The organism is Micromonospora sp. MA102, assembly GCF_025460765.1.
GTDB classification, from domain to species: domain Bacteria; phylum Actinomycetota; class Actinomycetes; order Mycobacteriales; family Micromonosporaceae; genus Micromonospora; species Micromonospora halotolerans.
Genome location: NZ_JAMWEG010000016.1, coordinates 57,672 through 113,860, shown reverse-complemented (window position 1 = coordinate 113,860; position 56,189 = coordinate 57,672). Strand labels below are relative to the sequence as shown.

The 56,189-nt window shown below is 73.3% G+C and carries 56 protein-coding genes (1 of these 56 only partly in view); 30 read left to right on the top strand and 26 right to left on the bottom strand.

Annotated elements, in window-relative coordinates; all coding sequences use genetic code 11:
* Positions 1-57: 57 nt before the first annotated feature.
* Positions 58-972, bottom strand: coding sequence for a neutral zinc metallopeptidase (locus NFX44_RS26180; protein WP_262286287.1), 915 nt, complete (start codon positions 970-972; stop codon positions 58-60).
* A 249-nt stretch (positions 973-1,221) separates the two neighbouring features.
* Here NFX44_RS26180 and NFX44_RS26175 point away from each other — a divergent pair, with 249 nt between their 5' ends.
* Entirely contained in the window at positions 1,222-2,829 is a 1,608-nt protein-coding gene (locus NFX44_RS26175; RefSeq protein WP_262286255.1) for an ABC-F family ATP-binding cassette domain-containing protein, read from the top strand.
* A gap of 6 nt (positions 2,830-2,835) precedes the next feature.
* On the opposite strand, the gene NFX44_RS26170 is transcribed toward NFX44_RS26175, so the two are convergent.
* Positions 2,836-3,432: a cadmium resistance transporter gene (locus tag NFX44_RS26170; protein ID WP_262286254.1), complete on the bottom strand. Its 597-nt coding sequence runs from the start codon at positions 3,430-3,432 to the stop codon at positions 2,836-2,838.
* Positions 3,433-3,645: 213 nt separating this feature from the next.
* On the opposite strand from NFX44_RS26170, the gene NFX44_RS26165 reads away from it, so the two are divergent.
* From NFX44_RS26165 to NFX44_RS26140, 6 genes are all read left to right on the top strand, one after another.
* Positions 3,646-3,873, top strand: coding sequence for a helix-turn-helix domain-containing protein (locus NFX44_RS26165; RefSeq protein ID WP_007462679.1), 228 nt, complete (start codon positions 3,646-3,648; stop codon positions 3,871-3,873).
* A gap of 46 nt (positions 3,874-3,919) precedes the next feature.
* Complete coding sequence (locus NFX44_RS26160; protein WP_262286253.1) at positions 3,920-4,687, top strand: enoyl-CoA hydratase/isomerase family protein; 768 nt, start codon at positions 3,920-3,922, stop codon at positions 4,685-4,687.
* A gap of 114 nt (positions 4,688-4,801) precedes the next feature.
* The gene (locus NFX44_RS26155) at positions 4,802-6,784 is read left to right on the top strand and encodes an ABC transporter ATP-binding protein (protein ID WP_262286286.1); all 1,983 of its coding nucleotides are present in this window, start codon (positions 4,802-4,804) and stop codon (positions 6,782-6,784) included.
* Positions 6,785-6,851: 67 nt separating this feature from the next.
* Positions 6,852-7,646, top strand: a complete 795-nt coding sequence (locus NFX44_RS26150; RefSeq protein ID WP_262286252.1) for an ABC transporter ATP-binding protein — start codon at positions 6,852-6,854, stop codon at positions 7,644-7,646.
* Positions 7,643-8,404 (top strand): ABC transporter permease, encoded by a 762-nt coding sequence (locus NFX44_RS26145; protein ID WP_262286251.1) that lies wholly within the window; start codon positions 7,643-7,645, stop codon positions 8,402-8,404. The genes NFX44_RS26150 and NFX44_RS26145 overlap by 4 nt, the downstream gene beginning before the upstream one ends.
* A 34-nt stretch (positions 8,405-8,438) precedes the next feature.
* On the top strand, positions 8,439-9,218 hold the full coding sequence (locus tag NFX44_RS26140; protein WP_262286250.1) for a MerR family transcriptional regulator: 780 nt from the start codon (positions 8,439-8,441) through the stop codon (positions 9,216-9,218).
* Between the two features lie 7 nt (positions 9,219-9,225).
* On the opposite strand, the gene mug is transcribed toward NFX44_RS26140, so the two are convergent.
* From mug to NFX44_RS26110, 6 genes are all read right to left on the bottom strand, one after another.
* Positions 9,226-9,924 (bottom strand): G/U mismatch-specific DNA glycosylase, encoded by a 699-nt coding sequence (mug, locus tag NFX44_RS26135; protein ID WP_315974633.1) that lies wholly within the window; start codon positions 9,922-9,924, stop codon positions 9,226-9,228.
* Entirely contained in the window at positions 9,921-10,682 is a 762-nt protein-coding gene (locus tag NFX44_RS26130) for an SDR family oxidoreductase (RefSeq protein ID WP_262286249.1), read from the bottom strand. Before NFX44_RS26130 ends, mug begins: the two co-directional genes overlap by 4 nt.
* 43 nt (positions 10,683-10,725) lie before the next feature.
* The gene (locus tag NFX44_RS26125) at positions 10,726-11,175 is read right to left on the bottom strand and encodes a hypothetical protein (RefSeq protein WP_262286248.1); all 450 of its coding nucleotides are present in this window, start codon (positions 11,173-11,175) and stop codon (positions 10,726-10,728) included.
* Positions 11,172-11,993, bottom strand: coding sequence for a DUF692 domain-containing protein (locus tag NFX44_RS26120; RefSeq protein ID WP_262286247.1), 822 nt, complete (start codon positions 11,991-11,993; stop codon positions 11,172-11,174). Before NFX44_RS26120 ends, NFX44_RS26125 begins: the two co-directional genes overlap by 4 nt.
* The gene (locus NFX44_RS26115) at positions 11,990-12,910 is read right to left on the bottom strand and encodes a TIGR04222 domain-containing membrane protein (protein WP_262286246.1); all 921 of its coding nucleotides are present in this window, start codon (positions 12,908-12,910) and stop codon (positions 11,990-11,992) included. The genes NFX44_RS26120 and NFX44_RS26115 overlap by 4 nt, the downstream gene beginning before the upstream one ends.
* A 101-nt stretch (positions 12,911-13,011) precedes the next feature.
* Positions 13,012-13,584 (bottom strand): TetR/AcrR family transcriptional regulator, encoded by a 573-nt coding sequence (locus NFX44_RS26110; RefSeq protein ID WP_262286245.1) that lies wholly within the window; start codon positions 13,582-13,584, stop codon positions 13,012-13,014.
* A gap of 105 nt (positions 13,585-13,689) precedes the next feature.
* On the opposite strand from NFX44_RS26110, the gene NFX44_RS26105 reads away from it, so the two are divergent.
* The 3 genes from NFX44_RS26105 to NFX44_RS26095 all read left to right on the top strand — a co-directional run bounded on the left by NFX44_RS26105 (position 13,690) and on the right by NFX44_RS26095 (position 16,339).
* Positions 13,690-14,544: a carbon-nitrogen hydrolase family protein gene (locus NFX44_RS26105; RefSeq protein WP_262286244.1), complete on the top strand. Its 855-nt coding sequence runs from the start codon at positions 13,690-13,692 to the stop codon at positions 14,542-14,544.
* Positions 14,545-14,603: 59 nt separating this feature from the next.
* Entirely contained in the window at positions 14,604-15,248 is a 645-nt protein-coding gene (locus NFX44_RS26100; protein WP_262286243.1) for an HAD family hydrolase, read from the top strand.
* A 161-nt stretch (positions 15,249-15,409) separates the two neighbouring features.
* Positions 15,410-16,339: an RIO1 family regulatory kinase/ATPase gene (locus tag NFX44_RS26095; protein WP_262286242.1), complete on the top strand. Its 930-nt coding sequence runs from the start codon at positions 15,410-15,412 to the stop codon at positions 16,337-16,339.
* Between the two features lie 69 nt (positions 16,340-16,408).
* On the opposite strand, the gene NFX44_RS26090 is transcribed toward NFX44_RS26095, so the two are convergent.
* Entirely contained in the window at positions 16,409-16,657 is a 249-nt protein-coding gene (locus NFX44_RS26090) for a DUF2630 family protein (RefSeq protein ID WP_262286241.1), read from the bottom strand.
* A 445-nt stretch (positions 16,658-17,102) separates the two neighbouring features.
* Between NFX44_RS26090 and NFX44_RS26085 the strand changes: the two genes are divergently transcribed.
* From NFX44_RS26085 to NFX44_RS26050, 8 genes are all read left to right on the top strand, one after another.
* Positions 17,103-18,416 carry a cytochrome P450 gene (locus tag NFX44_RS26085; RefSeq protein WP_262286284.1) on the top strand — a complete coding sequence of 438 codons (1,314 nt, stop codon included), beginning with the start codon at positions 17,103-17,105 and terminating at the stop codon, positions 18,414-18,416.
* A complete protein-coding gene (locus NFX44_RS26080; protein WP_262286240.1) occupies positions 18,413-19,288 on the top strand; it encodes a terpene synthase family protein in 876 nt (291 codons plus the stop codon). The genes NFX44_RS26085 and NFX44_RS26080 overlap by 4 nt, the downstream gene beginning before the upstream one ends.
* Complete coding sequence (locus tag NFX44_RS26075) at positions 19,285-20,838, top strand: prenyltransferase/squalene oxidase repeat-containing protein (RefSeq protein WP_262286239.1); 1,554 nt, start codon at positions 19,285-19,287, stop codon at positions 20,836-20,838. Before NFX44_RS26080 ends, NFX44_RS26075 begins: the two co-directional genes overlap by 4 nt.
* Before the next feature lie 94 nt (positions 20,839-20,932).
* Positions 20,933-23,425, top strand: coding sequence for a nitrate- and nitrite sensing domain-containing protein (locus tag NFX44_RS26070; RefSeq protein ID WP_262286238.1), 2,493 nt, complete (start codon positions 20,933-20,935; stop codon positions 23,423-23,425).
* A gap of 64 nt (positions 23,426-23,489) precedes the next feature.
* Entirely contained in the window at positions 23,490-23,915 is a 426-nt protein-coding gene (locus tag NFX44_RS26065; protein WP_091320827.1) for a roadblock/LC7 domain-containing protein, read from the top strand.
* The gene (locus NFX44_RS26060; RefSeq protein ID WP_262286237.1) at positions 23,912-24,301 is read left to right on the top strand and encodes a DUF742 domain-containing protein; all 390 of its coding nucleotides are present in this window, start codon (positions 23,912-23,914) and stop codon (positions 24,299-24,301) included. The genes NFX44_RS26065 and NFX44_RS26060 overlap by 4 nt, the downstream gene beginning before the upstream one ends.
* Positions 24,282-24,890, top strand: a complete 609-nt coding sequence (locus tag NFX44_RS26055) for an ATP/GTP-binding protein (RefSeq protein ID WP_262286236.1) — start codon at positions 24,282-24,284, stop codon at positions 24,888-24,890. The genes NFX44_RS26060 and NFX44_RS26055 overlap by 20 nt, the downstream gene beginning before the upstream one ends.
* A gap of 35 nt (positions 24,891-24,925) precedes the next feature.
* Positions 24,926-25,330, top strand: coding sequence for an SRPBCC family protein (locus NFX44_RS26050; RefSeq protein ID WP_262286235.1), 405 nt, complete (start codon positions 24,926-24,928; stop codon positions 25,328-25,330).
* Here NFX44_RS26050 and NFX44_RS26045 read toward each other — a convergent pair.
* Positions 25,316-26,059 carry a cyclopropane-fatty-acyl-phospholipid synthase family protein gene (locus NFX44_RS26045; protein WP_262286234.1) on the bottom strand — a complete coding sequence of 248 codons (744 nt, stop codon included), beginning with the start codon at positions 26,057-26,059 and terminating at the stop codon, positions 25,316-25,318. The genes NFX44_RS26050 and NFX44_RS26045 overlap by 15 nt on opposite strands.
* A 141-nt stretch (positions 26,060-26,200) precedes the next feature.
* On the opposite strand from NFX44_RS26045, the gene NFX44_RS26040 reads away from it, so the two are divergent.
* A complete protein-coding gene (locus NFX44_RS26040; protein WP_262286233.1) occupies positions 26,201-27,085 on the top strand; it encodes a fructosamine kinase family protein in 885 nt (294 codons plus the stop codon).
* A gap of 11 nt (positions 27,086-27,096) precedes the next feature.
* Here the strand turns inward: NFX44_RS26040 and NFX44_RS26035 are convergent, their stop codons facing one another.
* From NFX44_RS26035 to NFX44_RS26025, 3 genes are all read right to left on the bottom strand, one after another.
* Entirely contained in the window at positions 27,097-28,188 is a 1,092-nt protein-coding gene (locus NFX44_RS26035; protein WP_262286232.1) for a winged helix DNA-binding domain-containing protein, read from the bottom strand.
* 169 nt (positions 28,189-28,357) lie between these two features.
* Positions 28,358-28,546 (bottom strand): DUF397 domain-containing protein, encoded by a 189-nt coding sequence (locus tag NFX44_RS26030; protein WP_262286231.1) that lies wholly within the window; start codon positions 28,544-28,546, stop codon positions 28,358-28,360.
* Positions 28,537-29,304, bottom strand: a complete 768-nt coding sequence (locus NFX44_RS26025; RefSeq protein ID WP_262286230.1) for a DUF5753 domain-containing protein — start codon at positions 29,302-29,304, stop codon at positions 28,537-28,539. The genes NFX44_RS26030 and NFX44_RS26025 overlap by 10 nt, the downstream gene beginning before the upstream one ends.
* A gap of 229 nt (positions 29,305-29,533) precedes the next feature.
* Between NFX44_RS26025 and NFX44_RS26020 the strand changes: the two genes are divergently transcribed.
* Positions 29,534-29,836, top strand: coding sequence for a hypothetical protein (locus NFX44_RS26020; protein ID WP_262286229.1), 303 nt, complete (start codon positions 29,534-29,536; stop codon positions 29,834-29,836).
* Between the two features lie 43 nt (positions 29,837-29,879).
* On the opposite strand, the gene NFX44_RS26015 is transcribed toward NFX44_RS26020, so the two are convergent.
* From NFX44_RS26015 to NFX44_RS25980, 8 genes are all read right to left on the bottom strand, one after another.
* Positions 29,880-31,370: a glycoside hydrolase family 130 protein gene (locus tag NFX44_RS26015; RefSeq protein WP_315974632.1), complete on the bottom strand. Its 1,491-nt coding sequence runs from the start codon at positions 31,368-31,370 to the stop codon at positions 29,880-29,882.
* Positions 31,361-32,353, bottom strand: a complete 993-nt coding sequence (locus tag NFX44_RS26010) for a glycosyltransferase (protein ID WP_262286228.1) — start codon at positions 32,351-32,353, stop codon at positions 31,361-31,363. Before NFX44_RS26010 ends, NFX44_RS26015 begins: the two co-directional genes overlap by 10 nt.
* A gap of 68 nt (positions 32,354-32,421) precedes the next feature.
* Entirely contained in the window at positions 32,422-33,558 is a 1,137-nt protein-coding gene (locus tag NFX44_RS26005; protein WP_262286227.1) for a glycosyltransferase, read from the bottom strand.
* 47 nt (positions 33,559-33,605) lie between these two features.
* Positions 33,606-34,628, bottom strand: a complete 1,023-nt coding sequence (locus tag NFX44_RS26000) for a glycosyltransferase family 4 protein (protein ID WP_262286226.1) — start codon at positions 34,626-34,628, stop codon at positions 33,606-33,608.
* The gene (locus NFX44_RS25995) at positions 34,625-34,798 is read right to left on the bottom strand and encodes a hypothetical protein (RefSeq protein WP_262286225.1); all 174 of its coding nucleotides are present in this window, start codon (positions 34,796-34,798) and stop codon (positions 34,625-34,627) included. Before NFX44_RS25995 ends, NFX44_RS26000 begins: the two co-directional genes overlap by 4 nt.
* 511 nt (positions 34,799-35,309) lie before the next feature.
* Positions 35,310-36,110 (bottom strand): SigB/SigF/SigG family RNA polymerase sigma factor, encoded by an 801-nt coding sequence (locus NFX44_RS25990; RefSeq protein ID WP_262286224.1) that lies wholly within the window; start codon positions 36,108-36,110, stop codon positions 35,310-35,312.
* Positions 36,111-36,251: 141 nt separating this feature from the next.
* Positions 36,252-36,989 (bottom strand): GAF and ANTAR domain-containing protein, encoded by a 738-nt coding sequence (locus NFX44_RS25985; RefSeq protein ID WP_262286223.1) that lies wholly within the window; start codon positions 36,987-36,989, stop codon positions 36,252-36,254.
* Positions 36,990-37,075: 86 nt separating this feature from the next.
* Complete coding sequence (locus tag NFX44_RS25980; RefSeq protein ID WP_262286222.1) at positions 37,076-37,471, bottom strand: hypothetical protein; 396 nt, start codon at positions 37,469-37,471, stop codon at positions 37,076-37,078.
* A 411-nt stretch (positions 37,472-37,882) separates the two neighbouring features.
* Between NFX44_RS25980 and NFX44_RS25975 the strand changes: the two genes are divergently transcribed.
* On the top strand, positions 37,883-38,029 hold the full coding sequence (locus NFX44_RS25975; protein WP_262286221.1) for a hypothetical protein: 147 nt from the start codon (positions 37,883-37,885) through the stop codon (positions 38,027-38,029).
* 109 nt (positions 38,030-38,138) lie between these two features.
* Here the strand turns inward: NFX44_RS25975 and NFX44_RS25970 are convergent, their stop codons facing one another.
* Positions 38,139-40,994 (bottom strand): aconitate hydratase, encoded by a 2,856-nt coding sequence (locus tag NFX44_RS25970; protein ID WP_262286220.1) that lies wholly within the window; start codon positions 40,992-40,994, stop codon positions 38,139-38,141.
* 156 nt (positions 40,995-41,150) lie between these two features.
* Between NFX44_RS25970 and NFX44_RS25965 the strand changes: the two genes are divergently transcribed.
* Together NFX44_RS25965 and NFX44_RS25960 are read left to right on the top strand one after the other, a co-directional pair.
* Positions 41,151-41,507, top strand: coding sequence for a glyoxalase (locus NFX44_RS25965; RefSeq protein WP_262286219.1), 357 nt, complete (start codon positions 41,151-41,153; stop codon positions 41,505-41,507).
* Between the two features lie 23 nt (positions 41,508-41,530).
* Positions 41,531-42,187 (top strand): DedA family protein, encoded by a 657-nt coding sequence (locus NFX44_RS25960; RefSeq protein ID WP_262286218.1) that lies wholly within the window; start codon positions 41,531-41,533, stop codon positions 42,185-42,187.
* A 64-nt stretch (positions 42,188-42,251) separates the two neighbouring features.
* Here the strand turns inward: NFX44_RS25960 and NFX44_RS25955 are convergent, their stop codons facing one another.
* Positions 42,252-42,905, bottom strand: coding sequence for a C39 family peptidase (locus NFX44_RS25955; protein WP_262286217.1), 654 nt, complete (start codon positions 42,903-42,905; stop codon positions 42,252-42,254).
* An 839-nt stretch (positions 42,906-43,744) separates the two neighbouring features.
* On the opposite strand from NFX44_RS25955, the gene NFX44_RS25950 reads away from it, so the two are divergent.
* Positions 43,745-44,113, top strand: coding sequence for an ArsC/Spx/MgsR family protein (locus NFX44_RS25950; RefSeq protein WP_262286216.1), 369 nt, complete (start codon positions 43,745-43,747; stop codon positions 44,111-44,113).
* A gap of 12 nt (positions 44,114-44,125) precedes the next feature.
* Here the strand turns inward: NFX44_RS25950 and NFX44_RS25945 are convergent, their stop codons facing one another.
* The gene (locus tag NFX44_RS25945) at positions 44,126-44,305 is read right to left on the bottom strand and encodes a hypothetical protein (protein ID WP_262286215.1); all 180 of its coding nucleotides are present in this window, start codon (positions 44,303-44,305) and stop codon (positions 44,126-44,128) included.
* A 13-nt stretch (positions 44,306-44,318) separates the two neighbouring features.
* On the opposite strand from NFX44_RS25945, the gene NFX44_RS25940 reads away from it, so the two are divergent.
* Together NFX44_RS25940 and NFX44_RS25935 are read left to right on the top strand one after the other, a co-directional pair.
* A complete protein-coding gene (locus NFX44_RS25940) occupies positions 44,319-44,981 on the top strand; it encodes a hypothetical protein (protein ID WP_262286214.1) in 663 nt (220 codons plus the stop codon).
* 39 nt (positions 44,982-45,020) lie between these two features.
* Positions 45,021-45,410, top strand: coding sequence for a hypothetical protein (locus NFX44_RS25935; protein WP_091259936.1), 390 nt, complete (start codon positions 45,021-45,023; stop codon positions 45,408-45,410).
* Positions 45,411-45,473: 63 nt separating this feature from the next.
* Here NFX44_RS25935 and NFX44_RS25930 read toward each other — a convergent pair whose 3' ends face one another.
* A complete protein-coding gene (locus tag NFX44_RS25930) occupies positions 45,474-46,655 on the bottom strand; it encodes a histidine decarboxylase (RefSeq protein WP_262286213.1) in 1,182 nt (393 codons plus the stop codon).
* A 245-nt stretch (positions 46,656-46,900) separates the two neighbouring features.
* On the opposite strand from NFX44_RS25930, the gene NFX44_RS25925 reads away from it, so the two are divergent.
* Positions 46,901-48,274, top strand: coding sequence for a hypothetical protein (locus NFX44_RS25925; protein ID WP_262286212.1), 1,374 nt, complete (start codon positions 46,901-46,903; stop codon positions 48,272-48,274).
* 56 nt (positions 48,275-48,330) lie between these two features.
* Here NFX44_RS25925 and NFX44_RS25920 read toward each other — a convergent pair whose 3' ends face one another.
* The gene (locus tag NFX44_RS25920) at positions 48,331-49,791 is read right to left on the bottom strand and encodes an APC family permease (protein ID WP_262286211.1); all 1,461 of its coding nucleotides are present in this window, start codon (positions 49,789-49,791) and stop codon (positions 48,331-48,333) included.
* A 340-nt stretch (positions 49,792-50,131) separates the two neighbouring features.
* On the opposite strand from NFX44_RS25920, the gene NFX44_RS25915 reads away from it, so the two are divergent.
* From NFX44_RS25915 to pulA, 3 genes are all read left to right on the top strand, one after another.
* Entirely contained in the window at positions 50,132-50,800 is a 669-nt protein-coding gene (locus NFX44_RS25915; RefSeq protein ID WP_262286210.1) for a cellulose binding domain-containing protein, read from the top strand.
* A gap of 76 nt (positions 50,801-50,876) precedes the next feature.
* Positions 50,877-51,557, top strand: coding sequence for a cellulose binding domain-containing protein (locus tag NFX44_RS25910; protein ID WP_262286209.1), 681 nt, complete (start codon positions 50,877-50,879; stop codon positions 51,555-51,557).
* A gap of 150 nt (positions 51,558-51,707) precedes the next feature.
* Positions 51,708-56,189, top strand: the 5' portion of a protein-coding gene (pulA, locus tag NFX44_RS25905) for a pullulanase-type alpha-1,6-glucosidase (protein ID WP_262286208.1). The gene runs 1,017 nt beyond the window's last position; only the first 4,482 of its 5,499 coding nucleotides appear in the window; the start codon lies at positions 51,708-51,710; its stop codon lies beyond the right edge, outside the window.

Sequence of the window (56,189 nt, the reverse complement as noted above, 5' to 3'; positions counted from 1 at the left end):
ACGACGGGACCCCGGCGCCGGGGTGGTCGCCGGGGTCCGCGTGCGGTCGGTCGCGTGTTACAGGCTGCCGCCGAAGGTGTCGCAGGCCTTCGGGTCACCGGTGGAGAAGCCCTTGGTGAACCACTGCTTGCGCTGCTCGGAGGTGCCGTGGGTGAACTCGTCCGGGTTCACCGGCCGGCCGGAGCGCTGCTGGATCGCGTCGTCGCCGATCTTCTCGGCCGTGTCGATCGCCTGCTGGATGTCCTGGTCGGTGATGCTCTTGAAGATCTTCTGGCCCTGCTCGTCGGAGGTGCCGGTGGCGTTCTTCGCCCAGGCGCCGGCGTAGCAGTCGGCCTGGAGTTCCAGCTTCACCGACAGCGTGTTGGCGCTCTGCGGGTCGCGCTGCTGCTGGCGGCGCATCTGCGCCTCGGTGCCGAGCAGGTCCTGCACGTGGTGCCCGTACTCGTGGGCCAGCACGTAGGGCTGGGCGAACTCGCCCTCGGCGCCGAGCTGGTCGGCGAGCAGGCGGTAGAAGGTGAGGTCGATGTAGACGAGGTCGTCGGCCGGGCAGTAGAACGGGCCGACCCCGGAGTCGGCCGACCCGCAGCCGGTGCTCACGTTCTGGCTGAAGAACACGGTCTTCGACGGCTTGTACTGGTCGCCGAACACCTCCGGCAGGGCGGTCCGCCAGTACGCCTGGATCGAGTTGACGTAGAGCGTGTTGCGGCAGTCGAGCTGCTTCAGCGCGTCGTCCGCGGAGCACTTCTGCTCCAGCGAGGTGTTGTCGCCCTGCTCGGACCCGCCGCCGTTGGTGGCCGCGTTCAGCCCGAAGCCGCCGCCCACCAGGGCGACCAGGACGGCGATGATGATGCCCACGATTCCGCCCCGGCCACCGCCGATCGGGATCGGTATGCCCATCCCGCCGCCTCCGCCGGACCCTCGCCGGTCATCCACCTGGCTGGTGTCGACCCGCGCGTTCTCGTTCAGCTCCATGTTGACCCCGATCACCGATTAGTCCGTATGTGGTGGTTGCGGTACCGGACCGGGTCCGGACGAGGTTTTCGGTACCCGATGATCTTGCGCGGTAATCCGGCGGGCCGGCCGGGGAGCGCCCGGTACAATTGGCTCGTGCTGCGCTGCGAAGGCTGAACGGCCCCGCGCCGACGGGAACTGATGACCCGCCGGCGCTTTCGCGTGCCCTGAGTCAGCCCTTCGTCGAACCCCGAGAGCGAGTACCCCGACATGATCAACGCCACCGGCCTGGAGCTGCGCGCCGGTTCCCGGATCCTGCTGTCCGACACCACGCTGCGGGTGCAGCCGGGTGACCGGATCGGCCTGGTCGGCCGCAACGGCGCCGGCAAGACCACCACCCTCAAGGTGCTGGCGGGGGAGGGGCAGCCGTACGCCGGGCAGATCGACCGGCGCAGCGCCATCGGCTACCTGCCGCAGGACCCGCGGACCGGCGACCTGGAGGTCACCGGCCGGGACCGGGTGCTCTCCGCCCGCGGGCTGGACGTGCTCATGGCGCAGATGAAGGAGCTGGAGGAGAAGCTCGCCGAGGGCGTCGACGACGAGAGGCTGGTCCGCCGCTACGGCGCGCTGGAGGACCAGTTCGCCTCCCTGGGCGGCTACGCGGCCGAGGCCGAAGCGGCCCGGATCTGCGCGAACCTCGGCCTGCCCGACCGCGCCCTGACGCAGACCATCGGCACCCTCTCCGGCGGTCAGCGCCGCCGCATCGAGCTGGCCCGGATCCTGTTCCGCGACGCCGGCGAGAACGGCGGCGGCATCCTGCTGCTCGACGAGCCGACCAACCACCTCGACGCCGACTCGATCACCTGGCTGCGCGGGTTCCTCGGCAACCACAAGGGCGGCCTGATCGTGATCTCCCACGACGCGTCCCTGCTGGAGGCGGTGGTCAACAAGGTCTGGTTCCTGGACGCCACCCGCTCCGTGGTCGACGTCTACAACCTGGGCTGGAAGGCGTACCTGGAGGCGCGGGAGACCGACGAGCGGCGCCGCCGCCGGGAGCGGGCCAACGCCGAGAAGAAGGCCGGCGCGCTCATGGCCCAGGCGGACAAGATGCGGGCCAAGGCCACCAAGACCGTCGCCGCGCAGAACATGGCCCGGCGGGCGGAGAAGCTGCTGTCCGGCCTGGAGGACGTGCGGGTCGCCGACAAGGTGGCGAAGGTGCGCTTCCCCACCCCGGCGCCGTGCGGCAAGACCCCGCTCACCGCCTCCGGCCTGTCCAAGTCGTACGGGTCGCTGGAGATCTTCACCGACGTGAACGTGGCGGTGGACCGTGGCTCCCGGGTGGCGATCCTGGGTCTCAACGGCGCCGGCAAGACCACCCTGCTGCGGATGCTCGGCGGCCTGCTCGAACCGGACACCGGCGAGGTGCGCCCCGGGCACGGCCTGCGGCTCGGCTACTACGCCCAGGAGCACGAGACGCTGGACGTGGAGCGGACCATCCTGGAGCACATGCGCAGCGCCGCGTCGGACCAGACCGACACCGACCTGCGCAAGATCCTCGGTGCGTTCCTCTTCTCCGGCGACGACGTGGACAAGCCGGCCGGGGTGCTCTCCGGCGGTGAGAAGACCCGGCTGGCCCTGGCCACTTTGGTCTGCTCCGGCGCCAACGTGCTGCTGCTGGACGAGCCGACGAACAACCTCGACCCGGTCAGCCGCGAGCAGGTGCTGGACGCGATCGCCCGCTACCCGGGCGCCATCGTGCTGGTCACCCACGACCCGGGCGCGGTGCTGGCCCTCAAGCCCGACCGCGCCATCCTGCTCCCCGACGGGGACGAGGACGCCTGGTCCGACGACCTCCTGGAACTGGTCGAACTCGCCTGACCCCGCTCAGGGGAGCAGGCGGGGCAGGACGCCGGAGGTGGCCAGGATGACCACGCCGAGGGCGATGAAGACGGCCGGCACCAGCCAGTGGCCGGCGCGGCCCACCAGGGACACCACCCGCGGGTGGTTGCCGAGCAGCGCGGCGGCCGCGCACCAGACGGCCACCAGGGCGGCGAAGACCAGGAGCCAGACCAGGCCGGTGGCCGGGTCGAGCGCGCGGAACACCGGCACGTAGACGGCGATGTTGTCGGCGCCGTTGGCCACCGTCACCCCGGCCACGCCGAGCAGGCTGCCGACCACGGCCGGCGGCTCGTCGCCGTCGCCCCGGCGGGCCAGCAGGGCGCGGACGCCCAGCGCGATCGGCAGCAGCCCGAGCAGGCCGGTCCACGGGTCGGGCACCACCAGCAGGCCGGCGGCGACCACCACGGCGACCCCGACGAGCGCGCCGATGCCCGCGTACTGGCCCGCGACGATCTGCCAGGGGCGGGGCCGTCCGGTGCCGCGGGCGGCCACGAAGAACACGGTGAGCACGACGATGTCGTCGATGTTGGTGGCGGCGAAGACGCCCGCGGCGGCGGCCGCCGCGGCCAGCAGGTCGATCACCCGAGGAGCGTACGGCTCGGCCGGCTGGTCGGCCTCTCATGATCCGGCCGGCCGACGCCGGCTGGGCCGGTCAGAAGGATCACTCTATCGGGAAGCTGACATTGCATAGCGTGTCGGTTGGCGAATAGTTGATATCTGGCGCATGATCGTCCGAGGCGGTCTAATAGGTGGGACCGTATCCGAACCGCACAGTCTGGGACGTGAGGAATCAGCATGGCAGCCACCGGCACAGCCACCAGCACTGAGAAGGGTCGCCGGATCGTCGGGGCCGAGCGGCAGACGCTCGCCAAGGACCTGGTAAAGCGGTACACCTCGGGTGAGAGCATCCGTGCGCTCGCGGCCTCGACCGGCCGTTCCTACGGGTTCATCCACCGGGTGCTCACCGAGTCCGGGGTGCAGCTGCGGCAGCGTGGCGGCGCCCGGCGCCGCAAGAAGGCGTGACCCGCCCCCCAGCGTCGTCCATCAGCGCTGTGCTCCGGGTGGTCCGGTGACCGCCGAGACGACCGGAGTGCGACTCGACTGCGACGGGCCGGTCGCGACGGTGACGTTGTGCCGGCCCGACGTGCTCAACGCCCAGACCCCGGCCATGTGGCGCGCGATGAGCGACTTCTCCCGGGAGCTGCCCGGCGACGTCCGGGTCGTGGTGGTGCGTGGTGAGGGGCGGGCCTTCTCCGCCGGCCTCGACCTCTCGGTCGCCGGCTCCTCCGGCCCGGGCTCCTTCGCCGAGCTGTCCACCCTGCCCGAGCAGGAGTGCGCCGACCGGATCGCCGAGTACCAGGGCGGCTTCACCTGGCTGCACCGGCCCGACGTCATCTCGATCGCCGCCGTGCAGGGCCACGCCATCGGCGCCGGCTTCCAGCTCGCCCTCGCCTGCGACCTGCGGGTGCTCGCCGAGGACGCCCGGCTCTCCATGGCCGAGGTGACCCTCGGCCTGGTTCCCGACCTGGCCGGCACGAAGCGCCTCGCCGAGCTGGTCGGCTATTCCCGCGCGCTGGAGATCTGCGCCACCGGCCGCCGGATGGACGCCGCCGAGGCGGACCGGATCGGCCTGGCCACCCTCGTCGTCCCGACCGGGGACCTCGACGGCGCGGTGCGCGACCTGACGGCCGGTCTGCTGGCCAACAACCGCGACGCGATCGTGGAGATCAAGGCGCTGCTCGCCGGCGCGGGCGGGCGCAGCCACGCCGAGCAGCAGCGCGCCGAGCGGGAGGCACAGACCCGGCGGATCCGCGACCTGGCCGGGCGGGGCGAATAGTAAGGACCGTTCGGGAAGATCCGGGTTACTCGCGAGGTTGTCGTAGTCGTCAGGAGAATTGATCCCGACGGTCCACGGCTGCCGACGACCCGGAGGTGACGAGTGTCCAACCCCATGGGCGGTGCCGGCATGGGCGGCTGGAGCATGCTCCGGTCGATGCGCAACCGCGACGAGATCTCCACCCACCAGCTCAAGCGCGGCACGGCGCGGCGGATCGTCGCGTTCGCCCAGCCCTACCGGCGCGACATCATCGTCTTCCTGGTCACCGTGGTGATCGCGGCGGTGATCGGGGTGGCCACCCCGCTGCTCGCCGGTGACGTCATCGACGCGATCGCCGGCCGCGGCCCCGACGCGGGCGCCACCGTGGTCCGGCTCGCGCTGATCATCGCGGTGCTGGCCGTGGCCGACGCGCTCTTCTCGCTGGCCCAGCGGTGGTATTCGGCGCGGATCGGCGAGGGCATCATCCTCGACCTGCGCACCCGGGTCTACGACCACGTGCAGCGGATGCCGCTGCAGTTCTTCACCCGCACCCAGACCGGCGCGCTGGTCAGCCGGCTCAACAACGACGTGCTGGGCGCCCAGCGGGCGTTCACCTCGACGCTGTCCGGCGTGGTCAGCAACGTCATCCAGCTCGTGCTGACCGCCGGGGCGATGCTCATCCTGTCCTGGCAGATCACCGTGCTGGCGCTGGTGCTGCTGCCCATCTTCATCATCCCGGCCCGCCGGGTCGGCCGGCGGCTGGCCGAGATCACGCGCGAGTCGTACAACCTCGACGCCAAGATGAACGCGACGATGACCGAGCGGTTCAACGTCTCGGGCGCCCTGCTGGTCAAGCTCTTCGGCTCGCCCGAGGTGGAGGCGACCCGGTTCGCCGGCCGGGCCGAGCGGGTCCGCGACATCGGCATCCAGTCGGCCATGTACTCGCGCACCTTCTTCGTGGCCATGCTGCTCGTCGCCTCCCTCGCCCAGGCGCTCACCTACGGGCTCGGCGGCTGGCTCGCCGTCACCGGTGCGGTCAGCGCCGGCACGGTGGTCAAGCTGGCGCTGCTGCTCACCCGCCTCTACGGCCCGCTCACCGCGCTCTCCAACGTCCGGGTCGACGTGATGAGCGCGCTGGTCTCGTTCGACCGGGTCTTCGAGGTGCTCGACCTGCGCCCCGGCATCGAGGAGAAGCCCGACGCCCGGCCGGTGCCCCGGGGCAACGGCCGCGTCGAGTTCCGCGACGTCCGGTTCCGCTACCCGAGTGCCGCCGAGGTCTCGCTGGCCTCCCTGGAGGAGGTCGCCGCGCTCGACCGCACGGTCAACGAGCCGGTGCTCAAGGGCGTCTCGTTCGCCGTCGAGCCCGGCCAGATGGTGGCCCTGGTCGGCCCCTCCGGCGCCGGCAAGTCGACGCTGTCCATGCTGATCTCCCGGATCTACGACGTGAGCGACGGCCAGGTGCTCGTCGGCGGGGTCGACGTGCGGGACGCCACCCTCGCCTCGCTCCGCGACGAGATCGGCGTGGTCACGCAGGATTCGCACCTGTTCCACGAGACCATCCGGGAGAACCTGCGCTACGCCAAGCCGGACGCCACCGACGACGAGATCTGGGCCGCGCTGGCCGGGGCGCAGGTCGCGGACCTGATCCGCGCCCTGCCCGACGGGCTGGACACCACGGTCGGCGAGCGCGGCTACCGCTTCTCCGGCGGCGAGAAGCAGCGCATCGCCATCGCCCGGCTGCTGCTCAAGGCCCCGTCGATCGTGATCCTGGACGAGGCCACCGCGCACCTCGACTCGGAGAGCGAGGCGGCCGTGCAGCGGGCGCTGTCGGTGGCGCTGACCGGGCGCACCGCGCTGGTCATCGCGCACCGGCTCTCCACGGTCCGCGACGCCGACCAGGTCCTCGTCCTCGACGAGGGGCGGATCGTCGAGCGCGGCCGGCACGACGAGCTGGTCGCGGTCGGCGGCCTCTACGCCGAGCTCTACCGCACCCAGTTCGCGGTCACCGACTCGCCGGCCCCCTACCAGGAGCCGGAGCAGCCGGAGCCGGTGGTCACCACCGTGCCCGTCGGCACCTACGTGGCGCAGGAGGCGCTGCCGCCGGCCGCCTCCAACTGACCGCCGCCGGAAAATCCGCCGCGCGGGCTTGACCCTGACGCAGCGTCAACCCTCCATGCTGGCTGCCATGAACATCCCGACAACACCTCAGGTCGAACCGCCCGCGATACAGGTGCGGGGCCTGGAAAAGTCGTTCAAGCAGCTCACGGTGCTGCGCGGCGTGGACGTCGACGTGGCACGGGGCAGCATCTTCGCCCTGCTCGGCTCGAACGGGGCGGGCAAGACCACGGTGGTGAGGATCCTCTCCACGCTGCTCAGGGCCGACGCCGGGACCGCCCGGGTCAACGGCTTCGACGTCGCGACACAGGCCGCCGACGTACGCGAGTCCATCAGTCTCACCGGGCAGTTCGCGGCGGTCGACCAGATCCTCACCGGGCGGGAGAACCTCGTCCTGGTCGCCCGGCTGCGGCACCTCAAGGACCCGGGCGCGATCGCGGACGACCTGCTGCGGCGCTTCTCGCTGACCGAGGCGGGCGCCCGGAGGGTGGCGACGTACTCCGGCGGCATGCGCCGGCGTCTGGACATCGCGATGAGCCTCATCGGGAACCCGCCGGTCATCTTCCTCGACGAGCCGACGACCGGGCTGGACCCGGAGGCGCGCATCGAGGTGTGGGAGGCCGTCCGGGAACTCGCCCGGGGCGGCACGACCGTGCTGCTCACCACCCAGTACCTCGACGAGGCGGAGCAGCTCGCCGACCGGATCGCGATCCTCCACGAGGGCCGGATCCTCGTGAATGGCAGCCTCGACGAGCTGAAGCGGCTCCTCCCACCCGCCGAGATCGAGTACGTCGAGAAGCAGCCGACCCTCGAGGACGTCTTCCTCACCCTCGTCGGCGCCGGAAAGGACAAGGCAGCGCGATGAACAAGCACTTCCTCGGCGACACCGCCGTCCTCCTGGGCCGCTCGCTGCGCCACATCGCCCGCAGCCCGGACACCATCATCACGACCGCGATCATGCCGATCGCCTTCCTGCTGCTGTTCGTCTACGTCTTCGGCGGTGCGATCGAGACCGGGTCCGACTCGTACGTGAACTACCTGCTGCCCGGCATCCTGCTCATCACGATCGCCTCGGGCATCTCCTACACCGCCTACCGGCTCTTCCTGGACCTGCAGGGCGGCATCTTCGAACGGTTCCAGTCCATGCCGATCGCGCGGTCCGCTGTGCTGTGGGCGCACGTCCTGACCTCGCTGGTCGCCAACCTGATCTCGCTCGTGGTCGTGATCGGGGTCGCCCTGCTCATCGGCTTCCGCACCGGTGCGGGCGTGCTGGCGTGGCTCGCGGTCGCCGGCATCCTGCTCCTGTTCACCCTGGCGCTGACCTGGATCGCGGTGATCCCCGGCCTCACCGCGAAGTCGGTCGACGGCGCCAGCGCGTTCTCCTACCCGCTGGTCTTCCTGCCGTTCATCAGCTCCGCCTTCGTGCCCACCGGGTCCATGCCCGGCCCGGTGCGCGCGTTCGCCGAGCACCAGCCGGTGACCTCGATCGTCAACGCGATCCGGGACCTGTTCACCCAGCAGCGGGTCGGCACCGACATCTGGATCGCCCTCGCCTGGTGCGTCGGCATCCTCGTCGTGGCCTACGTGTTCGCCGGCATCTCCTACCGTCGCAAGATCTCCTGACCCGGCGCCGGGCGGTGGAGGGCAGGATCAGGGCATGCTGACGATCGGTCAACTGGCGGCGTACGCCGGCGTCACGGTGCGGGCGGTGCGGCACTACCACCAGATCGGGCTGCTGCCCGAGCCGGAGCGGGACGCCTCCGGTTACCGGCGGTACGGGGCGACGGCGGTCGTGTCGCTCATCAAGATCCGCACCCTCGCCGACGCCGGCGTTCCGCTGTCACGGATCAGCCGGATGCTCGACGCTGACCCGGCGGCCTTCGCCGACGCGGTCCGGCGGATCGACGACCACCTGTGCCAGGAGATCGAACGGCTGGAGACCAGCCGCAAGCAGATCGCGCAGCTCACCGCCGGGCACAGCCTGGCGCTCCCGCCGGAGGTGGTCGCCTACCTCGATCGGCTCCGGGACATCGGAGCGTCGGAGCGGATGGTGGAGGCCGAGCGGAACGGCTGGATCCTGGTCGCGGCCCGGTGGCCCGATCAGGTCCGCGAGTGGATCCCCGCGAAACTCGCGCAGCTCGACGACCCGCAACTCGTCCGGCTCTACCGGGTGCTGTCCGAGATCTTCGACAGCGACACGGGCGACGAGTCGCTCCTGGCGGAGGCCGCCGACATCCTGGCGGCCCTGGCCGAGCAGGCGTACCGGTCCGGTGACCTCGTCGTCGGCGAGGAGGCGCACGACGATCTGCCGTACGACCTGCTGGACGCGCTCGCCGTCGAGACCGACCCGCGGGCCGAGCGGCTGGTGGAGCTGATGCGCGACCGTGGCTGGACCGGTTGGAACCGGATGGAGCGGCTGCCGGAGCGGCCGGACTGACCGCGGCTTAGCCGGCGACCGCGGCCCGCAGCTCACCGAACGCGGCGCCGAGCGTCTCCGGGGTGAAGTGCGCGTTCAAGCCGCTCGGGTTGGGCAGCACCCACAGGCGGGCCGCCGCGAGCGGTTCCGGCTGCGGCCCGAAGCCCGCCTTCGGCCGGGCGAACCCGATCCGGTACGCGGTCACGCCGACCACCGCGACCCAGCGCGGCCGGTAGCGCGCCACCTTGGCGGTCAGCTCCCGCGCGCCCGCGACCAGCTCCTCGGCGGTCAGCTCGTCGGCGCGGGCGCTGGCCCGGGCCACCATGTTGGTGATGCCCAGCCCGAGGCGGGGCAGCTCGTCCTGCTCGCTGGGGTGCAACTGCCGCGGGGTGAAGCCGCCCCGGTGCAGCGCGGGCCAGAACCGGTTACCCGGGCGGGCGAAGTGCCAGCCGGTGGCCGCCGACCACAGGCCCGGGTTGATCCCCACGAACAGCACGTCCAGCCCCGGCGCGATCAGATCCGGCAGCAGTTTGTCGGCCGCCTCCGCGAGCTGCTCTTTCGTCGGCCGGGGATACCGGCGCGTGGCGGCCGCCGGGTCCGGCCCGGCCACCGCGGCCGGCGCCGGGTCCGGCTCGGCCGCCCCGGGCCGGGTGGCGCCGGGCGCAGGCGCCCCGGGCCGGCCGTCCCCGGGTCGACGCCGTCGCCCGTCCCTCGGCTCGCGGGTCACAGGCCGCGCAGCGCGCCGCCGTCGACCGGCACGGTCACCCCGGTGACGTAGCCGGCGGCGGGGGAGAGCAGGAAGGCGGCCACCCGGCCGAACTCGGCGGGGTCGCCGAAACGGCCCAGCGGGATCGACGCCTCGGCCTCGGCGCGGGCCCGCTCCGCGTCGCCGCTCGCGGCCAGCAGCTCCTGGTTGCGGTCGGTCATGATCCGCCCCGGCAGCAGGCTGACCACGCGGACGCCGCGGGGGCCGTGCTCGTCGGCCAGGTCCTTGGCGACCCCGGCCAGGCCGGGGCGCAGGCCGTTGGAGATGCCGAGCCCGGGCAGCGGGCCGCGGACCGAGGTGGACAGCACCAGCCCGACGGCGCCCCCGTCGGTGAGCGCGGCGGCCACCGTGCGCGCGGTGCGGACGCTGCCCAGGAAAACCGTCTCGAAGGACTCCCGCCACTGCTCGTCGGTGATCTGGGCGGCGGTGCCCCGGGGCGGGCCGCCGACCGAGATCAGCGCCCCGTCGAGCCGGCCGAACCGCTCGCGTGCCGCCGCGACGAGCCGCTCCGGGGTGCCCGGGTCGGTGAGGTCGGCGGTCAGCCCGATCGCCCGCTCCGGCCCGCCGAGCGCCTCGACGGCGGCGGCGACCCGCTCCGGGGCCCGGGACGAGATCACCACACGGGCACCGTCGGCCACGAGCTGCTCGGCGGTGGCGAAGCCGAGGCCGCCCGAGGCGCCGGTCAGCACGTACACCCGGTCGGCGAGTCCGAGATCCATACCGTCGATCCTGCCGTACCCCGGCAGCGCCTGCCACCCGCTCTCAGCGCGACGCGGGCCGGAGCAGGCGTACCCGGCCGGCGAGCTGGGCCGCGACGGCGCCGCCGGCCCAGGCGACGGCCGGCAGCCGGCGGGGCCGGGGGGCGGTGCGGCCGTCGTAGCGGCTCGCCGCCTCGCGGGCGGCCAGCTCCTCCGCGCCCAGCGGCGGCAGCGTGCCCCGGTCGCGCAGCTCCCGGGCCAGGTCCCAGCCGTCGCGCAGCGAGCCGTTGGTGGGCCGACCGGCCGCCCAGCCGGCGAAGGTGGCCGGCCAGGCGTCGCCGAGGCCGGCGGCCAGCAGCGGCCAGTGCCGGGCCACGTCGCCGGCCCGCTTGCGCAGCAGCGCCCGCCGGGCCGCCTCCACCGGCGCGGCGGCGAACCCGGGCGGCAGCGGCCCGCCGGCCACCAGCGCCGCGACCAGCGCCGCCTGCCGCCCGGCCAGGCCCCCGCCGGTCACGTGACCACCGGGTACGAGGAGGCGGCGGCCAGGGCGTCCAGCTCGCCGCGCAGCTCGTCGGCGGGCGGGTAGTGGCCGTCGCGTTCCAGCAGCAGCGCCGGGGGCCGGCGGCGGTCGCACAGCTCCCGGACCAGGTCGAGCACCTCGGCGGGGACCGGGTCGGTGTGCGTGTCGTGGTAGAAGCCGCCCTGCTCGGCGCCGCCGGCCACGTGCACGTAGGCGATCCGGTCCAGCGGCAGCCGGTCCAGCAGGGCGGCCGGGTCGCCGCCCCGGTTGCGGGCGTTGGCGTGCACGTTGGCGACGTCGAGCAGCAGCAGCGCCCCGGTGGCGTCGAGGATCTCGGTGAGGAAGTCCGCCTCGTCCAGCTCGTCGTCCGGCCAGTCGAACAGGGCGGCGATCGGCTCCAGGGCCAGCGGCACCGTCAGCTCCGCCTGCGCCCGGCGCACGTTGGCCACCACCGCGGCCACCGCCTCCCGGCTGCGCGGCAGCGGCAGCAGGTGACCGGCCTCCAGGCCGCCGGCCCGGACGAACGCGATGTGCTCGCTGACCAGCGGCGCGTCCAGCGCCGCGGCCACACCGGCCAGGTGCGCCACCCGGCCCGGGTCGACCGGCTCCGCGCCGCCGAGGGAGAGCTTCACCCCGTGGGGTACGACCGTGACGCCCCGCCCGCGCAGCTCGGCGAGGCCGTCGGGGAGCGGCCCGGCCGGAGCGACCGTCTCGGCGACCACCTCGACGAAGCGCAGCCCGGGCAGGCCGGCCACGAAGCCGGCGATCTCCGCCCGCCACCCGATGCCCACACCGGACGGTCCGGCCGTCATCCGCCGCACCCGCCACCGCCGCCGCAGCCGCCACCGCCCCCGCAGGAGCTGCCCCCACCGCACGAGCTGCCGCCCCCGCAGGAACTGCCACCTCCGCAGGAACTGCCCGAGCTGCCGCCGGACCCCATGGCCTGGCGCTGGATCTCGGCCTGCTCGGAGAATCCGGGGTCCATGCTCCAGAGGGTGGCCGTGCCGAACAGCGCGACGCCCATGGCCGCGTCGGACGGGCCGTAGGTGGCGTACGCGGGCGCGGCGGAGGGACGCAGCCAGGTGTGCTGGCGGCGCAGCTCGCGCAGCGCCCGGTCGGCCGCGCGGGTGCGCCAGGGCACCCGGTTGAGCAGGATGAACGCGATGAACAGCGGCACCAGGGTGAGCATCAGCCAGCCGACGGGCCGGCTGTTGGACATGCCGACGAAGGCCCGGACGAAGCCGAGCGCGAGCAGGGCCCCGACGAGCAGCGCGCCGCGGCGCAGCATCGCCCGCCGTTCCGTGTCCAGTGCCAGGCCGCGGCGCACGAGGGCGTCGCGCAGCTCGTCGAGGGCGCGCCGGACCCACTCGTCCTGGCCCAGCTCCCGGGAGCGCAGGCCCCGGTGGGCCGCGTGGTGGATGGCCTGGTCCAGCGGGGTGACCCCGGCGGGCAGCGGGCCGCCGGTGGTGAGCCGCCGGTCGGGGCGTACGCCGACCGCGCCGGCGCTGCGGAGCCCGCCGAGCGCGGTCCAGACGGCGAGCTGGTCGCCCCCGTTGAGGTACGCCACCTGCTGCGGGCCGAGCGGCCCACCGTCGTGGACGGGGGTGCCGGCCAGCGCGCGCCAGCGGTACGCCACGGCGCCGACGACCAGCACGACGGCCGCCACGAGGTACCAGCGGAGGAAGACGGGGCCGGGGACGCCCCAGGTGTCGCCCGCGAGGACTGTCATGCTCTGCTCCTGTCGCGAGGGGTCGCGGCTCATTGTGGAGCAGGCCCGCCAGGGGTGATCTCCCCGAGCGGTCGAGTTACCGGACCGAGATCCGCGGCCGGTCAGTGCCGGCGGACGGCCTCCTCGACCAGGTCGAGCACCCGGCCCAGGTCACCGGCGGGACGGCCCATCGCCAGGTGCAGCACCAGCCCGTCGTACGCCAGCTCCAGGAACTGGGCCAGCACGTCGATCGGCACGTCGTCGCGGAGCACCCCGGCCTCCCGCTGGCGGAGCAGGCGCTCCCGGGTGGCCTCGGCGATCGCGGCCGAGCGTTCCGCCCAGCGCCGGGCGAACGCGGGGTCGGTGCGCAGGCGCCGGGAGACCTCGAGCTGGCTGCCGAGCCAGCCGGTGGTGTCCGGGGAGACCGCCCCGGCCAGCAGGTCCCGCATCACCTGGACCAGGCCGTTGCGGGCCACGGTCTCGACCATGATCGCGGCGTCGTCCTCGGCCACGGCGAGGAAGAGCGAGTCCTTGTCCCGGAAGTGGTGGAAGATCGCGCCCCGGGAGAGCCCGGTGGCCTCCTCCAGCCGCCGGACGGTGGCACCCTCGTAGCCGTGCCGCGCGAAACAGGCCCGTGCGGCGCCGAGGATCTCCTGCCGGCGCGCGTCGAGCTGGTCCTGGCTTACTCTGGGCACGACACGATCGTTCCAGGTGGAACCGGTCGATGCAAACCGTACGTACGGCTTGAGATGCGGTTTCGCATGATCGACCCGGCCGGCTGCGCCGGTTACGATCCTCCGGTGACCGAGGCCGTGCCCCTGCCCACCCGCCCGCTGACCGTGGCCACCGTGCAGGCCGAGCCCGTCCCGGGTGACGTCGCCGGCAACGCCGCCCTGGCCGCCCGCCTCGTCGTCCGGGCCGCCGGCGCCCGGGTGGTGGTGCTGCCCGAGCTGTTCCTGCCCGCGTACCACCCGCCGACCCTGGGGGCCGACCCGACCGGCACCGACGTGGCCGCCGACCCCGAGGGCCGGGTCGACGACGCGCGGCTGGACCCGCTGCGCGCGGCCGCCCGCGACGGCGGGGCCAGCGTGGTGATCGGTGCGGCGGTCCGCCACCCCGACCGGCGGCGCACCATCTCCTCCCTGCTGGTCGACCCGACCGGCACGGTCACCGCCGCGTACGACAAGCAGCAGCTCTGGAGCAGCGAGCGCGAGCTGTTCGACGCCGGCCGGCGGGGCGCCTCGCTCCTGCTCGACGGCTGGCTGCTCGGCCTCGGCATCTGCTACGACGGCTGCTTCCCGGAGCACGGCCGGGCCGCCGCGGTCGCCGGCGCGCACGGCTACCTCTGCCCGAGTGGCTACCTGGCCGGCTCCGAGCACCGCCGCGACCTCTACTACGCCGCGCGCGCCCTGGACAACACCATGTTCGTGGTCTTCGCCAACGCCGTGGGCGGCGCGGACCCGTGGCGGTTCAACGGCGGCGCCGCCGTCTACGAGCCGGAGGGCCGGCCCCTGGCCCGGGGCGCGGACACCGGCGAGGACGTGCTGGTGGCGACCCTCGACCCGGCCGCCCTCGGCGCCACCCGCGCCGCACACACGATGCTCACCGACCGGCTGCCCGATCAGGGGCTCGCCCGAACGACGCTCGTCGGGTGACGGACGGCGTGGTGCCCTCGGGCCTGTCGGTCGCGCACCCCGTCCCGTAGGGTTCCCGAGTGCCGTTGCTCCTGCTCGATCTGGACAACACCCTGCTCGACCGCGAGGGGCCGTTCCGCGCCTGGGGTGAGCGGTTCCTGGACAGCATCGGCGCTCCGCCCAGCGACATCGAGTGGTTGCTCTCCGTCGACGCCGACGGCCTGACCGACCGCTGGGACGTCGCCGACGCGATCCGCGACCGCTACGACGTGCGCATCCCCTCGATCGACCTGGTGGAGGAGCTGCACGACGGCGTGGTGGCGTTCACCCGGCTGGACCCGCTGGTGGCCTGCGCGCTGCAAATCGCCGACGACGCCGGCTGGGTGCCGGTGGTGGTCACCAACGGCACGTCCCGCCAGCAGGACGCGAAGATCCGCCGGACCGGGCTGGACCGCTACATCGCCGACTGGGTGATCTCCGAGGAGGCCGGGGTCAGCAAGCCCAATCCGCGGATCTTCGCGCTGGCCGCCCAGCGGGCCCGGATGCCGCTGCGCGGGGCCTGGGTGATCGGTGACAGCCCGGAGGCGGACATCGGCGGCGCGACCGCGGTCGGGCTGCCCAGCGTCTGGCTGCACCGGGGACGCCGTTGGTCGGACACCCGGTTCGCGCCCACCCGCACGGTGGACGGGCTGATCGCCGCGGTGGCCGCCGTCCTGGCCGGCTGAGCGGAAATTCGGTTGACCCGCCCGGGGCCGCCGGTGACCATGGTGCGGCGCGAGGGCGCAGCCGGGCGGTGCCCGGTCGAGGAGAGGAGGTCGGTCATGGCCGTCTTTGCGGGGTCCCACCACCTGCCTCCACCAGCCTCGATCGAAGGACCGATCCACCCGTGCGCGATCACGACTTCCCGGCGCCGCAGCGCCGTGGCCGCGGCAAGAGCCGTTTTGACGACGACGAACCCACCTTCCTGAAGCGGGGCCGGCACGCCGAGCCGGTCCTCACCGACCCCGACGCCGAGCCGGACGCGGAGGACAGCTGGTCCTCCTGGGACCTGGCCGTGCACGGGCCGGAGCCCCACCCGCAGTGGCTGGTCACCGAACTGGCCGCGAAGGACACCGAGCTGGGGGTGCTGAAGACCGGCAAGGAGGCGGACGTCCACCTGGTCCGCCGTGCCGTGCCGGACACCGGCCGGGGCTGCCTGCTGGCGGCCAAGCGGTACCGGGATCCCCAGCACCGCCTCTTTCACCGCGACGCCGGCTACCTGGAGGGGCGCCGGGTCCGCCGCTCCCGGGAGATGCGGGCCATGGCCGGCCGGACCTCGTTCGGCCGGCAGGTGATCGCCGGGCAGTGGGCGGCCGCCGAGTTCGCCGCGCTCGCCCGGCTCTGGGAGATCGGCGCGGCCTCCGGGCGGATCGCCGTGCCCTACCCGGTCCAGCTGCTCGGCACCGAGCTGATGCTGGAGTTCGTCGGTGACGCCGAGGCGGGCCTGGCCGCGCCCCGGCTGGCCCAGCTCCGGCCCGAGGGCGCCGAGCTGCGCGACCTGTGGGAGCAACTGGTCGACGCCCTGGTGGTCCTGGCCCGCGCCGGGTACGCCCACGGCGACCTGTCCCCGTACAACCTGCTCGTGCACGCCGGGCGGCTGGTCATGATCGACCTGCCGCAGGTGGTCGACGTGGTGGCCAACCCGCAGGGGGCCGAGTTCCTGGGCCGGGACGTCCGGGTGGTGGGCACCTGGTTCACCGCCCGCGGCCTGCCCGCCTCGGAGACCGATCCGGAGGCGCTGACCGAGGTGCTGTTGCGGGAGGCGGGGCTGCGCTGAGCGCGCCGCGTCCCGGGCGGGTGGCGGCCCGCCCGGGACGCGGCGCGGCGGTCCGCCGCCGGCCCGGCGTCACTGGAGGTAGCGCTCGACCTCCGCGACAGGGCGCTGGCCCTGGGCGTCCGGGTCGCCGTGCGTCCGGCGCGCCGCCCGGCGCCGGCGGAGCAGGTCCCAGCACTGGTCGAGGGACTCCTCCAGGGCCTGCAGTCGCTCCCGTGCCTCGTCGTCGGTGCCGGCCTCGTGCTCCTGCGCGGCCGCGCGCAGCCGGTGCTCCTCGTCGACGAGTTCGGAGATCCGGCTCAGGATGGTCTTGTCGTCCATGCCCGAAGCTTGGCACAGGGGGCGGGCACGCGCCCGCGTTCTCCCCAGTCGGCCGGGGGAGTTGACCGCCCCGGCCCACCGGCCGGGCGGCGGGCGGCTCGGGCCGATGGCGGCCGGCGGGTGCCCGGCGGGGCCGGGCGGACCTGCGCCGGAAGCCGGCCGGAAACTCCACTGTGGATGACTGGGCTCGCCGGAAGGCTTACGGCGTGACGCAAATCCCACCGGCTCCATTGTCGACATCGGGATTGTTGTGGAGTGAGATATTTTCCTGTCCGCCTTTTTATCCGCCGTTCAGGATGGCATGCTCGCGGGCAACGTCACGGGTCATGACGGTGTCGCGACCCTGAGTAGGACTGGGGGAGCCATTCACGTGGACGAGTCGCAGATCGCGCCCCGGCCCACCGGTCGGCCCCACCCCGTTCCGCTGCGGCAGATCCTGCCCGGCATGCTCCGGGACCCGGCCCGTGCGCTGATCGACGTGGGCAACCGGACCGGAGGCGCGCTCGTCCGGCTGAACCTGGGATCGTTCCGCCCGTACCTGGCCACCCACCCCCGGCACGTCCAGCACGTGCTGCGGGACCGGGCGGACAACTACGAACGGGCCGGCGACGGGCTGTTCTGGCGCCCGGTCAAGCGGCTGTTCGGCGAGGGCATCCTCGGCGAGGGTCAGATCTGGTCGGCCAGCCGCCGCATGCTCCAGCCGATGTTCACCGCGAAGCGGGTGGAGGCGCTGATCGACGGCATGGCCGACGCCATCCGGGACGCCGTGGACGAGCTGGACGAGCCGTTCCGGGCCGGGCGCCCCGTCGACATCGGCACCGAGCAGGCCCGGATCGTCAGCCGGGCGATCATGCGGGTGCTCTTCGCCGACAAGATCTCCGTGCCGGACGCGCTGCGGGTGATCGACGCGCAGGACGTCATCGCCAGCGCGGTGATTCCCCGGATCGTGGTGCCGTTCGCCCCGCTCTCCCTGCCCATGCCGGGGGACCGCCCGTTCCGCCGCGCGGTCCGCATCGTCGACGAGGTGCTCGTGCCGATCGTCCGGGAGACCCGGGCCGTGGCCGACCAGGGCGACGACATCATCTCCACGCTCTGGAAGGCCCGCACCGACGACGGGCGGCAGCTCGACGAGCGGCAGGTCCGCAACGACACCGTGGCCATGTTCGCGGCCACCACCGAGACCACCATCAACGTGCTCACCTGGGCCTGGCCCCACCTGGAGCAGCGGCCCGACGTGGCCGAGCGGCTCTACGCCGAGATCGACCGGGTGGTGGGCGACGAACCGGTGCGCCGCGAGCACCTCGCCGACCTCACCTACACCCGGATGGTCCTGGACGAGCTGCTCCGGCTCTACCCGATCGGCTGGATCATCCCGCGCCGCGCGGTGGCCGACGACGTCATCGACGGCGTGCCGATCGAGGCCGGGGCCACCATGGTGGCCAGCCCGCTGATCACCCAGCGCATGCGGCAGTTCTGGGACCGGCCGGACGAGTTCGACCCGGAACGGTTCCGGCCCGAGCGGGTCCGCGCCCGCCACCGGTACGCCCACTTCCCGTTCGGCGGCGGCCCGCACCAGTGCCTCGGTATGTACCTGTTCTACCTGGAGGCGCAGCTCATCCTCGCCACGATGCTGAGCCGCTACCGGTTCCGGCTGCGTCGTCCCGGCGTACCCGGCCTGCGGCTGGCCGCGGCGTTGCGGCCGCGCGAGCGGGTCGAGCTGACCCTGCTGGCCGCCGAGCGGCGGGCGGAGCCGGCATGACCGGCGGGGAGGTGCCGGATCCGGTCGCCGCCGCGGCGGAGCAGGGGCGGATCTGCGCGCAGGCCGCGAAGGGCCAGCGCGACCTGCAACGGTGCGCGGCCGGGCACGCCGAGCTGTTTCCCGGCCGGCCGTTCGACGCGGCGCTGTTCAGCAGCATCGCCCTCGCAATGTCGTTCAGCGCGCCCTGGTGTACCGCCGAGGAGCTGGCGCTGACCAACCGCGCCGTGCTCTGGGGCTTCGCGGTCGACTGGCAGGTCGACCACCTGGCGGCCTCCCGGTCGGAGGTCGACCGGATCGTCAAGTCCTGCCTCGCCGTGGTCGACGGCGCCGCGCCCGACGACCCGCTGGGCCGGTTCCTCGCCGAGTTGCGGGACGACCTGGCCGCCACCCCGGCCTACCGCGAGCTGCGCGAGCCGTGGCGGGACGCGATGGCCCGCACCCTCGACGCGATGGCCCGCGAGTGGGAATGGAAGCAGGCCGACCACCCCACCCTCGACGCGTACCTGGCGAACGCCGACAACCTCGCCGCCACGGTGGTCAACGTGGCGCACTGGATCCACACCGGGGACACCGCCACGCACCGCGAGCTGCCCCGGCTGATCGCGGTGAGCGACGAGGTCCAGCGGGCTCTGCGGCTGGTCAACGACCTCGGCACCCACCGGCGTGACCGGGAGTGGGGCGACCTCAACGCGCTCCTGCTGGTGGACGACCCGGCGGAGATCGAGCGGCGCCTGGCGGAGCAGGTCGACCACTGCCGGCGGCTGCTGGCCGACCTGGCGCCGGCCTGCCCCCGGCAGGCCGACTTCCTGGCCCGACAGCTCGGCTTCACCAGCGGGTTCTACCGGCTCACCGACTTCTGGGGGGCCCAGTGAGCCTCACCGCGGGACCCGCGCGGGTCACCCGTGCCGGCGACGCCCGCGCCGGGCAGGTCCGGGAACTCGTCGAGGCCATGGTGGACAACCCGGCCGGGCAGACCTCCGCGTCGGTCTACGAGACCGGCCGGCTGGTGGGCCTGGCGCCGTGGCTGCCCGGCCACGACGTCCGCGTCTCCTGGCTGCTCGACCGGCAGCGCGCCGACGGCGGGTGGGGCGGCCCCGGCGGGTACGCCCTGGTGCCCACCCTGAGCGCCACCGAGGCGCTGCTGACCGTGCTGCGGCGGGGCGAGCACGGTCCGACCGCGCCGCTGGCCGGCGCCGCGCACCGCGGCCTGGCCTTCCTGGCCGGCGCCCTCGACGCCGGCGCCCCGCCCGACCTGCCGGCCACCGACCTGATCGTGCCGGCGCTGCGCGAGGCCGTCGAGCGGCACCTCGCGCGACCCCCGGCCGGGCTGGCCGACTGGGCCGGGGTCCGCCTGCCGTTGCCGGCCGGTCTCGACCCGGACCGGCTGACCCGGGTACGCGGCCTGCTGGCCACCGGGCGGCCCGTGCCCGAGAAGCTGGCCCACGCGCTGGAGGTGGCCGGCGACGGCGCCCGCCGGGCGGCCGGGGTGCGGCCCGCCGGGGCGGGCGCGGTCGGCGCCTCGCCCGCCGCGACGGCCGCCTGGCTCGGTCGCCCCGAGCCGGGGCCCGCCCTGGACTACCTCCGGGGGGTCGGCTCGCGGGGTCCGGTGCCCTGCGCCAGCCCGATCACCGTCTTCGAGCGCGCCTGGGTGCTCGGCATCCTGGCCCGGGCCGGCGTGCCGCTGACCGTCCCCGGGTCGCTCGTGGCGGAGCTGCGGGCCGCCGTCGGGGTGTCCGGTGCGGCCACCGGACCCGGGCTGCCCGCCGACGCCGACACCACCTCGGTGGCCCTGTACGCGCTCGCCCGGCTGGGCCGGCCGCTCGACGTGTCCCGGCTCGACGCGTACGACACCGGACGGCACTTCTGCACCTGGCCGGGGGAGGACGGGGCGTCGGTGACCACCAACGCCCACGTGCTCGACGCCCTCGGGGAGCACCCCGGCCACCCGGGGGTCGCGGCCACCGTGGACCGGGTCGCCGGCTGGCTGGTCGAGCGGCAGGAGCCGGACGGCTCGTGGGACGACCGGTGGCACGCGTCGGCGTACTACGCGACCTACTGTGTGCTGCTCGCGCTCGCCGACCACGCCGCCGGCGCTACGGCGCGGGCCGCCGTCGACCGGGGCGTCGGCTGGCTGCTCGGCACCCAGCGGGCGGACGGGTCGTGGGGGCGCTGGGGCGGCACCGCCGAGGAGACCGCGTACGCGGTCCTCGCGCTGTCCGGCGCCGGGCGGCCGGGAGATACGCGGGTCGATGCGGCGCTCGCGCGGGGGCGGCGGCGACTGTCCGAGTGGGACGGACGCGCTGATGGGCCGGCCCTGTGGCACGACAAGGATCTCTACCGTCCGACCCTGATCGTGCGCGCAGCGGTGCTGGCCGCGTCGTGGTCGGCCGACCCAACTCCCACCGGGCCGGCAACACCATGATCAGGATCGCTTGAATGGAGTTCACGACGACTGCTAGCGTGCGCCGGAGTCGATCGGATTTCCGACTGATCGGATACCGGGCCAGGACGGTGTGATGCGTTCCCGCAGTACGAATCTCCGTACGAAGATCATCGCCCTTCTGGCGTCCCTGATCGCGCTCTGGGCCTTCGCGGCGTGGGTGACGGTCCGGGACGGGTTCAACCTGCTCGGCGTGCAGGCGCTCAACGCGCGGGTCTTCGAGCCGGCCGACCCGCTGCTGCTCCAGCTCCAGAACGAGCGGCGGCTGTCGCTGTTGTACCTCGGACAGTCCGACCCGGACCAGCTCCAGGACCTCGTCGCCCAGCGGCAGCGCACCGACGACAGCGCCGCCGCGCTGTGGCGCTCCGCCCAGGACTGGCGCACCGAGATCCCGGCCAGCGACGAGCTGGAGCAGCGCATCACCGACCTGAAGACCCAGGTCGAGCAGCTCGGCGCGGTCCGCGCCGAGGTCGGCCGCAAAACCATCGACCGCACCGCGACGCTGGCCGCGTACAACGAGGCGGTCGACGCCATCTTCGGCGTCTTCGACGCGCTCGGCGGCCTGGACGACGACGAGATCGCCCGGGACACCGCCGCGCTCATCGACCTGAACCGGGCCCGGGAGCTGCTGTCCCAGCAGGACGCCCTGCTCACCGGCGCGGTGGCGGCCAACCGGATGACCGTGGCGGAGCAGAGCGCCTTCGCCCGGCTGGTCGGCGCCCAGTGGTTCCTCTCCGACCGCACCGCCCGCGACCTCGCCCCGACCGACCGGGCCCGCTACCAGCAGATGACCGAGGGGGAGGCGTTCCGGCAGCTCCGCACCCTCCAGGACCGGGTGCTCGCCGCCAAGGGCAGTGACGTGCGCCCGCCGGTCACCGCCACGGCCTGGCAGGCCGCCGTGAGTCGGTCGATGGAGGACCTGCGCGGCGTGATCCTCGCCGGCGGCGACGACATCGTGGCCCGGGCCACCCCGGTCGCCGTCGGCGTCATCGTCCGGCTGGTGCTCGCCGCCGGCCTCGGCCTCATCGCGGTCGTGGCATCCATCGTCGTCTCCATCACCACCGCCCGGGCGCTGGTCCGGCAGCTCGAACGGCTGCGCGAGGCGGCGTTCCGGCTGGCCAACGAGCGGCTGCCCAGCGTGGTCGAGCGGCTGGGCCACGGCGAGGAGGTCGACGTCGCCCGCGAGGCGCCACCGCTGCAGACCGGTGACGACGAGATCGGGCAGGTCGGCAAGGCGTTCAACGCCGTGCAGGAGACCGCCATCCGCACCGCGGTCGAGCAGGCCGAGCTGCGCCGCAACGTCCGCGAGGTCTTCCTCAGCCTGGCCCGGCGCACCCAGGCGCTGGTGCACCGCCAGCTCACCCTGCTCGACGCCATGGAACGCCGGGAGCACGACGCCGAGGAACTGGAGGACCTGTTCCGCGTCGACCACCTGGCCACCCGGATGCGGCGCAACGCGGAGAACCTGATCGTCCTCTCCGGCTCCACGCCGGGCCGGGCGTGGCGGCGCAACGTGCCGATGGTGGACGTGGTGCGCGGCGCGGTCGCCGAGGTCGAGGACTACACCCGCGTCACCGTGCGGCCGCTGGGTCCCGTGTCGCTGACCGGCCGGGCCGTCGGCGACGTCATCCACCTGCTGGCCGAGCTGATCGAGAACGGCCTCTCCTTCTCGCCGCCGCACACCACCGTCGAGGTGCGCGGCATGATGGTGTCCAACGGCTTCGCCATCGAGATCGAGGACCGCGGCCTCGGCATGGGCGCGGAGGAGCTGGCCGCCGCGAACCGGCGCATCGTGGACCGGTCCGAGCTGAACCTGGCCAACGCCGCCCGGCTCGGTCTCTTCGTGGTCAGCCGGCTCACCGAGCGGCACGGGGTGAAGGTGCAGCTCAAGGAATCGGCGTACGGCGGGACGACCGCCGTGGTGCTGATCCCCCTCGAACTGGTCACGAACGACGGGCCGGACCCGAGCACCTCCGGCGGCTTCCCGGTCGGCGCCGGGCAGTCCGCAACGGCGGTGCCCGCCTCCCCGGCCGTGGAGAGCGCGGCGGCCGAGCCCGCCGGCGACCGGCCGGCCACCACGGTGGCGCTGGCCGAGAGCGCCGGTCCGGCGGAGCCGGTCGCGGACGGGACGGAAGCACCCGCCCCGGCGCCGGAGGCCGACGCGGACGAGCCTCGGCTCACCCCGTCCGGGCTGCCGGCGCGTACCCGGAAACGGCAGCCCGCGCTCGCCGAGCCCACCGCGGCGCTGTCCCCGGTGGACACCGGGACCGCCGACGCCGCGCCGGCCGGTGCGGCGGAGACGGACGGTGCACCGGCGGCCCGCACCGACGGCGGGCTGCCCGTCCGGGTCCGCCAGGCCAGCCTGGCGCCGGAACTGCGGCACGACCAGTCCGCTGTCGAGGACGGCGGCAGCGACGACGACGACACGGTGCGCCCGCCGGAGCAGGTGCGCCGGATGATGAGCTCCTACCAGAGCGGCACCCGACGCGGCCGGACCGACGCGGCCCGGCTGCTCGGCGGGGCGCACGACGCCGGCGCGCCGGACACCGGCGACGGTCAGGCGACCTAGGGACCGCCGAACCGGCGATCCCGGACGAGCACGGCACACCAGCCGGGGGAGAAGAGGACGACGAGTGGCGCAGAAGACGGCTTCGAGCGCGGACCTGACGTGGTTGCTGGATGACCTGGTCGGCCGGGTCAAGCAGGCGGAACACGCCGTGGCGCTCTCCACCGACGGACTGCTGATGGCCTCGTCCCGCGGGTTGAGCCGGGACGACGGCGAGCATCTCGCGGCGATGGCGGCGGGCATCCAGAGCCTGGCCCGGGGCGCGGGGAAGCGGTTCGGCGGTGGTCAGGTGCAGCAGACCATCATCGAGATGCAGTCGTCGTTCCTGTTCGTCACCGCGGCCGGCCGCAACGCCTGCCTGGCCGTGCTGGCGTCCGAGGACGCCGACGTCGGCCTGATCGCGTACGAGATGGCCATGCTGGTCACCCGGGTCGGCCGGTTCGTCGCCTCACCGACACGGGAACAGCCCCTCGGCGAGAACCCGGCGCGATGACCGGCCAGGGGGACCCCGCGGAGCACGAGTGGGTGGACGACCACGCGGGCCCGGTGGTGCGCCCGTACGCGGTGACCGGTGGCCGGGCCCGCCCGGTGACCGGCACGTTCGACCTGATCTCCCTGGTCACGGCGACCCGGGCGGAGGTGGCGTCGGAGTCCGGGCTCGGCCCGGAACACGTGGCGATCGTCGGTCTCTGCCAGCGGATCCAGTCCGTGGCCGAGATCGCCGCCCACCTCGACCTGCCGGTGGGTACCGTCCGGGTCCTCCTGGGTGACCTGGCGGCCCGCAGCCTGGTGCAGGTCCGTGAGCCGCGGGCGACCCCCGCCGGCCTTCCCGACGACAGTGTTTTCGAGGCGGTAATCAATGGACTACGGGCGCTCTGAGCGGCCGGCGGGAGCGGCGCCGCTGCCCACCGCGATCAAGATCCTGATCGCCGGTGGTTTCGGCGTGGGCAAGACCACCCTGGTCGGCGCGGTCAGCGAGACCCGGCCGCTGCGGACGGAGGAGGTGCTGACCGAGACCGGGATCGGCATCGACGACCTGTCCGGTGTGGAGGAGAAGACCACCACCACCGTGGCGATGGACTTCGGCCGCATCACGCTCAGCGACGACCTGGTGCTCTACCTGTTCGGCACCCCCGGGCAGGACCGCTTCTGGTTCGTCTGGGACGAGCTGGCGCTGGGCGCGATCGGCGCGGTGGTGCTGGCCGACACCCGCAGGCTGGCCGACTGCTTCCCGTCGATCGACTACTTCGAGGGGCGCGGCACGCCGTTCGTGGTGGCGGTGAACTGCTTCGAGGGCGCCAAGCGCTACCGGCTGGACGAGGTGCAGGGCGCGCTCGACCTGGACCCGGAGGTGCCCGTGGTGCTCTGCGACGCGCGGGAGCGGGAGTCGGTCAAGGAGGTGCTGATCACGCTGCTGGAGTACGCCATGAAGCTGCGCGAGGAGCGCCGACGCGCCGCCGGGGACTGACTGACTGCGGCGGCGCGTGCTGCCATGATGGGGCGATGGCCACCGAATCCCGGCACCTGAGCGTGCACATCGACCGGCCGGTCGCCGAGGTCTACGCGTTCACCGCCGACCCCGCCAACCTGCCCCGTTGGGCGCCGGGCCTGGGCGGCCCGGTGGTGCGCGAGGACGGCGTCTGGTTCGTCGACACACCGGAGGGCCGCGCCCGGCTCACCTTCGCGCCGCGCAACGAGTACGGCGTGCTCGACCACGAGGTCGTGACGCCCTCCGGGGAGACGGTGTACGTGCCGCTGCGGGCCATCGCGGACGGCGACGGCTGTGAGGTGGTCTTCACGCTGCGCCGCTCGCCCGGCATGACCGACGCCGAGTTCGCGCGGGACGCCGGGCTCGTCAGCGGTGACCTGGCCCTGCTCAAGAAGGTGCTGGAATCAGCACCGGCGTAGCACCAGCGTCACGAAGCCCAGCACCTCGCGGTACCCGCGCAACCACTGATCGCGGTGCTCCCGGGCGGCGGTGAGCGCCTCGGCGGCGTCCGGGTGGCCGGGATTGTCCAGCGCCCACTCGGTGAGCGAGCCGATCCACGACCATTCGTAGTCGTCCCACTCGGCGGCGTCGCTGACATGGGCGTACACCGGCGTCCAGCCGGCCTGCTCGGCGGCGTCGACCAGGCCGGCGAGGTCGGTGAACTCCTCCGGTTTCGCGTCGAGCGCCGCGAGGGCCTCCGGAGTCGGCGGGACCTGCCAGAAGCCCTCACCGACCAGCAGCACGCCGTCGGCGTTCACATGCCGGCCGGCCAGCTTGAGCGTCTCGCCGAACCCGCCGAACGCGTGTGTCGACCCGACGCACAGCACCAGGTCGTAGTCGCCGTCCGGCACGTACGTCCGGGCGTCGCGCTCGTGCAGCGTGAGCCGGTCGGCGAGGCCGCGTTCGGCGGCGGCGCCGGCGGCGCGCTCCAGCGCGTACGGGCTGACGTCCACGCCGTCCGCGTGCCCGTCGGGGTAGTGCGCGAGGGCCTGCAGCGCCCAGGATCCCGCTCCGCAGCCGAGGTCGAGGACACGGGCCGCCGGTTGGCGGCCCGCCCGGCGCAGGAGCCGGTTGACGGTGACACCGGAGATCGGCGCCGCGATCGGGTGGTGCGAGTGCGCGATGCTGCTGAGCCGTTGACGATCCACCGCCAGAGTCAACACGAGTCCGCCGGCGCCCGCACCCGGGTTGTCGTGCACGCGATCCCGGGCCGCGGGCCGGTCCTCGGAAGGTCGTCAACCGTTCACCTAGGATCTTGCGAACAGGCAGCCCGGACACGAGGAGCCGTAGTGACAGGGTCGACGACGTTCCTGCGGGAGTGCCTGCTCCGGGCCGGGATGCGCGACGTCGTCGCGGTGGAGCCGGCGACGGGTGGGCTGGCGGCACTCGCGGGCATCGCCACCCGCCAGGACGCGCCGCCGGTGTTCGTCAAGGCCTTCGCGGACGCGCCGGCCGACGGCGTCTTCCTCGCCGAGGCCGAGGGGCTGGCCGCCCTGCGTGAGCTCGGCGGCGCGACGACACCCGAGGTGATCCTGGCGGACCGGGAACTGATCGTGTTGTCGGTGCTGCGACCCCGGCCGCGCAGCGCGGCATTCTGGGAGCGGTTCGCGCACACGCTCGCCCACCTGCACACGAGCACGACCCATCCTCGTTTCGGATGGCACCGTGACAACTGGCTGGGCCGTCGCCGGCAGATCAACACCTGGGACGACGACGGCTTCGCCTTCTTCGCCCAGCACCGGCTGCTCCGGTGGCTCGGCCAGCCCCGCGTCGAGGCGGCACTCGACGCCGGAGACCGGGCGGCCCTGGAGCGGCTGTGCGACCGGCTGCCCGACCTGCTGCCCGACCGGCCGGCCTGCCTGACGCACGGCGACCTCTGGGCACAGAACGTCCTGGCCACCCCGGACGGGCAGCCCGCGCTGATCGACCCGGCCGTGTCCTACATGTGGGCCGAGGTCGACCTCGCCCACGTGTGGTCCACCTCGCCACCGCCCGAGGCGCAACGGTTCTTCGAGGTCTACGCGGAGCTGACCTCCCTCGACCGCGACTGGCCGGCCCGCATGCCGATCGTCCAGCTGCGGCAACACCTCGCCGTGCTGGCCCAGTTCGACGACGACTGGGGCGCGGGCGACCAGATCCGCGCCACCCTCGCCCCGTTCCGGACGCGAACCTGACCGGTCCTCCGTCAGTCGGCGAACTCGACGCCGGCCAGCGAGACCCCGCGGTGGGCGGCGAGGCGTTCAGCCTGCTCGACGATGGTGTCGCGGGTGGCGGCGGGCAGCTTCTGCCACGGCTGGATCGCGAGCTTCATCGTCCTGCCGGACTTGCGGGGACGCCAGGTGCCGACCAGTTGACCGTCGACCAGGACGGCGCCGGGCCGGCCCAGCACCGGCCACAGCTCCTTGGCGCGGGCCGGGTCCGGCACCAGGGTCGCCCGGTCCTTGGCCTGGAGGAAGAGGTCGAACGGGCCGAGCAGGCGGGTTGCCGTCGCGTCGGCCGATTCCAGCGCCTGTTCGTCGGCGGCCAGGAGCGAGCGGGCCTCGCCGTCGACCAGCACCTCGATCACGTCTTCGGGCCAGCGTGCCTTCACCTCCTTGACCGGGGCGTCGAGGTAGTCCGCCACCTGCTTGGGGGTGGCCGGGCCGAGCAGACGGAGGTACGCGCGGATGAGGTCGAACCTGTCGCCCGGGGCGACGGCTTTCTTGAACCCCCGGATGCGGTGCAGGACCGGCGGCGAGGTGTCGAGTCGCAGCTCCAGCCCGGCCCGCACGGCGGCCAGCCGGAACGGCATCTCGTAGAGGTGGGTGGCGTCGCAGGGTCGGCAGAACCGCAGGTACGGCTCGGGCATCACCTCGGCCAGACGGCCGGAGACGTCCCCCTTCACCATCGGCCCGGTGACGACGGCCCGCATCCGGGCGGCCACCTCGTCCAGGGCGGCCAGGTTGCCGATGCCCGCGGCCTTCAACGGCCTGGCGGCGTCGTAGATGCGCTTGCCCGCGTCCGCGTCGGAGAACGGCTCGACCGCGGCCGCCACCTTCCCGACGTCGGCGCGGCGGTAGAGGTGGGGAGCACCGCGCACGGTCCACAGCAGGACCAGCTCCTCCGCGGACAGCGTGGCCACGTCGACCCCGCGAATGGCCAGCGCCCACCGGCCGCCGTCCGTGCCGGTGTCCTGCATCCCGATGTCGAGCACCGCGGTCTCTGCGAGCGTGCCCTCGGCCCGGTCGAGCTGCTGGGCCCGCACCCGGAAGTTCATCACCTGGCGCTGATCAACCACCCCTCTACGCTACCCAGCGATCCCCCCCCAGACGCGCCCCGGCGGCAGCGCGTGGCGCTCCGTTCCTGCCCCGCGGTCACCGCGGGAGCGACGCGTGGGAGTTGCCTCGTGTCGGGGAGACGCCGAAGGCCCCCGGCGGGTCGCCGAGGGCCTTCGAAGGTGTACGGGGTCAGCCGCGCCTGGTCATCTCCACGAAGCGCGTCCAGGCGGCCGGGTCGAAGGTGAGCACCGGCCCGGTCGGGTCCTTGGAGTCCCGGACGCCGACGACACCCGCGAGATTGTCCGCGACCTCGACGCAGTCACCGCCGTTGCCGCCGCTCTTGGTGCTCTTGCGCCACCGGGCACCGATCAGGTCCATGCTGTAGCCGCTTCTTTCAGGAGGTCCAGGGACCGCCCGCGGGGAAGAGCCTCACCCCGGATGCGTTCCCACCGGCGCTCCAGCGTAGCAATCTCGGTTGCCTGGTCGATAATCTGCGCACGGGCCTGGCTGTCGACGTGCGCCACCCGCGTGCCGTCCCGCAACTCCGCGAGGGTGAACGGCCCGTCGAGCCCGGGATACGTCGGCGTGTCCCGCGGCACGACGTGGAGCTGGACGCTGGGCAGTTCGGCGCAGGCGACGAGATGGGCCAGCTGCGCGGCCATGAGCCGGCGGTCGCCGGCCGCGGGGCGGCGCAGAACCTGCTCGTCGACCACCGCGACGAAGAACGGCCCGCGTTCCCGGGTGAGGATCGCCTGCCGATCGAGCCGCGCCGCGACCAGATCGGCGACCTCGGCCGTCGTGAGCGGCTGACCGAGGAACGTGGCGCGGGCATAGGCCTCGGTCTGGAGCAGCCCCGGCACCCACGCGAGTTGGAACGCGCGCAGCGCGACCGCCTCGCGCTCGATGTCGACCCAGGGCCGGAACCACACGGGCTCGCGGCGCTGGACCGCGTCCGGCCAGAGCGCGTCGACAGGCCGGCCGAGGAGGCTTGCGACGGTGGCGCGGTGCCGCCCCTGAGGAATATGGCCGGGGTTTGCCCACCGGGCGACGGTCTTCGGATGCACACTGAGCTGACCAGCCAGGCTCTCGGCCGTGTGGCCCGCCTCGGCCAGTGCCGCGACAAACGCGTGGTTCATGCCCGTCCCCTCAGGAACAAAACAACCGTCCGAAGGAGATTACATAACGCTGTGTGATTGCCCGGCAACCCTCGGAAGGCTGTTGTGCAGACGACGCCGAGGAGGGACGCCGATGGCCGAGAACAAGCCGACACCGACAAGTGGTCCGCCGCCGCCCCGCCCGACCATGCCGGGCTCGATCGGGCCGCTCGTTTCTCCGTACCGTGGCCCCGGCAGGGTGACCAACGGCGTGCCCGAAACGCGCTGGCGGACCCGCGGCGGCCCGCCCGTCGCGCACACCGCCACCGGCCCGTCCTGGCGGTGCGACGCCTGCGGTCGGGACTGGCCCTGCCCGGCGCTGCGCGCGATCCCGACGGACGCCGCCCGGCGCGCGACCCTGATCCCGGAGTTCTCCCGGATCACCCGCCGCGCCATCCGGGACCTTCGCGGCCGGCCCGGCGGGCCGGATCCGGTCGCCATCGTCCGCCGCTTCCTCTGGTTCCTGCCGCTCACCGACGAGGAGGCCAGGGCGGTCGCGCTGAGGCTGCGATGAGCGGCGGGACGGGGCCGCGGCCCGGTGACGAGGTCTGCGCCTCCTAGCCACCGATCGGCGGTGCGGGTTCGACCATCGCCGCGATGAGCGCGCTCACCGGTGCGGTGGCGAAGCCGACCCTGGCGTCGCTCGCCCCGTACGGCAGCCACAGCTCGCCGGCGTGCACGAGCCCGCCGCAGGAGTAGACGACGTTCGGCACGTACCCGTCGCGTTCGGCCTCGTCGGGTGCCAGGAGCGCGCCGGGAAGCTCGGCGATGACCCGCTCCGGTCGGTGCAGGTCGAGCAGGAGCGCGCCGATGGCGTACCGGCGCATCGGGCCGACGCCGTGGGTGAGCACCAGCCACCCGGCCTCGGTCTCGATGGGGGAGCCGCAGTTGCCGACCTGGACCAGTTCCCAGCTGTGTCTCGGGGTGCGCAGGGGCACCGGGACCTGCCACCGGTTCTCGCTGTCCAGGCGGGTCAGGCCGATGGTCTCGCCGTCGGAGCGGCAGAGGGCGAGGTGGCGCCCGCCGACGGTACGGGGGAACAGCGCGACGCCCTTGTTGCGGGCGCCCGGCCCACGCATCGGCGTGATCTGGAAGCGGCGCAGGTCGCGGCTGGCCAGCGCGCGGGTGGCGATGTGCCGCCCGTCGTAGGCGGTGTAGGTGGCCCGGTACACCGGGCCGGACTCGTCGACGAACCGGACGAACCGGGCGTCCTCCATGCCGTTGCTCTCGGCCGGGATGGCCGGCCAGAGCACCCGTTGATGCAGGCCGCTGTCGGCGGGGAAGGCCGTGGCGTAGCTGGCCGCGTTGGTGCGGCGCAGGTGTTCGAGGGTGCGCAACCCGGTGCTGCGGGAGAGCAGGTCCGGTGGCAGGCTGCCGAGCACCCGCTCGAAGGTGGCCTCGTCGTACCGTTCGGGCAGGGCGTCCAGCACGGTGGCGGCGACCTCGTTGTCGCAGTCGATCTCGGCCAGGCCCGCGGCGAGCAGGTCCCGACGGTGCCGGACGCCGACCCGACGACCGACCACCGGGGGGCCGGAGCGGTCGGCGACGGCGAGCCGGCGCCCGGGGCCGAGGACCGCGGTGGCGAAGCCGATGGAGGACAGGTGCCCCTCGCCGATCTGGCGCAGGCTCACCGCGACGCGCAGCTGTCCGGGTTCCAGACCGGTCTGGTCGGGATTGGCCACCATCGACGGATTGCACAGCGCGGCGGCCTCGACCGCGTACTCGTGGCTGAAGTAGGCGCCGACCAGGAGACGGGTGGTGGGGGACAGGTCCCGGGCGGGGTCCGCCCGGTGCCGAACGAGGTCGTAGTGGTGCTGGAACGTGCTGTCCAGGTCCCGGTGCCGGCCACCGAAGCGGTCGAAGGTGTCCCGTAGCAGCCGGCCGGTCTCCTCGTCGTCGAGGTGCGCCACGCGGTCGATGAGCGCGTGCGCGCGGGTGCGCACCAGGGCGGCGTCCTCTCCGGGGACGAAGAGCTTGACGATGACCCGGCGTGGATCCGGGGCGAGGGTGAGGTCCTGCCGGACGGCCAGGGTCCGGGTCACGACCACCGCCGGGCATGCTGCAGCGTCGAGATGAGCGCGAGGGTCGACTCGGCGCCCTGGTTGAGGTTGGGTCCGTGCGGGGTCAGGCCGTCGTAGCCGCCACCGGTCGCCGGATCCCACATCGGGGTACCCACGTCGTTGTCGCCGAGGAACCACCCGACCGCCTGACGCACCCCGACGTCCCAGACGGGGTCACCGGTCACCGTGGCGGCCGTCGCGCAGGCGTCGGCGAGGGCGGCGACCTCGATCGGCTGCTGGTCGTGGCGCAGCCGCACCGCGCCACGTCGCCACCCGGCGGCCGGTATGACCGACAGCCGCCCGTCGAGGGTCTGGACGTGGCGCAGCCAGGCCAGCATCCGCAGACCGGTGCCGAGCAGTGGGCCGTCGTCACCCAGCTGACCGGCGGCTATGACGACCTCCGCCAGGGCGCCGTTCGCGTAGGTCAGGCGCTGCTGCGGCCAGGTCCACCGCGGGTTCGGATCGGGGACGCCGACGGCGTCGGCGGCGTCGGCGAGCAGCGCGGCCGCGGCGGCGTGCCCCGGGTGCCGGCGCAGCACCTCGGCGGCGCCGAGCCCGGCGAAGGCCATCGCGTGCGGCGCCGGGGAGCGCCGCGCGGCACCCGCGCCGAAGGCGACCAGCGCCTCCTCCCGGATCCAGGGCGCGGGACTGCGGCCGGCGGCGGTGCCCAGGCCCCACAGTGCCCGACCCCACCAGTCACCGAGCCCGGGCCGGTCGGCCCAGCGCCGGTCGTGGCCGAGCCTGTTGTGGAAGGCGCCGCGGTCGTCCTGCGCGTGGGTCAGGAAGGCGAGGTAGCGCTCCGCGAGCCGGAGCACCGCCTCGGGCGGCTCCGGTTCCCGGCTCGTGACGACCAGACCGCGAGCGACATCGTCGGTGCAGTAGCCGTGTTCCCGCCGGACGATGGCGTGCCGGGCGTGCTCGAACAGGCCCGTGTCGTCGCTCAACCGGGCCAGGTGGGCGAAGCTCGGCACCGGCGCGTTCCGGCGCTGACCGCTAGTGGGGCTGCTGGCCGTCCTGGTGGAACGGTCGGCGGTCGCGGTCACGCCGAGGCCGCGCTGACCGCGGGCGAGCGGGCGGCGAGGAGCCGCCCCGCGAGGGCGTCGTAGCGGGCCGCCACCGCCGGCCAGTTCAGCTGCGCGGCCAGCGGCCGGACGTGGCCGGCCAACCGGGCGGCCAGACCTGGTTCGGTCAGGATCCGCCGGATCGCCGCGGCCAGGGCCGCCGGATCCTGATGGGGTACGACCAGACCGGGGCCGCCGGTGAGCAGCTCGACGGCGTGCGGGAACGGCGTGGCCACGACCGGAACCCCGGCGGCCACCGCCTCGATGAGAACGCCGGAGGTGACCTGTTCGCGGGAGTCGTACGGCAGCACGACCACGTCGGCGGAGCGGATCAGCGCGCTGAGCACCGACTGATCGTGGTAGACCGCCTGGTAGTCCACGGCGTGCGCGACGCCCAGCTGCGCACCGAGCCGGTGCAGACCCGCCCGGTACGCCTCGCCCTGGTGCTCGATCACCTTCGGATGGGTCCGGCCCGCGACGGTGTAGGTAGGTGTGGGGTCGAGGTCCTGCAACCGGGCCAGCGCCCGCAGCGACCACTCGATGCCCTTGCCGGGGCCGATCAGCCCCCAGGTGAGCAGGTGGGGGCGGGTGCGCCGCGGGACGGCCCCGCCGACGTGGACGGCGGCGCCGTGCGGGATGACCGTGACCTTCGCCGGGTCCACGGTGTAGCCCACGAGCAGCCGGTCGCGGGCCGTGTCGGTCATCGTGACCACCGCCCCGGCGGCGGCGACGATCTGCTCCAGCAGTGACTTCTGCTGGGCGGAGGGCTGACGGAGCACGGTGTGCAGGACCACGATGCTCGGCACGGCCAGCCGGCGCAGCAACGGCAGCACGTCCTCTCCGTCCCTGCCGGGGTAGATGCCGTACTCGTGCTGGACGATGGCCATGTCGAAGGTGTTCAGGGCGGCGGCGGCGTCCCGCCAGCCGGTCGGCGTGCGCGCCGACCAGGTGTGCACGACCCCGGGCAGGGCGCGCTGGTCGTCACTCCCGTCGGTGACCCGCACGACGCCACCCCGGGTGCCGTCGGCGGTCAGGTGGGCGGCCAGCGCGGAGTTGAAGGTGGCCAGTCCGCACCGGGTCGGTGGGTGGGTGCTGAGGAAACCGTAGTGGGGCATGGGTGTGGGGCCTTCCGGTTGTCGGCCGCGGGGGATTCGTCGGATGGTCAGCAGGTCCGGCGTTGCGGGCGGTGGATGAGGTCGTCGTAGACGGCCAGGTAGTCGGTGACCATCCGGTCGGCGCCGAAGCGCTGCCGCGCCCGGGCCCGGCAGCCGGCCCGGTCGAGGCCGGTGACCCGGGTCACCGCGTCGGCGGCCTGCTCGACGGTGTGCACGAGAAACCCCGTCACCCCCACGTCGATGACCTCCGGCATGGACCCCCGGGCGTACGCCACGACCGGCGTGCCACAGGCCATCGACTCCACCACCGACAGGCCGAACGGCTCGTCGAAGGCGATCGGGTGCAGCAGCGCGGTGCTGGCGCCCAGGATCTCCGCGCGTCGGCGGGGACCCACCGCGCCGAGGAAGACGACCTGATCGCCGTCGATGTGCGGGGCCACCTGTTCAGTGAAGTACCGCTCGTCCTGCACGATGCCGCAGATGGTCAGGGGTCGGCCGGCGAGCCGCGCTATCTCGATGGCGGTGTGGGTGCCCTTGTCGGGATGGATCCGGCCGAAGGCGACCAGTCCCGAGCCGGCGTCGCGGGTGAACGGCAGCCCGGTGAGGTCGACGCCGTGGTGCACCGTGGCGGCGTAGTCGAGGCCGGCGGTCCGGTCGGCGTCGGAGATCGACACGTAGGACGAGCGGGCCCTGGTGTAGGCGGGAAGGATTCCCGCACCGGAGAAGCCGTGCACGGTGGTGAGCAGCGGAGCGTCGCAGTGCTCGGCGAAGGCCAGCGGCAGCCAGTCGAGGTGGTTGTGCACCAGGTCGAACTGCGCCGAGCGGGCCATCGCGTGCGAGACATGCAGCGCCTCCCACACCCGGCCGTCCATGCTCGGATCGTCGGCGTACCCGCGGGGGCACACACCGTCGAGGGCGGCGGAGGTGACCGAGTCCAGCGTCGCGAAGAGTGTCACGTCGACACCGCGTGCGGTCAGCCCCTCCGCGAGCAGGCCGGTCACCTGCTCCCAGGGGCCGTAGTGGTAGGGGGGTGTCCGCCAGGCGACCGGCCCGAGCAGGGCCACCTTCACGGGGATGTGGCGTCGGCGAGGTCGGCCGGATCAAGACGCAGGGTCGCGAGCAGCCCGACGTGCTTCTCGGAGTCCACCCGCTCCGGCAACTCGCGCTCGACCCAGTCGGCCCTGGCCCGCTGGCCACGCTCCCGTAGCGCGGCAACGATCCTGTGCCTGGCGATCCTCATCGTCTGCTCCCTCGTGAAGCCGTTCCGGACGGTCATGGTCACCAGGTAGCGGTTGGAGGTGCTGGTAGATCCTCATCACCGGGACGCCGAGGTGTGCGGCGGGTATCCGAGTTCTCACTGTGACCGACGAATCGTGCGGTACGGAGCTGGTGTCCCCAGGGGCGGAGCCGGCGTGGCGGGCGCCTCAGCTGCGGAACGTCGTCGAGTCCCGGACCACTCCAGCCTACGCCGGTCCGGCTCGGCCTGCCGGGCGTCGCTCGTGTCAGCGGTCAGCGAACACCGTGACGAGCACCAGAGGTAGGAACAGGACGGTCGCCAGGAGGAACACCCGCATACGGAGCGCGCGGACGTCGACGGCCCGCCGCACCCGCGCACCGAATGTCGAGGGTGCGGATTCTCCTGCAACGGGCGGGGAAGGCCCGGTCGCGGCGATCGGACGAACGGCCATGACACCCTTCCTGGTGGTCGCAACGACCCGGCCCCGCTGCCCGAGCGCCGGGAAGATGGCCGGTCAGCTGAGCATCTCGGCCCTGAGCTGGGCCAGGGAGCGCTTCAGCAGCCGGGAGACGTGCATCTGTGACAACCCGACCCGGCTGGCGATCTGCGCCTGGGTCAGGTCGCCGTGGAACCGCATGGCCAGGATCTGACGCTCTCGCGCGGGGAGCGCCGCGAGGACCAGCCGGAGCGTCATGTGGTCGTCCACGGCGCCGTACCCCGGATCGACGGCGCCGATGAGCGCGATGCGCTCGACGGCGTTGCTCCCGGGCTGCGGCTCGTTCAGGGACGGCAACCGGTAGACCTCCGAGGCGGCGAGGGCGGCCAGGAGTTCGGCGACGGTCACCTTCAGGTGGCCGGCGAGTTCCCCGTCCGTCGGTAGGCGACCGCGTCGCTGCCCGAGCTCGCTCCGGGCGGCGGGCACCCGGTGAGTCAGTTCCTGGGCTGCGCGCGGCACCCGGATCGCCCAGGCGGTGTCCCGGAAGTGCCGCCGCATGGCGCCGAGAATTGTCGGAATGGCGTAGCTGGCGAACGGCGTCCCTCGCTCGGCGTCGTATCCGTCAACGGCCCTGATCAGGGCGAGCGCGCCCACCTGTGCCAGGTCCTCGTAGGGCTCCCCGCGACCGGTGTAGCGGCGGGCCAGCCGACCGGCCAGCGGCAGGTTGGCCTCGATGATCCGGTCTCGCAGCCGTGCGCGGTCGGGATCGTCGGCAGTCAGGCTCGCACGACGACGGAGCAGCTGTTCGCTCTGGCCGGTTGCCGCGTGGTGAGGCGGAGGAGGGAGAACTGCCGTCGCTGTCGCGATGGGGGTGACCATTGTTCAACGCCCCTTACGGGCTGGTGGCGGCGAGACTGGCGGCCACCGGGGACCCGGGCGACAGGCCCACCGTACGCCTCATCCCGCGGCTCGGCACCTCCGCCGGCAGCACTCCCGGGAACCGGCTGGTCAGCGGGCCGGTCAGGGGCCGTCAGTCGGGCCGGCCGGCGGCCGTCCCGGCGCGAACCGCTCGGAACCGTCGACGATCGCCCGGGACAGTTCGGACAGTCGCCGGTTGCGGCAGCGCGCACCGTCGCGCAGCAGCGCGAAGGCCTCACCCACGTCCACCTGGAGGCGCTCGGCGAGGACCCCCTTGGCCTGCTCGATCAGAACTCGGCTGGTGAGCGCGGTCTGCAGCTGTTCGGTGAGGATGTCGCGGCGGTGGATGGCGCGTTGCTGGAGCAGTCCGATGGTGGCCACGTCGGCGAGCGCCTGTCCGATGCGGAGCCTGGCCTCGTCGAGGGCCCCCCGCTGGACGTCGAAGAGGGTCAGCGTGCCGATGACCTCGGAGCGCAGGCGCATGGGCAGAGCGTGCACCGCGGCGAAGCCGACCTCGGCCGCGGCGGCGGTGAACCTCGGCCACCGGCCGGCGCTCGGCAGGTCGGCGACCGACACCGGCTGACCGGTACGGAAGCAGTCCACGGAGGGACCCTGGTCGGTCTGGAGCTGGAACAGCTCCAGCAGTCGGGTGCGTTCGGAGGAGGCGGCGACCACCCGCAGCGTGTCCCGCTGGTCCGTCAGGAGCAACCCGGCCGCCGAGACACCCAGCAGTTCGACACATCGCCCGGCCAACCCGTGCAGGAACTCGATCACGTCGAAGTCGTCGACGAGAGTGTCGGCCAGTTCCACGAACACGTCCGACAGCTGGCTCTCGCCCATGTGACTCACCCTCGTCGAACCCTAGTCCGCCGGCTCTCCGATTGATACGGGTCGTGGTCCCCGCCGCCGGGCAACCACACCGTCGGCTACGACCAGTGTGCCGTCGGTTCGGTTCCCAGCGCGCCGGCGAGTTCGGAAGCGATGAGATCGTCATAGGCGGTGCCGAGTGTCGGCGTGGGGCCGTCGATCTCGCGGAGCCGGTCCGCGGCCCGGCGAGCGGCGATGGCGGTCACCCAGGCGGTGCCGTCGAGCTGGCGGGAGGCGGGCATCGGCGCGAGCCGCCACACCTCGACGAACACCGCCCGGGTCACCGTCACGGCGAGGGCCCGGCTGCCGACGCTCTCACAGACCTGCGCGAAGACGGCGCGGACGAGACGACGGTGGAAACGGCGGAAAGCGGCCTGGTCGCGGTCGGCGATCCGCTGGACGAGATCGTTGACGGACTCGGTGCGCGGCACGCCGTAGACGTGTGGGACAGGCATCCGACGCTCCTGGTGGTGTGCCTGCGGGTTGGGACACCGCCAGGGACCAGGGCAGTTGCTGCGTCCCTCACCCTACGCCACCGGTCAAACGACGGAGCGCTCCGTCGAGGGAACGCAACGACCCAGGAACACCAAGCGCGCCAGGCCGAACGAGCGTACGATCGGGGCATCCCGGAATCGACGACATCCCATTTCTGAGGTGCCAGCCACACCGGCCCCACCCCCAAGGGGATGTCATGTCCGGCAATCGCCCCCGAACCGCACCGGCGGACCCGGTCACCACCGCGCCGCCGCGGGCCCCAGCCTGGCTCCGATGATCCCGACCGCGGGGCGGACCCGGCCCTGATCCTGGGCCTCGACTCCGTCGGGCACCGCGCCTTCACGAACACCGACGATCGGAAGGGAACAGCCATGGCAACCATGGCCGAGCGCATCCGCATGTTCCTCCACAACCCGCAAGGACAACGGCTCACCCGGCAGACGCGTGAGCAGCTCGGCAAGCCCGACAACCAGCAGCGGCTGCGGAAGTTCGCGGAACGACTGCGGCGACGGGGGTGACCCCCGCCGGCTCCCGATCCGGCTGAGCGCGGGCAGTCGCCGCGACACCGGTAGACGCCGAGGGCCCCTCCCCGCGATCGCGGGGAGGGGCCCTTTCCGGGGTACGACGTCAGTTGGCGATCATGCGGCGCAGCACGTACTGCAGGATGCCGCCGTGCCGGTAGTAGTCGGCCTCACCGGGGGTGTCGATGCGGACCACGGCGTCGAACTCCACGCCGGTGTCGGTGGTGACCTTCACGGTGCGCGGGGTGTCGCCGTCGTTGAGGGCGGTGACGCCGCTGATCGAGAAGGTCTCCGTGCCGGTCAGGCCCAGCGACTCGGCGGTGGCGTCGACCGGGAACTGCAGCGGCAGGACGCCCATGCCGATGAGGTTCGAGCGGTGGATCCGCTCGTACGACTCGGCGATGACGGCCTTGACCCCGAGCAGCATGGTGCCCTTGGCCGCCCAGTCGCGGGACGAGCCGGAGCCGTACTCCTTGCCGGCCAGGATGACCAGCGGGACGCCCGCCTCCTGGTACGCCATCGAGGCGTCGTAGATCGAGGTCTGCTCGCCGGTCAGGTGGTTGACCGTGAAGCCGCCCTCGACGCCCGGCACGAGCTGGTTGCGCAGCCGGATGTTGGCGAAGGTGCCCCGGATCATCACCTCGTGGTTGCCGCGGCGGGAGCCGTACGAGTTGAACTCGTGCCGCGCCACGCCGTGCTCGGCGAGGTACTTCCCGGCGGGCGAGTCCGCCTTGATCGAGCCGGCGGGGGAGATGTGGTCGGTGGTCACCGAGTCGCCCAGCTTGGCCAGCACCCGGGCGCCGGCGATGTCCTGCACCGGCTGCGGGTCGCGCTCCATGCCCTCGAAGTACGGAGGCTTGCGCACGTAGGTCGAGTCGCCGGCCCAGGCGAAGGTGTCGCCCGTCGGGGTGGGCAGCGACTGCCAGCGCTCGTCACCGGCGAACACGTCCGCGTACGCGGAGCTGAAGCCGGTGGCGCCGATCGCCGAGGCGATGACGTCCTGGATCTCGGCGCTGTTCGGCCAGATCTCCCGTAGGAACACGGGGTTGCCCTGCGCGTCCTCGCCGATCGGCTCGTTCGCCAGGTCGATGTCCATGGTGCCGGCGAGCGCGTACGCGACCACCAGCGGCGGGGACGCCAGGTAGTTCATCTTGACGTCCGGGTTGATCCGGCCCTCGAAGTTGCGGTTGCCGGACAGCACCGAGACGACGGCCAGGTCGCCCTCGTTGACCGCGGCGGAGACCTCCTCCGGCAGCGGGCCGGAGTTGCCGATGCAGGTCGTGCAGCCGTAGCCGACCAGGTTGAAGCCGAGCTTCTCCAGGTAGGGCGTGAGGCCGGCGCGGTCGTAGTAGTCCATGACGACCTTGGAGCCCGGGGCCAGGGTGGTCTTCACCCACGGCTTGCGGTTCAGGCCCTTGTCCACGGCGTTCCGCGCCAGCAGCGCGGCGCCGATCATGACCTGCGGGTTGGAGGTGTTGGTGCAGGAGGTGATCGCGGCGATCACCACGGCGCCGTGGTCCAGCTCGTACTCGACGCCGTCCGCGCCGGTCACCCGGACCGGGTTGGTGGCCCGGCCGCCCGCGCCCACCGCGGCGGTCTCCAGGTCCCGCGGGGCGTCGGCCGGGTCGTTGACCCCGTTGGCCGGGGAGTCGCTGGCCGGGAAGGACTCGGCGCTGGCCTCGTCGGCCGGGCCGTCGGTGCCGAACGGCTTCTCCAGCTGCGGCACGCCCGGCTTGCGACCCGGGTCGCCGCCGGTCTCGTCGGCTGCCACGTAGTCGCTCAGCGCGGAGCGGAACAGCGTCTTGGCGCTGCCCAGCGGCACCCGGTCCTGCGGGCGCTTCGGGCCGGCCAGGGACGGCTCGATGGTGCCGAGGTCCAGCTCCAGGCGCTCCGAGTACTCCGGCTCGCGCTCCGGGTCGTGCCAGAGGCCCTGCTCCTTGGCGTACGCCTCGACCAGCGCGACCTGCTGCGGGTCGCGGCCGGTCAGCTCCAGGTAGCGGACGGTCTCGGCGTCGATCGGGAAGATCGCGACGGTGGAGCCGTACTCCGGGGACATGTTGCCGATGGTGGCCCGGTTGGCCAGCGGCACCGCGCTGACGCCGGGGCCGTAGAACTCGACGAACTTGCCGACCACGCCGTGCTTGCGCAGCATCTCGGTGATGGTGAGCACCAGGTCGGTGGCGGTGGTGCCGGCCGGCATCTCGCCGGAGAGCTTGAAGCCGACGACCCGGGGGATCAGCATGCTGACCGGCTGGCCGAGCATCGCGGCCTCGGCCTCGATGCCGCCGACGCCCCAGCCCAGCACGCCCAGGCCGTTGACCATCGTGGTGTGCGAGTCGGTGCCGACCACGGTGTCCGGGTACGCCTGACCGTTGCGCTCCATGACCGTGCGGGCCAGGTACTCGATGTTGACCTGGTGCACGATGCCGGTGCCCGGCGGGACGACCTTGAACTCGTTGAACGCGGTCTGGCCCCACCGCAGGAACTGGTAGCGCTCCTTGTTGCGCTGGTACTCCAGCTCCACGTTGCGCTCGAAGGCGTCCTCGCGACCGAACAGGTCGGCGATGACCGAGTGGTCGATGACCAGCTCGGCCGGGGCGAGCGGGTTCACCTTGGTGGCGTCGCCGCCCAGGTCGCGCACGGCCTCACGCATGGTGGCCAGGTCGACGACGCAGGGCACGCCGGTGAAGTCCTGCATCAGCACCCGGGCCGGGGTGAACTGGATCTCCACGCTCGGGTCGGCGGTGGGGTCCCACGCACCGAGCTGCTGGATGTGGTCGGCGGTGATGTTCGCGCCGTCCTCGGTCCGCAGCAGGTTCTCCAGCAGGATCTTCAAGCTGTAGGGCAGCCGGTCGTGGCCCTCCACCTTGTCGATCCTGAAAATCTCGTAGCTCGCGTCTCCGACGCGTAGCTGGGTCTTCGCACCGAAGGTGTCGAGGCTCGCCACGTCGTACTCCTTCACACCAGCGACCGTGAGTAGTCCTGAGCAGTTTGTCGCACCGGCCGGGGCGTCGCCGTGCTTAGGCGACACTTACCTGCGTCGGTCTCAACAAAACCGTACGTCCGTCTTGCTATTCGCGCAACCTCATGCCAGGGTTCGGGACGAGGAGGTGCCACCATGATCCACCACGTCCTGCTCGCCTGCCCACGCGGCTCCGAGGAAATCTCCCGGTCCTTCTACGCCGGCCTGCTCGGCCTGGTCGAGAAGGCGAAACCGCCGGCCCTCGCCGCCCGCGGCGGCTGCTGGTTCACCGGGTACGGCGTCGAGCTGCACCTCGGCGTCGAGGACGACTTCCGCCCCGCCCGCAAGGCGCACCCGGCCCTGCTCCGCCCCGACCTGGACTGGCTCGCCGCCCACCTCGGCGCCGCGGGCCACCCCGTGACCTGGGGCGACGAGGAGATTCCCGGCATGCGGCGGTTCCACACGTACGACCCGCACGGCAACCGCCTGGAGTTCCTGGCGCCCGCCGGCTGAGCCCGCGCGGGTAGGGTTCGGGGGTGGTCGACGTCCAGCACTGGCTCTCCGCGCTGCCCCCGGGCGTGCTCTATCTGATCGTCGCCGGGGTGATCGGCGTGGAGAGCATGGGCATCCCGCTTCCGGGCGAGATCGTGCTGGTCAGCTCCGCGCTGCTGGCCGCCGCCGGGGTCGTCGAGCCGGAGTGGGTGGCCACCGCCGCCGCGGTCGGCGCCATCGTGGGGGACTCCATCGGGTACGCCGTGGGCCGCCGCGGCGGGCGGCCGCTGCTCGAACGGCTGGGCCGGCGTTTCCCGAAACACCTCGGCCCCGCGCAGCTCGCCCGCGCCGAGCAGAGCTTCGCCCGGCACGGTGTCTGGGCGGTCTTCTTCGGGCGGTTCGTCGCCCTGCTCCGCATCCTCGCCGGCCCCCTCGCTGGGGCGCTGCACGTGCCGTACCGCCGGTTCCTGGTGGCCAACGCGGCGGGCGGCCTGGTCTGGGCCTTCGGCACGACATACCTGCTCTTCTCCGTGGGCCGCGCGGCCGAGCACTGGCTCAAGGACATCTCCTGGGCCGGCCTGGTCCTCGCGGTGCTCGCCGGCCTGGCCAGCACCTGGTGGCTGCGCCGCCGCGCCCGGCACCTGGAGCAGGTCGAGGTGCCCGACGAGGCCGACGAGCCGGTGCGCGCGGGCGACCGTTGACGACAACGCCGAAAAGGGCCCGACCCCTTCGTGGGGTCGGGCCCTTTCGTGTGTTGCTGCTTTGTCAGGAGGCCGAGTAGCCGCGGGTGGCGATCCAGTCGGCGAGGTTGTCGACGCTGATGCGGTAGGAGGCCATGTTCGGGTCGGCCGAGTCCGCGATGGTCACGGTCTTCCCGTTGTCGTGGTAGCCGACGACGCTGATGTAGTGGCCGCCTTCGAAGGAGTGGGTGTTGCCGTCGGTGTCGGTGGTGGTGCCGGCGATGTTGGCGACCACGGCGCGGCCGTCGTCGACGGTGCGCACGATGTCGGCGCGCAGGGTGTCGGTCTGCTTGTCGTCGGCCTTGCCGTCGCGGATCTCCACCGACCGGTAGTGCTTGCCGGTCTCCTTGTTCAGCACGGGGGTGATGTCGTTGATGCTGTTGGTGCCGTTCTCGGTGGTGCCCATCTCCTTGGCCATGGCGTCGACGTCGATGTTCTTGCCGAGCACGCTGATGGCGTTACGGGCGGCGGCGGGGCCGCAGTAGTAGAAGTTCGGCTGGGCTTCGTAGCGGACGTCGAGTTCCCGCTCGCCGTGGCCCTTGCGGTCGGTGCTGACCTGGGTGGTCTTCTCGGCCGGGCTGGCGTGGGCGGCGATGGCGGGGCCGGCGATCCCACCGGCGGTGGCGGCGAAGCCGGCAGCGGTCAGGACGGTGTTTCGCAGCATGGTGTTGGTACGCATGATGAGATCAGCGCCTTCCGTTCGGGGGTGAGCGGCACCCGCACACAAGGGGGGCGTGCGGATGCCGCCGCAAAGGGGGGGAAAGTCTTTGGGGTGCCCGGCGATCAAAGGGGTGACCTGCTCGGGCGGTCCGGGGGTGTAACCATCGGCGGTGGGGAAGCGATTCCCTCGACCCTGACCCGATGTCCCGGGGGATGTAACGACCGGCGGCCCGGGGTCATTCCCTGGCTCCACCGGCTCGGACCTTCGCGGTCCGGGGGATGTAACGACCGGTGGGGGCCGGTCATTCCGACCGGCGGTCGCCGTCGCCCGGGGGCGGGCTGCTAACGCGGTCTGCCATGTACAACGACCCCACCCCCGGCATGATTCCGCCGCCACGGTGGCGCCGACCACCCGACAGCCAGGCCGAAACCGGACATCAGGCCTCGAACTGCCGGCGCAAACCGGACATCTCTCAGGGCACGAATGCCAGCGCAACCTCCGCCTCCCGGAGCCCGGCTCCGTCGCCACGCCGCGGCCGGACCACTCGTACGAAACGGCCGCGTCTCAGGCTCGCCCTCATGGGTGGAACGCCATGGGTGTATCCCGGCCCGGGAGACACCCATGGCGTTCCACTCGCCGTGCGAGGCAGGGCGTAAACCGGACAAACGCCCGCCTCGGACCGCCCTCGGCGCCGCGCCGCTCGACTCCCGATCGGATCGTTGGCGACTTCCCGGTCCCCGCGAACAGAAAATCGCCAAGATTCAGCCGATACCGGGTGCGCCTGCTGGTGCGTGGGCGAGGTCGCCGGTCACCGCTGTCCTCGTCGGGTTCCACAGTGGTCGTGCCACCATGTCGGCATGGAGATCTGGAACAACCCGTCCTGCTCGAAGTGCGCCACCGCCCGCGCTTCGCTGGACGAGGCGCGGGTGCCCTACCGACTGCGGGCGTACCTCACCGAGCCGCCGAGCGCGGACGAGGTGACCGAGGTGCTGCGCCGGCTGGACGCCCGGGCGTGGGACATCTGCCGCACCGGCGAGCCGGCCGCGACCGCGCTGGGCATGGCGGACTGGCCGCGCGACGACGCGACGGAGCCGCGCTGGGTCGCCGCCATGGTCGCGCACCCCGAGCTGATCCAGCGCCCGATCCTGCTGCTGGACGACGGAGGCGCGCTGGTCGGTCGTACCCCGGAGGCCCTGGACGAGGCCGTGCGCCGCAGCGACCGGTGAGCCCGCGCTGGGTCAGGAGGTGCGGTCGCCGGCCTTCGCGTGCCGCTCGCGCAGCCGGTCCCGGATCTCCTCCGGGGTGTACGCCCGGCGCCGCCGCTCCGCCCGGGCCACGACCACACCGGTCGCCGCCACGCCGGCGAGGCCGGCCAGGCCGAGCAGCTTCCACCACCGCATCCGTTGCCGCTTCGGCATAGGGTGATCCTCCATGAGCATCAGCCTGGACGAGGCGGTGGAGCTGACCCGCACCGGCGACCTGTGGGTCTTCCGCGGGCGCAGCGTGCCGGACCGCGCCATCCAGCTCACTACCAACAGCCCAGTCAACCACGTCGGCATGGCCGTGGTGCTCGACGACATGCCGCCGCTGATGTGGCACGCCGAGCTGGGCCGCTCGCTGCCCGACCTGTGGACCGGCACCCACCAGCGCGGCGTGCAGCTGCACGACCTGCGGGACGCGGTCTGCGTGTGGGCCAACCGGTACGGCCAGCGGGGCTGGCTGCGCCAGCTCGAACCGCCGGCGGACACCGTGATGGAGGAGGCGGTGCTGCGGACCGTGGCCCGCCTCGACGGCACCCCGTTCCCGTCCACCGCGCAGCTCGCCTGGCGCTGGGCCCGCGGCCGGGTGCCGAACCTGCGCCGCGGCCGACCCTCCATCGCCGACGGTGGTGGCGTGCCGGTCCGCGACCGGGCGCTGGAGACCGCGTACTGCGCGGAGGTGGTGGCCGTGACCTACGAGGCGATGGGGCTGCTGCCCGCCGGTCGCCGGCCCAACTGGTACGACCCGGGGCGGTTCTGGAGCGGCGACGACCTCGACCTCACCGGCGGCGCCCAGCTCGGGGCCGAGATCGAGGTAGGCATCCCACCCCGCTGACCAGGTTTGCCGAGCCCGCCGTCCGGCAAAGAGAGCGGCGTGACGGCTTCCACGGACCTCGACACGCTCGCCGACTTCTTCGACCGGTACGGCGTGGCGCTGACCACCGCCGACGTGCCCGCCATCGCCGGCTGCTACGCGCTGCCGGGGCTGGTGGTCGCCGACACCTACAGCTTCTCGTTCACCTCGCCGGCCGCCGTGGCCCTCAGCTTCGTCGGCGCGGCGCCCGACTACCAGGAGCGGGAACTGGTCGCCGCCCACGCGCTGATCGAGGACGTGCAGCAGGTCTCCGCCCTGCTCACCGAGGTGGCGGTGCGCTGGGAGTTCCTGGACAGCCAGGGCCGGGCGGTGCCCGGCGAGCGGTACCGCTACCTGCTGCGGGCCACCGACGACGGCCCGGCCATCTGTACGGTCATCCGCACCGCCTGACACCGTCACGGCCGACCCGACCGGGCCGGCCCGCGACGGCGGCGGTCCGGCCGGCGGGGCGGCTCAGCGGACCAGCTCCCGGCGGCGGGGCGACGCGTCGACCCGCGTGCCACCGGCCGCCACGTCGGACACGAAGTCGTCGACGGCCTCCCGGGTGACGCCGGGCATGCAGATCAGGTGGCTGCGGCCGGCGCTGCTCGCCAGCACCCACTTCGCCGTCACGGCCGGCGGCGGGGTGGGGAAGACGACCGTGAAGGCGTGCTCGTGCCGCCAGGCCGGCCAGCCCACCTCGGTGAGCCGCTCCACCGCGTACGCGGCCAGCTCGCGGGCCCGCTCGGCGCGCTCCCGCAGGCCGTCGTGGCCGAGGCTGCGGATCGCGTACCAGAGCAGCAGCGCCGGATGGCCGCTGCGGGAACCGCTGATCGTGGTGTCCATCGTGCCGGTGTAGTTGGCGTAGCGGGCGAGCTGCTGCTGGAGGGTGCGGCGGGTCAGCACCACCCCGCACGGCACCGGGGTGCCGAGGAACTTGTAGCCGGAGATGGAGATGCTGTCGACGGTCGCGTCGAGCCGCAGCGTGGCCCGCCCGTCGGCCAGAGCGAGAGGGACCCCGGCCAGCGCGCCGTCGACGTGCAGGTGGTGGCGGACGGGTGTGCGGGCGAGCAGCTGCCGGATCCGGGGCACGTCGTCGGCGGCCTCGGTCATGGTCGTGCCGCAGGTGGCCACCACGATGGCCGGCCGGTCCCGGTGCCGGTCGACCATCCGGGCCAGGTCGTCGTAGTCCATCTCGCCGCGCTCGTCGGTGCGGACCACCACCGAGTCCAGGCCGAGGATGTCGACGCACTTGGGCAGGGAGTAGTGGGCCTCGGCGGAGTGGTAGACCAGGGCCTTGGGCAGCCGGGCCCGGGCCAGGTAGAGGCCGTAGAGGTTGCCCTCGGTGCCGCCGGAGGTGAGGTAACCCCAGCGGTCGTCGGCCGGGGCCTGGAACAGGTCGCCGAACCAGTCGAGCACCTCCCGCTCGTACCGCTTGGTGTGGTTGGCGCCGGCCGGGTCGGTCCACGGGTCGCCGATGTTGTTGAGCAACGAGCCGAACAGGGGCGCCAGCGGGCTGTAGTCGATGTCGGTGGCGACCGGGAAGCCGACGTGCGTCCGCCGCCCGGCGACCGCGGCCGAGCGGACCGCGGCGAGCTCCGCGAGGAGTTCCTCGGGACGCGCGACGGGACCGTTGCGGCCTGGGTCGGCTGACAACACGGCGCTCCCTCGTCGTCCGGTGGACAGCGCACAGAGTGGACCATGAGTCACGGAGAGCGGGCAAGCGTTACGAACCCGGCCACCAATCGTCCACAATCGACGGGTGCGGCCACTGTGGACCCGAATCCTGATTGAGTGACCGGTCAGCGAGCCGGATCCCGAAATGCTCGCGGACAGTTGATAACCCGTGCACGGAGTGAAATCATCGGCCGGGCGAATTCCCGCTAGCCAGGAGCTGCCACGTGTCGCAGGATCACCGGTCACCGCTGCCACGTCCGTCGCACGAGGGCACCGGGAACGACGGCGCGACCGACCGGCCGGCGTACCCGCCGGCACCGCCACTCCGGCCGCCCGCCCGGTGGGGAAGCCGCCGGCTCTCCGGCGGCGCGGCCCCGGAGCCCGGCCACGGCGGTCCGACGCCCCCGGCCTACGGTCCGCCCACCTCGCCGCTGCGCGGCTACGGCGGCGCCGAGGCCGGTGATCCCGGCAGCGGACACCCGTCGCCCGCGACACGCGGCGGGTTCGGGCCGCCCGCGGCCCACCGCTACGGCCCCCCGACCACGGACGGCTTCACCGCCCCGACCGCCGGCGGCTTCGGCGCCCCATCGCAGGGCGGCTTCGCCGGCCCGACGGGCGGCCCGGTGGCCGGCGGCTTCGGCGCCAGGACCGCCGGCCACCTCGGCGGTGCGGGTGGCGCCGCCCGGTTCGCCCCGCCGGAGGCTCCGGGTCGCGGTGGCACGGCCCGGCTCTCCGGGCTGGGCGCCCCGGCGGCCCCGGTCCGCGGTGCCCCCGCGCCGGCCCGGCCGCCGTCGGGCGGCTACCGCGCACCGGACGCCGCGAGGTACGCCCACGCCGGCCCGGCCCCGGCGAGCTGGTCCCCCGGTGACGCGTCCGAGCCGACCCTCGACGGCTACTCGAACCAGGCGGTCCACCACCAGATCCGGCAGGCGGTGGTGCACCGCGTGCAGTACGCGAACGCGCTGCACGCCTCGCACTACTGGGACCTGCGCCGGACCAGCCCGGTCGGGCCGCACGCGCTGGTCTTCCTCTACGCCAGCCTGGATCCCCGGTTCGCCGACCCGCGCCGGCCCTACTACGAGATCAAGGCGGCCTCCCGGTTGTTCCGGGACGGCGCCGAGGTGCAGGACCTGCCGGCGCTGCTCGCCGAGCTGTGCGAGATCGCCGAGGGCTACCTGGCCGGGGGCGGGGTCTTCGACCCGGTGGCCCAGATGACCCAGGCCGGCGAGCCGATGCCCGCCGAGGCGCGCTACGTCGGTGTCTCGGTGTCGACCCTGCTGGGCAGCGGCGGGGCCGGCGTCGAGCCGCCGGGTGCCGGCGGGATGGGCATCGCCGGCCGGAACCTGGTGGTGATGTCGGACGACAACCTGCTGGTGGTCGAGCGGCCGGCGCGGGCGCACGAGCAGGTCGAGGTGCACTCCACCTGCCCGCATTTCAGCGGCGGGGGCGTGGAGGTCCGCAACTGGCTCCCGCTCACCCCGGAGCAGCAGGTCGACCCGGCCTGGCGCGCGTTGCGGCACCTCAACCGGCTGGTGCTGGCCGGCCAGGAGCGCAAGGCCGCGGCGGTCGCGTCCACCGGGGGCCGGCGCCGCCGCTGAGACACCGTGCGGCCCGCCCCCGGACCTCGGGGCGGGCCGTGGCGTGCCCGGGTGTCCTACAGGGAACGGCCGACCAGATCCTGCTCGATCACCGCGAGCGGGCGCGGTTGGCCCTGCCCGACGTTCTCCAGCACCTCGGGGCGGGTGGCCCGGATGACCGCCGCCCAGACCAGCCCCACCACCACGGCGGCCGCCACCGCGCCGGGGACCAGCCACTTCGTCGTGGAGTCGGGGGGCACCCCGAGCACGGCGGACAGGTTCACCAGCGTGGTGAGCAGGGCAGCGCCCACCAATGCGGCCCCGATCGCCGGCGCGACCGTACGCTGCCACGCGCTCTCCGTGCCGCCGCCGCCGCGGTGGAAGAAGGCGATCGTGGCGACCGAGGTGACCGCCATCATGAGCAGCAGCGCGATGGCGGCGACGCCGGAGAGCCAGCTGAACATGGTGGCGACCGGGTCGGCTCCGGTCAGCGCGAACACCAGGACCGCCGGCAGGGCGATCGCCGACTGGAGCACCGACCCGGCGACCGGCGCGCCGCCCCGGCCGACCCGCTCGAACACCGCCGGCAGCACCCGCTCCCGGCCGAGGCTGAAGGCGTACCGGGCGATCGAGTTGTGGAAGCTCACCATCGCGGCGAACACGCTGGTCACCACCATGATCGTCGCTACGCCGCCGAGCACGGGGCTGACGTGCGCCTCCAGGATCGAGAACGGCAGCCCCGCGCCCGGGTCGCGGGACCGGTCGACGACCTGGTCCGGCCCGACGGCCACGGCCATGGCCCACGCGGCCAGCGCGTAGAGGGCGCCCAGCAGGATCAGCGCCGAGTAGGCCGCCCGGGACACCGCCCGCGGCGACCGCGCCTCCTCCGAGTAGACGGCGGCCGACTCGTAGCCCACGAACGAGGCCGCGCAGAAGGCCACCACACCGCCGATGCCCGGCACCAGCAGGTTGCCGGGGTCCAGCGGCGCGAAGCTCACCGACCCGCCGGCCGGATGGGTGAACGAGGTGAGCACGAAGAGCAGGATCACCACGACCTCGACGGCCAGCACCGCGCCCAGCAGGCCGACGCTGATCCGCGCCTTCAGCACGCCGACCAGGGCGACCCCGGCCCAGGCGGCCAGCGCCCAGGCCCACCACGGGCCACCGAGGCTGTCGCTGACGACCGCGCCGAGCAGCCCGTACAGGCAGATCTGGATGGCGTTGTAGCCGAGCAGCACGACGGGTGCGGCGACCACACCCCAGAACCGTCCGAAGCCCGCGGCCAGGGCCGCGTAGAAGACGCCGGCGCTGGAGACGTAACGGGCCATGGCCAGGTAGCCGACGGAGAAGAAGAGCAACGCGACGGCGATGACGACGAAGCCGAGCGGGGTGCCGGTGACGCCGGTCGAGGCGTACGCGGCGACGATCGCCCCGGCGAGCACGGCCATCGGGGAGGAAGCGGTGGCGCTGAACACCAACAGGGCACCGGTGCCGAGGGACTTGCGGATTAGCCCGGTTGGCGCGCTGGCAATCTGCATGGAGCTGCTCCGAGTGGGGGAGGGAGGAGTTGTCGGGGCGGGTGTCCGTCGGGCGGCTCTCCATGATGGACAGTGCGGGCGGATGTACGCGTCCTTGCCCCGATCTGAGCCATTTAGGAGCTCCGATAGCTGAGCCCGGACAGCGTAGCCGACGACGCGGTGCGACGTGTCGGCTGCGGGTCGTGGCCATGGACCCGGCCGGCGGAACCCGAATCGCCGCGCATGATCGTCCGTTTCGCGCGTCCCGGGTACCCGGACGGTCCGATCGCTCCGGGCGCGCTTCGCGATGCGACGCGCCCTAGCTACGCTGGCGCGTCGGGTACCACGAGGGGGGCATGTGATGAGCGGCGGGCCAGCCGAGCCGGCCGAGGCGCCGGCGGCGCCACGGATGCTCACGTCGGTGCCGTGGATCGTGGTGCTGCTCGGCGTCGGCCTGATCGTCGGCCTTCTGGTGATCGCCCTGCTCTCGCTGCGGGGGGAGGAACGCCAGCCGGTGCCGGCGCCCGCCCCGCCGATGTACCTGCCGACTCTCGGGCCGGACGCCCCCACCTCCGCGCCGCCGACCGGCGGCGCCACCGACGCCACGGGATCGGCGACGCCGTCGCCCAGCGCGACCGCCTCGCCCTCGGCCGGCGCGTCCCGGTCGGCGACGCCGCGGCCCAGCGCCTCGACCCGGGCGGCCGCGCAGGGTGCGGTGACCGCGCGGTACGAGGCCACCGCGAGCGACCGGAGCGGGTTCGAGGCCCGGCTGACCGTGGTCAACGGCTCCGCTGGCGGGCAGGGCTGGGAGGTCGAGCTGTTCTTCACCGGCAACGTGAAGACCATCGAGGCCTCGTCCGCCTCCGGGGTCTCGGTCAGCACCCAGGGCAGCGGGGTGTTCGTGCTGCGCGGCATCGGGCCGCTGCCGGCCGGGCAGAGCGCCACGGTGCGGATGCGGTTCGGCCGCACGGGCACCGGTGACCAGCCGGGCCGGTGCACGGTCAACGGCGCGGACTGTGTGATCGGCTGAGGCGCGCACCGGTCCACCGGGCGGCCAACGGTCGCGGTCGTTACGCTCGCCCGACGGGGACCGACAGGGGAGGGGTATGTCCGGCACACGACGCGTACGGCCGTCACCCGGCGCGGCCATCACCTCGTCGCCCTGGATCGTCGTCTCGATCGGCGTGATCGTCATGGTGGTGCTGCTCGTCGTGGCGCTGGGTGCGGTGCGTGGGCGGCGGACGTTCGCCGAACCCCCGCCGCCGGACCCGACGATGTCGCTGCCCCAGGTGCCGGTCACCACGCCCAGCGCGCCGGTGGGGACCAGCCGGCCGCCCGCCTCCGCCGCCGGGCCGGTGGCGCCCGGGCTGTCGCCCCGGTCCACCGTGCTTCCCGCCCGGCCGACGCCGCGCCCGTCACCCAGTGCGGGCGGCACCAGCAGCCGGCCGGCGCCACCGCCGCCCACCCCGTCCCCGGTCACCGGCCGGTACGGCGTGGTGAGCAGCTTCGACGGCGGTTTCATCGGCGAGGTGCGGCTGGTCAACACCGCCGGCACGGCGCGGGGCTGGACGGTGCGGCTGGCCTTCCCCCAGGGCCGTCTCGTGACCGCCTGGGTGAGCGGCGCCCAACAGGGCAGCGGAGGCTTCAGCGACGGCGTTTTCACCTACCGCAGCGGGGTCGACCTGGCGCCCGGGGCGTCGGTGGCGCTGCAGTTCCACTTCGAGCAGACGGGGACGACCCGGCCGTCGAGCTGCGCCGTCGACGGCGCCGCCTGCTCCGGCGTCTGATCCACCACCTCGGGCCGCGGTCGCGGCGGCGTCTGCTCTGCCGTGTTTCGCAAGATGGCTGCTTTGTTGCGACTTGGTTTGCAAGGTATTGCAGAATGTTTCGACGAGGGCTAGCGTGCGGGCGAATCAGCGACCAGAGAAAGGCCGTCGATGAAACCCCCGCCGATATCCCGCAAGGCACTGGCCGCCCTGGCCACCTCCCTCGTGCTCACCCTCGTCGGCGTGCCGGTGGCCCTCCACCAGGTGGGTGCCGACGGCGGCGAGCCGCCCACCACCCCCGACGTGCTGGCCGCCGCGGGCGCCGCCCAGTGGAACCGGGAGCCGTCCGCCGAGGCGCTGCTCAAGGCCGGCAGCACCGCCGCGAAGGCCGAGCAGTTCTACTTCGTCCTGCCGGACCGCTTCGCCAACGGCGACAAGCGCAACGACACCGGCGGGCTCACCGGTGACCGGCTCAGCACCGGCCTCGACCCGGCGGACAAGGGCTTCTACCACGGCGGTGACCTCAAGGGGGTCATCGACCGGATGGACTACATCCAGGGTCTCGGCACCACCGCCATCTGGCTCGCCCCGATCTTCAAGAACCGGCCCGTGCAGGGCACCGGAGCGGACGTCTCCGCCGGCTACCACGGCTACTGGATCACCGACTTCACCCAGGTCGACCCGCACTTCGGCACCAACGCCGAGCTGAAGAGGCTGGTCGGTCTCGCCCACCAGCGGGGCATCAAGGTCTACCTGGACATCATCGCCAACCACACCGCGGACGTCATCCGCTACGCCGAGGACAGGTACGGCTACGTCGACAAGAAGACGTCCCCCTACACCGACGCGCAGGGCCGGGCCTTCGAGGACCGCAACTACGCCGACGGCACCCGCGCGTTCCCGCGGGTCGACAACACGTCGTTCCCGTACACCCCGACCTTCGCCACCGCCGCCGATGCCACGGCCAAGGTGCCGGCCTGGCTGAACGACCCGACCATGTACCACAACCGGGGCGACTCCACCTTCGCCGGTGAGAACAGCGAGTACGGCGACTTCTTCGGCCTCGACGACCTCTGGACCGAGCGTCCCGAGGTGGTCCGCGGCATGACCGACATCTACGCGCAGTGGATCGGCAGGGCGGGCGTCGACGGCTTCCGCCTCGACACGGTCAAGCACGCCAACCTCGACTTCTGGCCGCAGTTCACCCGCGGCATCGACGCCGCCGCCGCCAAGGCCGGCAAGCCGGACTTCTTCATGTTCGGCGAGGTCTACAGCGCCGACCAGGAGGTCGAGTCGACCTACGTGCGGCAGGGTGGCCTGCCGGCCACCCTCGACTTCTCCTTCCAGGAGGCCGCGCGGGGCTACGCCGCCGCGGACGGCTCGGCCCGCGCGCTGGCGGACGTGTACGCCAAGGACGACCTCTACGCCGCGCGCGACACCGACGCCAACCGGCTGACGACCTTCCTGGGCAACCACGACATGGGCCGGATCGGCTCGTTCGTCGCGGCCGCCGGCGGTGACGACGCCAGCCAGCTCCGCCGCGACCAGCTCGCCCACCAGCTGATGTTCCTCACCCGCGGCCAGCCGGTCGTCTACTCCGGTGACGAGCAGGGCTTCACCGGCCCCGGCGGGGACAAGGACGCCCGGCAGGACATGTTCGCCAGCCAGACGGCGGACTACCTCGACGACGACCTGATCGGCACCACCCGCACCCACGCGAGCGACCAGTACGACACCACCCACCCGCTCTACCGGACCATCGCCGAGCTGGGCCGGCTGCGGCAGGCCCACCCCGCGCTGCGGGACGGCATCCAGGTCACCCGGTACGCGGCGGACGGCCCGGGCGTCTTCGCCTTCTCCCGCGTCCTGCCGAAGGACCGCACCGAGTACGTCGTGGCCGTGAACAACGCCGCGACCGCGCAGACTGTCACCGTGGACACCTGGTCGGCCGGCGCCACCTTCACCGGCGTCTACGGCGGCGCGGCCACGGCGGCGGCCGGCGCCGACGGCAAGCTGGGCGTCACCGTGCCGGCGATGTCGGCCGTGGTGCTCAAGGCCGACCGAGCCATCCCGCAGGCCGGGAGCGCCCCGACGATCACCCTCACCGAGCCGGGCGACGCGCCGGTCGCCACCCGGGCCACCGTCACCGCCCAGGTCACCGGCGACCCGCTGGCCACGGTCACCTTCGCGGCCCGGGTGCCGGGCGGCAAGTGGACCCTGCTGGGCAGCGCGCACAAGGCTCCGTACACCGTCCACCACGACCTGACCGGCCTGGCCGGCGGGACGACTGTCGAGTACAAGGCCGTGGTCCGCGACGGCAAGGGCCGGGTGGCCGCCGCGCGCACCACCGGCGTGGTCGGCACCCCGGCGCAGAGCGCGTCCCGGGACTGGGCGGTCGTGCACTACCAGCGCCCCGCCGGAGGGTACGCCGACTGGGGACTCTACGCCTGGGGCGACATCGACCCGGCGTACCAGACCGAGTGGCCCAAGGGGCAGCCGTTCGTGGGTGAGGACTCCTACGGCCGGTTCGCCTGGGTCAGGCTGAAGCCGGGCGCGAAGTCGGTCGGCTTCCTCGTGGTCGACAAGGACGGGAACAAGGACGTCGCCAACGACCGCACCCTCGACGTGACGCAGACCGGCGAGGTCTGGGTCAAGCAGGGCGACCCCGCCCTCTACCCGACCCGGCAGGCCGCCACCGGCGAGCCCGACCCGCCGGTCGACCAGAACACCGCGGTCATCCACTGGCGCAAGGCCGACGGAAACTACGACGGCTGGGGCCTGCACCTCTGGGACGGCGCCGCCAACCCGACCGACTGGGGCAACCCGCTGAAGCCGGAGCGGATCGACGCGTACGGCGCGGTCTTCCGGGTGCCGCTCGCCGCCGGCGCCACCGGGCTGAACTACATCGTGCACGCCGGTGACGTGAAGGACCAGCCCGACGACCAGCGGCTGGACCTCACCACCACCGGCCACGAGATCTGGCTGCTGGCCGGGGTCAAGGGCCGGCTGCTGCCGCCGACGTCGTCCGGTGTCGCGAAGGACCTCGACATCACGAAGCAGAAGGCGCAGTGGATCGACCGGTCCACCGTGGCCTGGCAGACCGGGCCGACCGACGGCAAGCGGTACGCCCTGGTGGCCGCCCCGGCCGGCGGGCTCGCGGTCGCCGACGGCGAGCTGACCGGGACGTACACCACGCTGCCGCTGCGGGCGGCGCGCAACGGGCTGACCGAGGCCCAACGGCAGGCGTACCCGCAGCTCTGGGCCTACCGGGCCTTCACGCTGGACCGCGCCGACCTGGCCAAGGTGCCCGCGGCGCTGCGCGGCCAGCTCGTGGTGACCGAGCGGGACGCCGAGGGCCACCTGCTCGGCGCCACCGGGGTGCAGATCCCCGGCGTGCTCGACGACGTCTACCGGGCCGCGACCGGCGCGAAGCTCGGCCCGACGTTCGCCGGCAAGGTGCCCACCCTGGCCGTGTGGGCGCCAACCGCCCGGAAGGTCGCGCTCCAGCTCTTCGACTCGCCGGCGGCCCAGCCGACGACGGTGTCGATGAGCCGCGACGACACCACCGGCGTCTGGTCGGTGCGCGGCACGAAGGCGTGGAGCGGGAAGTACTACCGCTACCAGGTCGAGGCGTGGCAGCCGGCCGCGCAGAAGGTGGTCAGCGCCGCGGTGACCGACCCGTACTCGGTGGCCCTCGCGCCGGACTCGACGCACAGCCAGATCGTCGACCTGGCCGACCCGGCGCTGGCCCCGGCCGGCTGGGCCGGCCTGCGCAAGCCCGCGGCCGTGCCGTCGGCCAAGGCGCAGATCCAGGAGCTGTCGGTCCGCGACTTCTCCATCGCCGACGCCACCGTGCCGGCCGAGCGGCGGGGCACCTACCTCGCCTTCACCGACCCGAACACGGCCGGGATGAAGCACCTGAAGGCGCTCGGCGACGCCGGGGTCAACTACCTGCACCTGCTGCCCGCGTTCGACTTCGCCACCATCCCCGAGAAGCGGGCCGACCAGGCCCAGCCGCCCTGCGACCTGGCCGCGCTGCCACCGGACTCCGACGAGCAGCAGAAGTGCGTCGCGGCGGTGGCCGAGAAGGACGGCTACAACTGGGGGTACGACCCGCTGCACTACACCGTGCCCGAGGGCGGCTACGCCGTCGACCCGGCCGGGGCGAAGCGGACCACCGAGTTCCGGCAGATGGTCGCCGGCATCAACAAGGCCGGCCTGCGCGTGGTGATGGACGTCGTCTACAACCACACCTCGGCCGCCGGCACCGACCCGAAGTCGGTGCTCGACCAGGTGGTGCCGGGCTACTACCAGCGGCTGCTCGACGACGGCACGGTCGCCAACTCGACCTGCTGCGCCAACACCGCCCCCGAGCACGCCATGATGGGCAAGCTCGTGGTGGACTCCCTGGTCACCTGGGCGAAGGCGTACAAGGTGGACGGGTTCCGCTTCGACCTCATGGGCCACCACCCGAAGGCCAATATCCTGGCCGTCCGCGCCGCCCTGGACAAGCTGACCCCGGCCCGCGACGGTGTGGACGGGAAGAAGATCCTGCTCTACGGCGAGGGCTGGAACTTCGGCGAGGTGGCCGACGACGCCCGGTTCGTGCAGGCCACCCAGGCGAACATGGCGGGCACCGGAATCGGCACCTTC

Coding starts and splice junctions, on each gene's coding strand:
- NFX44_RS26180 (WP_262286287.1), bottom strand. CDS start 972: ATGGAGCTGAACGAGAACGCGCGGGTCGACACCAGCCAGGTGGATGAC.
- NFX44_RS26175 (WP_262286255.1), top strand. CDS start 1,222: ATGATCAACGCCACCGGCCTGGAGCTGCGCGCCGGTTCCCGGATCCTG.
- NFX44_RS26165 (WP_007462679.1), top strand. CDS start 3,646: ATGGCAGCCACCGGCACAGCCACCAGCACTGAGAAGGGTCGCCGGATC.
- NFX44_RS26155 (WP_262286286.1), top strand. CDS start 4,802: ATGGGCGGTGCCGGCATGGGCGGCTGGAGCATGCTCCGGTCGATGCGC.
- NFX44_RS26150 (WP_262286252.1), top strand. CDS start 6,852: ATGAACATCCCGACAACACCTCAGGTCGAACCGCCCGCGATACAGGTG.
- NFX44_RS26145 (WP_262286251.1), top strand. CDS start 7,643: ATGAACAAGCACTTCCTCGGCGACACCGCCGTCCTCCTGGGCCGCTCG.
- NFX44_RS26140 (WP_262286250.1), top strand. CDS start 8,439: ATGCTGACGATCGGTCAACTGGCGGCGTACGCCGGCGTCACGGTGCGG.
- NFX44_RS26130 (WP_262286249.1), bottom strand. CDS start 10,682: ATGGATCTCGGACTCGCCGACCGGGTGTACGTGCTGACCGGCGCCTCG.
- NFX44_RS26120 (WP_262286247.1), bottom strand. CDS start 11,993: ATGACGGCCGGACCGTCCGGTGTGGGCATCGGGTGGCGGGCGGAGATC.
- NFX44_RS26115 (WP_262286246.1), bottom strand. CDS start 12,910: ATGACAGTCCTCGCGGGCGACACCTGGGGCGTCCCCGGCCCCGTCTTC.
- NFX44_RS26090 (WP_262286241.1), bottom strand. CDS start 16,657: ATGGACGACAAGACCATCCTGAGCCGGATCTCCGAACTCGTCGACGAG.
- NFX44_RS26085 (WP_262286284.1), top strand. CDS start 17,103: ATGCTCCGGGACCCGGCCCGTGCGCTGATCGACGTGGGCAACCGGACC.
- NFX44_RS26080 (WP_262286240.1), top strand. CDS start 18,413: ATGACCGGCGGGGAGGTGCCGGATCCGGTCGCCGCCGCGGCGGAGCAG.
- NFX44_RS26070 (WP_262286238.1), top strand. CDS start 20,933: ATGCGTTCCCGCAGTACGAATCTCCGTACGAAGATCATCGCCCTTCTG.
- NFX44_RS26060 (WP_262286237.1), top strand. CDS start 23,912: ATGACCGGCCAGGGGGACCCCGCGGAGCACGAGTGGGTGGACGACCAC.
- NFX44_RS26055 (WP_262286236.1), top strand. CDS start 24,282: ATGGACTACGGGCGCTCTGAGCGGCCGGCGGGAGCGGCGCCGCTGCCC.
- NFX44_RS26050 (WP_262286235.1), top strand. CDS start 24,926: ATGGCCACCGAATCCCGGCACCTGAGCGTGCACATCGACCGGCCGGTC.
- NFX44_RS26030 (WP_262286231.1), bottom strand. CDS start 28,546: ATGGACCTGATCGGTGCCCGGTGGCGCAAGAGCACCAAGAGCGGCGGC.
- NFX44_RS26025 (WP_262286230.1), bottom strand. CDS start 29,304: ATGAACCACGCGTTTGTCGCGGCACTGGCCGAGGCGGGCCACACGGCC.
- NFX44_RS26005 (WP_262286227.1), bottom strand. CDS start 33,558: ATGCCCCACTACGGTTTCCTCAGCACCCACCCACCGACCCGGTGCGGA.
- NFX44_RS25995 (WP_262286225.1), bottom strand. CDS start 34,798: ATGAGGATCGCCAGGCACAGGATCGTTGCCGCGCTACGGGAGCGTGGC.
- NFX44_RS25990 (WP_262286224.1), bottom strand. CDS start 36,110: ATGGTCACCCCCATCGCGACAGCGACGGCAGTTCTCCCTCCTCCGCCT.
- NFX44_RS25985 (WP_262286223.1), bottom strand. CDS start 36,989: ATGGGCGAGAGCCAGCTGTCGGACGTGTTCGTGGAACTGGCCGACACT.
- NFX44_RS25980 (WP_262286222.1), bottom strand. CDS start 37,471: ATGCCTGTCCCACACGTCTACGGCGTGCCGCGCACCGAGTCCGTCAAC.
- NFX44_RS25975 (WP_262286221.1), top strand. CDS start 37,883: ATGGCAACCATGGCCGAGCGCATCCGCATGTTCCTCCACAACCCGCAA.
- NFX44_RS25965 (WP_262286219.1), top strand. CDS start 41,151: ATGATCCACCACGTCCTGCTCGCCTGCCCACGCGGCTCCGAGGAAATC.
- NFX44_RS25955 (WP_262286217.1), bottom strand. CDS start 42,905: ATGCGTACCAACACCATGCTGCGAAACACCGTCCTGACCGCTGCCGGC.
- NFX44_RS25950 (WP_262286216.1), top strand. CDS start 43,745: ATGGAGATCTGGAACAACCCGTCCTGCTCGAAGTGCGCCACCGCCCGC.
- NFX44_RS25945 (WP_262286215.1), bottom strand. CDS start 44,305: ATGCCGAAGCGGCAACGGATGCGGTGGTGGAAGCTGCTCGGCCTGGCC.
- NFX44_RS25940 (WP_262286214.1), top strand. CDS start 44,319: ATGAGCATCAGCCTGGACGAGGCGGTGGAGCTGACCCGCACCGGCGAC.
- NFX44_RS25920 (WP_262286211.1), bottom strand. CDS start 49,791: ATGCAGATTGCCAGCGCGCCAACCGGGCTAATCCGCAAGTCCCTCGGC.
- NFX44_RS25915 (WP_262286210.1), top strand. CDS start 50,132: ATGAGCGGCGGGCCAGCCGAGCCGGCCGAGGCGCCGGCGGCGCCACGG.
- NFX44_RS25910 (WP_262286209.1), top strand. CDS start 50,877: ATGTCCGGCACACGACGCGTACGGCCGTCACCCGGCGCGGCCATCACC.